Origin of the sequence: Actinomadura sp. SCN-SB (assembly GCF_043906805.1) — a bacterium.
Classification (GTDB): Bacteria; Actinomycetota; Actinomycetes; order Streptosporangiales; family Streptosporangiaceae; genus Spirillospora.
Genome location: NZ_JBIMPP010000029.1, coordinates 1 through 57671 on the forward strand (window position 1 = coordinate 1; position 57671 = coordinate 57671).

Sequence of the window (57671 nt, forward strand, 5' to 3'; positions counted from 1 at the left end):
CGGGGGGCCGAGATGAAAACGGAAAGAACGCTGCTCAAGAAAAGGCCGAGACTCAGCGGCGAGGTGCGCCGCGGCATAGGTCTGGAGCCAGGTGTGGGGCGGCTTGCTCGGCAGCGGCGTCCGGCATGGGTCGTGGCGGGCGTGATGTTGATGGTGCTCGCGGTGCTGGTGAACGTGTATCTGTTCAACAACGCTGGTGAGCGCGTCTCGGTGGTGGTGCTGGCTCGGGATGTACCGGTGGGCCAGCAGATCTCGCGCGCTGATCTGGCTACGGGGCAGGTCGCTTTGGACGCGACGGTGCAGACGGTCCCGGGACACCAACTGGACGAAGTGGTGGGGCAGCGCGCCGCGGTCGGACTGGTGAAGGGTTCGTTGCTGGTGGCGTCGCAGGTCACTAGGCAGGTCAGCCCTGGTCCGGGGCAGGCCTTGGTGACGGTGCCGTTGAAGATCACTGAGGTTCCGCCGGGCCTGGCGCCGGGTTGGCAGGTGCGGGTGATCTCGGCACCCAACAGCGCGAGCACCTCGCTCGCTCGGGACAACGCTTTTGGCAGCACCGGTGAAGCACCGCAGGAAGCGGCGGCTCCGCCAGATGTGGCTGCGGTAGTCGATCGGGTGAGCGAGCCGAACACGGACGGATCGGTGACCGTGTCGCTGCTGGTGGCCGATAGCGAAAGCGTCGGTGTGGCCCGGCAGGCGGGGGCAGGGGCCGTGGCGTTGGTCGTGACCGCCAGAAGGGGCTCATGATGGCGCTGTACTGCCTGATCTCGCCTGGTGGGGCGCCTGGGGTGACGACCACAGCCGTAGGGGTGTCGCTGGGCTGGCCGGGGCAGGTGCTGCTGGCCGAGTGCGACCCGGCGGGCCGGCGGGTGTTGTCGGGGTTCCTGGCCGAGCGGTTGCGGCAACCGGCCGGTCCGGGCCTGCTGGGGTTGGCGATGGCGCTCCAGAATGATCCGCACGCCGCAGGAACGCTTGCGGACTACACGCTGCCGCTGACCGAGTCCGGTGAACAGCGGTTGTTGTGTGGGGTTCGTGATCCTCGGCATGTCCGCCAGGTGGCGCCGGTGTGGCGGGCGCTGGTGAAAGCGTTCCTATCCGGCGGCGGGGATGTGATCGCCGACCTGGGCCGGGTGGGGGGCGCCGAGACACCGGTGCCGGTGCTGGAGGCCGCTGATGTCGTGGTGATAGTGCTGCGCCCGACGTTGGGGCAGGTGGACGCCGCTCGTCCGCGCCTGGAGGTGCTACGGAGAGTGCTAGGCGAGGGCCCGCAGATCGGGCTGTGCCTGGTCGATGACGGCGCTTACACCGCGGCTGAGGTGAAGCGCGTGCTGGAGATTCCTGTATTCGCCGAGTTGCCATTCTCGGCCGCGGATGCTCGGGTGCTATCGGATGGCGCGGCGCCGCGGTTGACGTTCAGAACCTCGCTGCTGATGCGCAGGTTGGACAGGCTGGGGAAACGCATGCGTGAGGCCGCCAGCGAGGTCGCCGATCAGGTCGAGCAGACGCGCAAGGGTTTGGCGGTACCGGAGGCCGCCCCGTGACCGCCTCGGGATGGGTTCCACCGCCGGCCACCGCGAACACCGGCCATGGCGCGGCACCCGAACTCGGAACCGGACGGCTCTGGGCAGGCGACGTCCCGCCGATAGAGGGCCCGGCATCCGATGGCCCCGCTCCTGACTGGGCCGCGATTCGGGAGATCGCTCACAGCCTGGTCGACGTGCTCGATGACGATGTGGACCGGGGCCGGGCGCGAGAGCTGATCGAAGCGCAGGTCCGCCGGTGGGCCCACGACCAGATAGCCTCGGGACAGATGGTCCCGTCCGCGCAGGTGCAGCGGCGAATGGCAAAGGCGGTGTTCGATCACCGTTTCGGTCTTGGGCCGCTGCAGCCGTTCCTGGAACGTTCCGATGTCGAGAACATCGTGGTCAACGGCTGCAACCAGACTTGGATCACCTACACCGACGGGTCAAAGAAGCCTGGTCCGCCGGTCGCCGAGGACGACGAACGGCTGGTCGAGTGGATCCAGCTGCTGGCACGCCGGGGCAACACCGGCCGCGAATTCTCCCACGCCAGTCCGCTGCTGGATGTGGCGTTGTCCGACGGGGTGCGCTTGGCGGTGGTGCACTGGGTGTCGCGGCACCCACACCTGGCGATCCGCGTCCACCGCCTCGTCGACGTCACCCTCGAGTGGCTGACCGAGCTGGGCACCCTGACCAGGCCGCTGGAAGAGCTCTTGCGGGCGGCGATCCTGGCACGGCGGAACATCATCGTGTGCGGGGAGGTCAACTCCGGTAAGACGACCCTGGTGCGTGCGCTGGCCAACGAGATTCCCGCCGAGCAGCGAATCGTCACCCTGGAAAGCGACTTCGAGCTGTTCCTGGACGACCCGAGGTTGGCGCACCGTCACCATGACGTGGTCGCGCTCGAAGCACGCCAGGCCAACGCCGAAGGTGCCGGACTAGTCCGGCTCCAAGACCTCGTGCCCGCATGCCTGCGCCTCAACCCGGACCGGGTGATCGTGGGTGAGGCCCGCCACGGCGAGCTCGCTCCGATGTTGGAGGTGATGTACAGCGGGGCGCGCGGGTCGATGTGCACGCTCCACGTGCATCGGCCCGAGCACGTGTTCAACCGGGTCGTCCAGCTCGGTCGCCGCGCCGACCTCGGCCTCAGCCCCGAAGACCTGCACCTGATGTTCGGAATGGCCGAACCCCTCATCGTCCACATCGAACGGGACCCGTCACGCAACGCACGCCGGGTAACCGAAGTGATGGAGGTGGGGCCGCCCGCCGATTCTCCCGAGCCGACCCGCAACCACATCTTCGTCCCCGGCCCGGACGGTGCGGCGACGCCTGCAGGCGGACACGTCAGCGCCAACCTCTTGGAGGAGCTGACAGCGCACGGGTTCGATCCCGCCACATTTGAGCGCGGCGGCGCCTCCTCGGCGGGCCGGGGGTGGTCATGATGACGTTGCTGGCCGCCTCCGCAGGTATGTGCGTCGCCGCCGCTGCCCTCTGCATCATCGCGGGGGCGGCTGGCGTACCGGCACGTTCCCGGGAAGGACGTCCCCCATCACGGTTGCAGTCGATGTTGCGATTGGCTGCGTGGCCTGCTCGACGCAACCGGCTTCTAGCGGCCGTAGCGACCGGGTTGATGGTCCTCCTGGTGCTGCGCTGGCCAGTCGCCGCCCTCGCCGTTGGCGCGGCCGTCTACGCGCTGCCTCCGATGCTGTCGGGACGGGCGCCGTCGCGGCAGATCGCCAAGCTGGAAGCAATGGCGCAATGGGCGCGTCGGCTGGCGGAGATGATGGGCGCCAGCCGCGGCCTGGAACAGGCCTTGACGGACAGCGCCCGCATAGCCCCTTCCCCTATCCGCGTGCCGGTCGGCATGCTGGCCGACCGGCTCAATAACCACGCCGCCACCGAGCCGGCTCTGCGAGCCTTCGCCGACGAGCTGGACGATCCGGTCGGTGACCTGATCGCCTGCGCTCTGATCATGGCCGCCAAACGCCGCGGCCCCGGCACCCGCCGAGCACTCGCCCTGCTGGCCGACGCCGTCGACCACGAAGTCCTGGTCCGCCGTGACGTGGAAGCCGAACGCGCCAGTCTGCGCACCACCCTGCTGGTGATCGTGATCTCGGTCGGCGCCCTCAGCACCTTGTTCGCCACATCCCAAACCCTGGCCGAACCCTACGGAACCCCACTCGGACAGACCGTGCTTGCTGTGGTCGTCGCCATCTACGCCCTTGGACTCGTGTGGATGCGGCGGCTCTCGGTCCTGTCAACTGGCAGTCGGTTTCTGCACGCCCTCAACCCCTCACAGACCAGTGAGGGGGCAGCGTCGTGACCGCTCTCGCCGCGGTTGCCGGCTTGCTGGCCGCGCTCGGGATCATCGTCGTGGTCCGCGAGTTCCGGACCGCGCCACCGCGCCTTGACGCAGCCCTGTCTCGAATCCAAGCCACCCCTCTGGGCGTCCCGCCATCGACGGCGACGATCTCCGGCAGCGAACGGGTCGGACGATGGCTGGTCGACCACCTCTCCCGCCCCGCCGGAGTGCTGACGCTCCCCCGCGCCGACCTGGCCCTGCTCGGCAGGCCGGCGGAACGGTTCATGGTGGCCAAGCTGATCCTGTTCATCACCGGACTGGTCACGCCATCGGCGTTGTTCGCCCTGGTGAGTCTGATCGGCGGTGCGCCATCGTGGCCGGTGCCCGTGATCGTCAGTCTGGCCCTGGCCGTCGTCCTGGCCTTTACCCCGGACTGGAGCGTCCGCTCGCAGGCCCGCGAGCATCGCAAGGACTTTCGCTACGCCTTCACCGCCTACCTCCAACTCGTCGTCCTAGAACGCGAAGCGGGCTCCGCGCTCAACGCCGCCCTGGAGGAACCGGCCAAGACCACCGACGGCTGGGCTTTCCAGCGCATCCACCAGGCGCTCACCCGAGCACGCCACGCACAGCAGCAACCGTGGGGTGCGCTGGCCCGGCTGGGCGAGGACATCGGCGTCCGCGACCTGATCGACCTGGCCCACACCGCTGAGATCGCCGGAAGCGAGGGCGCCAAGATGCACGACGTCCTGGTCGCCAAGATCTCCTCGATGCGGCGCGAGGCCTCGGCTGCCGCCCGTTCCGAAGCCAACACCCGCACCACCACGATGTGGGTCCCTACCTCCCTGCTCATGCTCGGCTTCGTCATCCTCGTCGGCTTCCCGTTCTTCTCCAAGCTCATGGGATCCGGCTGAACCACCGAACGAAAGGGAAGGTCATGAAGCACATCAACGCCACGGCGGCCCTCATCGCCGTCCACGTCGCCCAGCGCCTTCACCAGCTGCGAGACGCCGTCCCGGATGGACGCGATCGGGGCTCCAGCGTCGTGGAGACGATCATCTTGGTCGCGGGCTTCGCCGGTCTGGCGTTCACCATCTATCTCGCTGTCTCCGGCAAGGTCCAGGGCTGGATCAGCAAGATCCCCGGATGACCGGTGAGAGACCTTCCGACGCGGCGGCTGGCATCGACGCGACGGCGTGGACGAGACGAGGGTTCGGCCGCTGTCTCGATCGCCATCGTATTCCCGGCCATCGGCTTGCTGTTCCTAGCCCTGGTCCAGGCCGTGCTGGTGTCCGTCGCGCAAGACATCGCGCTGGGCGCGGCAGAAGAAGGGCTACGTGTTGCCCGCGCCCGCCACGGCACCCACAGCGCAGGACGCGATGCCGCCGCCGGATTCGCAGCACAGGAACCGGTCCTGCAGACCCCGTCAGTGACCGTGACCGGGACCTACACCGTCATCGTCAGCGTGCACGGCTCAGCGCCTTCCGTTGTCCCTGGCATGCGTTTTCGCGTGGAACGCACAGTTCGCGGTGCACGTGAACGCTTCACCACCCGCCGCCAGCCATGACCATGCAGATGCTTCCGAACAGGGGACGCCACCAGCGGCCCGATGCCGGGAACGCAGTAGTCGAGGCGGCCATCCTCGCGCCGTTGTTCGTCCTCTTCCTGGCCGCGTTGCTTATCGCGATGCGTATCCAGCACGGCAGTGCGGTGGTCAGTCAGGCCGCCGCCGACGCTGCCCGCCAAGCATCCATCGCCCGTACCACCACACAGGCCCAATCCGAGGCGACCGCCAGCGCCATGGCCACGCTGCGCAACCGCGGACTCCACTGCACACCGCACGTCCAGCTCGGCCTGTCGGGCTTGCACCGCCCAGCCGGTCAGAACGCCAATGTGACCGCACAGGTCACCTGCCAGATCCAATTGACCGACCTCGGGCTTCCGGGCCTCCCAGGATCTCGCACTGTCACTAAGCAACGGCTTTCACCGATAGACCCGTTCCGAGAGGTGCACTGACCGCCATGCTGCGCCGTCCACCCTTCCCGCCGCGCCGTCCAGCCTTCCCGCCGCGCCCTCGAAGGCATTCAGGACGACGGGACCAGGGGAGCCTTAACGTCTTCGCCGTGGTCATCACCCTGGTCGTCGTGATCTTCTTCGGTGCCATCGTCGACTTCGGACAGAAACTCCAGGCCCGGCACGACGCCTACGCCATCGCACAAGAGGCCGCACGCGCCGGCGCCGGACAGGTCGACCTCGACCACGCCTATGCAGAAGGCCGTTTCGTCGTCGACCATGCCCGTTCAGTGCGTGCTGCGCAAAGCCACCTGCGGGCCAGCGGCCAGACCGGCTCGGTGACCGTGATCGGCCCTCGTTCCATTCGTGTCCGGGTCACGATCACCAAGCCCGCCCTTTTTCTGTCTCTGATCGGGATCCCCACCCTCACCGTCAACGGCGTAGCCACCGCCGACCTCGTCACCGGCGCGGAAGGACCGCAGCAGCCATGACCCGCACCGCCGAAGTCTGGCGCGGCATCGGCGCCATAACCGTCCTCGTATGCCTGCTCCTCGGCTTCCCCATCGCCTTGTACGCGGTCGGCGGCTCGCCCCTACTCGACTACCTACCGACATGGACGGACGTCAGCTCCGCACTGATGCAGCCCGACACCGACCACACGCTGTTCTTGCGCGCCATCAGGTTGATCGGCTGGTCAGCCTGGCTGCTGTTCGCCGTGCTCATCACAACCGAAACCGCCAGCTACCTTGCGGGACACCCCATCCCGAGCCTGCCCAGGCCTGTCCGGCCAGCACAACACCTGGCCCGCGACCTGGTCGCCATGACCGCACTTATCTTCACCACGAGCACCACTCTGGCCAACGCCGTCGAACCACCCTCTGCGCACGCAGAGGCAGCCGAAGCCGAGACGCTCAGGACGAAATCACCGTCCTTCAGCGACATCGACGCCCCGGCAGCCGCACGACACGACATCCCAACCACGACGCCCCCAGAAGGGGATTCGAAGCGCCCGAACTCGCGCACACGAACGATCAAGCCGGGAGACACCCTGTGGGACATCGCCCGGCGCCACTACGGCTCCGGCGGGCTCTACCCCAGGATCTTCAAAGCCAGCCGCGACCTCGACCAACCACAGGGTGTACCACCTTTGACCCGCCCAAGCCGCCTCTTTCCGGGCCAGCGGATACGCATCCCGCTCAGCACCCACGAGGACACACCCCACCGCCGTCAAACAGAGACCACACCACCACGCGACGATGCCCGCGCCCCGTCCGCCAGCGCATCCGCAACAGGCACGCCTGCTGCCACTCCCTCCGGCCCGACAACAGCCGGAGCCGAGCCAACCCAGGCCAAGAATCCGACGCCGACCGACCGCGCCCTCCCGACTGTCACGCTGCCCTCAGGCGCCCACGTTGGAATCGGCCTAGCAGCGGCACTCAGCCTCGCCGTAGCGATGACCCGGCTCCACCACCGGCGTCGAAGGACGCTCAACGACGAAGCATGGCCCGGCCCGACGACCGCAGACCCCACTCCACCCGCCACCGTCACCAAGGTGCACAAAGCCCATCTCGACTCACGTGCTGAGCACGGCGAACCGATCCCCACCGACATCGAGCTAGTCATCGGCAACCAGCGTCGGCCCACTCCTGAGCACATCACCCTAGGAACGCTCCGCGGAAACCCCGTCGCTCTCCCGCTAGCCGGCCTGAGCATCGGCTTCGACGGCGACGGCGCACTCGCCGCGCTTCGGGCCATCACGACTGACCTTCTGGCCAACGCGCGCCACGACCGATTCGAGCTGGTCATTCCGGAACACGACGCCCAAAGGTTCTACCCCGGCCTCGACATCGCTGACCTAGCCGCCGATCTTCCCGGCCTCACCCTCAGGCCAACCCTGAACGCTGCCATCACTCACCTGGAGGGCGAGATCATCCGCCGGGCCCGGCTCCTGGACACCGCCGACGTCCCCGACCTCCCCAGCCTGCGTACCGCGGACCCGGCCGAACCCCTGCCCACCCTCGTCGTCCTCGGCTCCGTCCCAGACGAGGCTTCCCACAGACTCCACGCCGTCATCCAACTTGGACACCGCTACGGCATCGGCGCATTGATCAGCGGTTCCTGGCCCCACGGCACCACAGCCTGCCTGACTGAAGACGGCACCGTCACCAACGCCCAAGGCCCACAGGCCGAGCACCTAGTCAGAGCACGCCTGTTCCACCTCACCGCCGACGACGCCGCCGCCATGCTCCAACCACTCCGCACGGCCGCTGGCAAACCCGAACCCACTCCCCAGGCCCCAATCAACCAACCACCAGCCCCCAGCCTCATACCGCCACAGCAGCCCACCGCCCAGGAACAGCAGTCCCTAGTCCAACTACTCCTGCTCGGCCCCGTACGCCTTCGAACCGCCGACGGACTCATCGACACCGGGCTACGGCGAAGCTCGAAAAGCCTGCTGGCCTACCTCGCCCTCCACCCGGACGGCATCACCCGCGACCAAGGCAGCGCCGCGCTCTGGCCGGACCATTCTCCCGAGAACGCCACCACCCTGTTCCACACCGCCGTCAGCAACATCCGCAAGGTCCTGCGCCACGCCACCGGCCTGCGGGAACCGATGTTCATCATCCACGCCGCAAGCCGCTACCGCCTCGACCCCCACCTCATCGACGTCGACCTCTGGCGCCTATCCACGGCCCTGGAACAGGCACGTCGAGCTGACAACGACCCTGAGCGCACCCACGCCCTATCCCCACTCACCAGCCTCTACACCGGCGACTTCGCCACCGACCTCACCGACGAATGGGCCGAGGCCCACCGCGAATTCCTCCGCCGAACCGCCATTGACGCCTTGGCGCACCTCGCCCACCTCGCCCAGGACGACCACCCCGATCAAGCCCTGGCCACCCTCGAACACGCCCTACGACACGACCCCTACTCAGAACCGCTCTACCGCTCGATCATGAAGCTCCAAGCCCGCCTCGACCGCCCCGACGCCGTACGCCGCACCTACCAACTACTCACCACTCGACTCAACGAACTCGACACCGAACCCGACGAACAGACCCACCAACTCATAACCAACCTCCAACGGCACGCTCCGACATCTGAGAGAAGCTCGTAACTCGAGCGGATACCCCCTCCTCTGGAGCGGGAGGCATTGAAGGGGTGTCTCAACCCCCAACGAGCCCTTCGTTCCTCAGCGCGGTGGCGAGTTCCACGTTGCATCGGCATCTCCAGCGCGGAGGGTGGCCACGCGGTGAGCCACCTCCTTACTGGCCCAGTTCTGCGCCGGAGCCTTCCTAAGGTACGGGCTCAGGCCGCTGATCTCCCTGAGTTGCACCAGCACATCGAAGCCGTGCCACATCCGCACGTCCCAGCCGTAGGCGCGAGTGAACTCGGCCAGCTCTTGCTCGGTATGGCGCCGGAACCGCCGCCGCATGTAATGCGGCTGAATCAGGTCCCACTCCCGTGGCCCCCGAGCGGTATGGTCCCAATCCCCCAGCACCCCATTGCCGGTGCTTAGCCGCAGCAGGTTGTTGGGATGGGCGTCGCCGTGAATCAACCCGACGGGCCGGGCCGGTTCCAGGTCCCCCCAGGCCTCGCGCAGCTCCCGCACCCGCTGGTTGAGCCAGGCCCGATCGTGTTCATGCAGCGCGTGGCCGTGGTGGTCAAGTGCTGCGGCGACGCCGGCGAGCGGGTCTGTGAGGTCGCGGACCGGGAAGGGAGGATCCGGTTGGTCGTGCAGCGTCCGCAGGAGACCGCCGAGTTCGGCCGCACTGCCTCGTGGAAGTGGGACGATGTCCAGCAATCGCCAGACCGTGACAGCGTGGCCGTCGACGGTGAACGGCTCGACATCGGCAGGTGCGACGCAGGGAAAGTCACGCGCGGCAAGCCACCGGGTCACCCGGACCGAGGCGGCGATACGGTCGAAGGCCTCCGGGTTTCCCGCCACTCGCACCAAGAGGCCAGCCGAAGGGAGCGCGACGGCAAGGTTGCTGTGTTGCCCTACCACCTCAGCGTCATGGGTTGGGATCCGATAGCGCTCACCCAGCCTGGCCAAGGCGATCCGCGCTACCTGGGCAAGGTCGGAACCAGGCATGGCTTCCATGTCCCCAAGATCAGCCCCTGCAAGCTTGCAGAACTGGCCGCGCCGCTTCACGCAACTCCGCCACCGCTCGCTCCTCGCTGTATGGGTCCAGTGCGCGCAGCACCTCGTTCAGCCGTACGCAGATGCGGCGCGAGGAGATATGGCCAGCCGACGCCACGAGTTCATGGGCGACCTGACATGCCTGATCGACCTCATGCATGAGCGTGTGGCCCATGGCCAAGACTCCAAGAGTGAACGCTCGAGGACGCAAGTCGCTACGTACCTCCAGGGCCTCCTCGGCGGCGCGTACCGCCTCACGCCCCATTCCGAGGTTCACATAGCATCGGCTCTCTTCGTGCCGGAGGTGCCCCCAACCATAGGCACCCATCCAATCCGGTTCTTCGGCCGTTCCCGCCCGCTCGTAGGAATCCCAGATCGTCCTGAGGATTCGCTCCGTGTTAGCGCGATGACCGGTCATTGAGCAGGCCAGGGCGTGTTTAGTGGTCAGGAACGCGCGGCCCACAGGAGGGGCGGCGCGGGCGACACCAACAGCGCCCTCGGTGTACGCCAACGCCTGGTCGACATGCGATTTACGTTGAGCGGGGCGAGAAGCCAGCGTCGCCAGATGCAGCTCGTGTTCACCACGACGGGAAAGCACCCAGGCCGTCAACGTGATGTCGCCGCTCTCGTTGGCCATGCTGGATGCGCGCCCGAGCAGACCCAACGCCTCGGCGGGCAAGTCGGTGTCCAAGTGCATGGCCGAAACCCGCATCGTGAACTCGGTCGAGACTGAGAAGAGGCGATGGCGGAGCCGATCTGGGGCGTGTCCGCGCAGGCGGGGCTCGATCACGCTGGTCAGGTAGTGGGTCGCCTGGGTGCGGACGAGGGCGCCGCCGAATTGCCGGTCCGAGGCCATCAGTGCCGTCAGCATCGCCCGGATGGCTTCGACGTCGCCGTCGCTGGGGGCAGGGACGGGCCGTTCGCTCGGACCAGTGCCGAACAGTTCGTCCTCGGACATGCTCAATGCCGTCGCGTACAAGATGCGGTACCGCTCGCTGATGCGCACGACATCGCCCTGCTCCCAACGCTCGATGTAGCGCTGAAAGCTCTGCATGGTCGGCATCTTGTGCGGGTACTCGGCCGCTTCTCGCAGCTCTCGCGCCATGCGCGGGATGTCCCAGCCACGCTTCTTGCGCTCGTTACGCATCCGCGCCCGGACCTCGGATGTCGTTGCATAGGCCATCAGCGTGCACCTTCGCTGCGCCAGCGACATGCCCTGGCAGGCAGATGTCGGGTTCTGTCGAACAGTGTCGGCTAGAGACCAGCATCCCTCAGGCAGTCGACTGTACGTGACCGAACCGCCACCTAACTCGCGGAGATGGCCACGGTGCCCAGATTGTCCGAAGACCTCCGGGCGACCCTCGAAGCCGAGTTCCCCGGTTGGCGGTTCATCGTGTCCGATAAGGGACGTTACTGGGCTCTGCGCGGGCCGCTCCCCCTGAGTCGCCTGAACGCCCGTGATGCGGCCGACGCCGACACCGTCGAGGAACTCCGCAAGGAGTTGCGCACCCTGTCCCGGCGTCAACCGGAGCCGATGTTCCCGCCAATCTGCGACCGCTCGAGGCACATGACCAGCTCGCGTCAGGACGAAGTCAGACCGCAGGACAACGCGACCGCAGTTGTCAGGCTGGGCACAAGGGAGAGCCAGGATGAATGAGCCCTCGTCCGGGGCGCCTAGGACCGCCAGCGCATCACCGGGGCCGATTGCGGAACCGGGCTCGGCGTCAATTGCATGTCCTGCCGTCAGTGCTGATCACGGAGTTACCGAGACGACGTCCGACCCGGGCGCGGTTCTCGTGACCGGACTCTGTGGATTCATCGGCTCCCACCTTGCGGCGGCGCTGCTGGACCAAGGCGCCACCGTGATCGGCGTCGACACTCAGCCCTTGGAGAATGCTGGCCGCACCGCCTTCCTGTTGCGTCAGCTGAGCGACTACTCGAGGTTCGAATTCCTGAGAGCGAGCGTCGAGGATCCGAAGGTCACCCGGGCGCTGGATCGTGCATCAGCAGTCGTGCACCTGGCGGCGGCGACCGACATTGCCTCCTCCTGGAAGGCGGGATTCACCGAGCACGCCAGCTCGGTGCTGTCAGCTCAGCGGCTGCTCTGGGCCTGCGGACGTGCAGGGGTGCCACGGGTGTTGGTGGCGTCTTCTTCCCACGTGTACGGCCCTGGCGGTGGCGGGCTGGCTCGCGAGGATGCCTCAGTGGAGCCAACGTCGCCGTACGGAGTGGCCAAGCTAGCCGTTGAACGGTTGGCCCTTGCCTACGCGCGTCGTCCTGGCTCCTCGATGAGCGCGGTGGCTCTGCGCCTTTTCACCGCCTTCGGTCCGGGCTGCAAGCCAGAGATGGTGGTGCCGCGGATGTTCGACGCGGCGCAGGCCGGACGTCCGATGCCGCTGTTCGGGGACGGCACCGCCCCGCACAGCTGGACATACGTAACCGATCTTGTGGACGCGACCATCCGGGCCATCCGGATACCGCTGGAGGCCGGACACGCGCAGGTTGTCAACGCGGCGGGGCCGGATACCGCATCGCTACGGCAAGTGGCCGACGTGGTCGGCGAACTGGTCGGTCGTCCAGTCCGCCTTGAACCCGCAGGAGAACGCCCGGGAGACGCGATAGGCACCTGCGCCGATCTCACCTGGGCCCGTCAACTGCTGGGATTCACGCCCCGGATCGGCCTACGCGAGGGCCTCCTCCGCCAGTGGGAGCACCTCAACACACCGCCACCGGCTGCTCCCCCTGTCAATCGTCAGCTGAGCAGGCCAACTGAACGCCAGCAGGAGGCCAGATCGTGATCACGGTGAAGGGCGAATCAGCCAGTCGGCTCTGGGTGGAAGGCGTTCGGGCCGTGCTGCAGCACGGCCTCCCATGTGAGCCACGTGGTCTGAGCACTCTTGAGGTCGTCGGCGCGCATCTCGTCCTCACCCAGCCGCGGCGGCGACTGGTCCACATGCCGCCTTCCCGCGTGCTCAACGCGGCCTTCGCAGCGGCAGAGACGGTGTGGATCCTGTCCGGGAGCGACGACGCGTGGATCTACACCTATAACCGGCGGCTCACCGAGTTCACCGATGACGACGTCCTTCGTGGCGCATACGGTCCGCGCCTACGGACCTGGGCGGGCACCATCGACCAGCTTGATCAGGTTCGTCGCCAGTTGCTGACCGATCCGTCCTCCCGCCGAGCGGTGATCCAGCTGTGGGACCCAGCGCGCGACCATCTGGGGCACAGAGACGTGCCCTGCACGCTGGGCTACTGGTTTGCGCTGCGAAGTGGCCGACTGGACATGCACACCATGATGCGCAGCCAGGACCTGTGGCTGGGCTTCTGCTACGACCTGTACGCCGCCACGGTCCTGCACGAGCTCATGGCCGGATGGGTCGGCGCGCAGCTCGGCGCCTACCACCATCATGTTGGTTCGCTTCACCTCTACGCCGAGCACCTTCCTGCAGCTTCGGCCTTGGCCGCGTCCAAGGTCAGCACGCTCGTCCATCCGCCATTCACCGGCGGCGACGGCGTGATGACGCCGTTGACGCTGCCATGGCAGGACCTGGACACGGTTCTGCACGCCGTACTGGAAGGACGTCCCTGCGGCCACCCGGGCTGGGCAGAGACCGCGGCCGTGATGTGCAGCTACCGGCTCTACAAATCCGGCGACCAATCAGGTGGCCGAGATCTGGCCCGCCGTACGCAAGGGCCGCTCCCGACGGCACTGACCTCTTGGTACGACCACCTGGACCAGAGCACGCGTCCGGACTCCGCCAGCACCCCCACGTCCACCGGAACGAAGGGAACGACGACATGATGCGCAACAGGCATGGTGCATCGGACGCGTCACCGGTCGTGCTTGGCCTCTGCTCCGGAACCCACGACTCAGCCGCCGCTCTCATCACCGGCGACCGTCTGATCGGCCTCGTGGAGGAGGAACGCCTCAACGGCATCAAACACACCAGCGCCTACCCGCAACAGGCGATCGGCTGGCTGCTCAGCCGAGGCGGGGTGACACCGGAAGAGGTCACGCACGTGGCCTACAACTTCGACCCTCGGCGCTATCTGGCTGCCGCGCCAGCCGCGCTGCGCCATCTGGCCAGCCCGGTCACGGCGCGAAGGGCACTGCCGCGTGCCCGTTCCTTCGCTCGCGTGTATCGCAACGGCCGCGACCGATTCCGCTCCTTCCGAGCTCAGTTTCTCAATGCATCGGTAACCGGGATCGAACACCATCTCGCGCATGGTCTGTACGCAGCGACGGCAGGCCTCGGCGGTCTGGACTTGCAGGTCCGGGACGCGGCAGTGCTCGTCGTCGACAGCCTCGGCGAAACCGCGACCACCACCATCTCCCATGTCCGCCGTACACGCCGGGACGGGTTGCGATATCAACGCGTGCTCACCGTCACTGACCCTGCCTCGCTGGGGTACGTCTACGGCGCCGTCACTCGACATCTGGGTTGGTGCCGTGGCGATGAGGAAGGCACCGTGATGGCGCTGGCCGCCCAGGGCGACCCAGCCCGGTTCCGCGGACTGTGCACCAAGGCGATCCCGCTCACCGACAACGGATTCGGACTGGATATGCGGTTGTTTCCGTTGCGGGTGCTCTCCGGTCGTTGGCCCCGTGTCACGGACGCCTTCACCGCAGCGACCTGCCCGCCACGTACTCCTGGGACGCCGATCGAACAGATCCACATGGACTTGGCGGCCGCGCTGCAGGAGCGCACCGAGCAGGTGATGGTGCACCTTGCCAGACGTGCCCGCGCACTCACCGGCGCGTCCAGCCTCGCAGTGGGCGGCGGTGTCGGGATGAACTGCGTGGCCGTCGGTCGGATCTGCCAGGAAGCCGGGTTCGATCAGGTCGCGGTGCCGCCCGCTCCAGGGGACTCGGGCACCGCCGCCGGCGCCGCCCTAGCGCTGAACCAAACCCTGACCGGCCACATACCCGAAGGGACCGGCACTTGCTATCTGGGACCCGAATACCCGGAGTTGCCGTTGTCCCCGCGGCCTCGCTCTCATCTCACCGCGACACGGGTCGCCGCTCCCGCCGCGTTCCTTGCGCGCCGACTGGCCGAGGGACAGATCGTTGGGTTGTTCCAGGGGAGGCTGGAGACAGGGCCACGTGCGCTAGGAAACCGGTCGATTCTGGCCTCCCCACTCGAGGCAGACGTAGTGGACCGGCTCAACAGCACCGTGAAATTCCGTGAGCCGTTCCGGCCATTCGCACCCGTTGTGCTGGCCGACTACGCCGCCGACTACTTCAGCCTGAACCAGCCATCCCCGTTCATGTCGATCGCCTCCGGCGTCACCGACATGGCTCGGCAGCTCATCCCCGCGGTGGTCCACGTCAACGGCACCGCCCGAGTGCAGACCGTCACGAGCGCCCAGAACCCGCTGCTGGCGCAGGTGCTCGCCGCGTTCGCTCAGCTCACCGGTCACCCGGTACTGATCAATACCAGCCTCAACATCAAAGGCAAACCGATCTGCGGTACCCCGGATGCGGCCCTGGACTGCCTAACCGCCTCAGGCCTGGACGGCCTGCTTCTCGAGGGTTGGTGGGTGACGAAGGATCCATCCCGCGAAGCTTCGTCCCGATCCAAACAGGCCACAAGCAGGCCCGGAGCATCGTCATGAGGGTCGGTTACAGCTTCTGGGGCTTTCTCGGCGCCGGGATCACGGACACTCCTGACGGAGGGCGCAGCCACCGTCGCACTCTCGTCGACGGCATCGCCGGCCTCGGGCACACCCTGGTGTTTCTCCAAGCCAACCGCGATCTGCTCGAAGCCGACGACGACCTTGGCGGCCAGTACGTCTTCGACCGCGGTCTCCCCAACATCGACCTGCTGTTCGTCGAATGGAGATGGCCGATCCCCGGCCGCAACACCACCCCATGCGACAAGCCTGGTCATACCTGTGACCTGCACCGTCAAGCCGAGCTCCTGTACCACTACACCCGCGACCGGCGCACGCCGACAATCGTCTGGGACAAGGACCTTCAACTTCCCGTCGATCACTGGCTGCGGAAGGTCCCACACGTCACCCTCTGCGAAGCGGCTTTGCATCCTGGGCCAGGAGCGGTGAGGCTTCTGTTCCCGGTCGACGATCACGCGCTGGATGCCGCCGATCCGGTGGCGCTCGCCAGCCTCCCCCGCGATCTCCCGCTGGTCTACGTGGGCAACCAGTACGACCGCGACGAACCCTTCGACCGCTACTTCGCCCCCGTGGCAGCCACCGTGTTGCACCAGGTCGCCGGGAAGTGGACGGCCACGGACCGGTGGCCGCAGGTGAACTTCACCGACCGCATCCCCTTCCCCGAGGTCGAACCACTGCACCAGCGCGCCCTGGCCACGATGCTGCTGGCACCCGACAGGCTCGCCGCCCGCGGACAATTCACCCAGCGGATCTTCGAAGCCGTCCTCGCCGGCTGCGCCCCGATCGCGCCCGCCTACCTCAGAGCGGTCGACCACGTCGTCCCGCGTGAACTGATCGCCCAAGACGCTGAGCACGCCCGCGAGATCCTCCGCCACCTCAGCAAGATCGCTGGAAGTCCCAGGCACGCCGACCTGATCAGCCGCTGCCTCCACCACCTCACACTCTTCCGGCTGTCCAACCAGCTGATCGTCCTGTCCGGACTCCTCGATGACGCCCGCACAGCCCAGGCGACACGATGCTGAGCCCCGCGATCAGACCGCCAGCACTTGCCAAAGTCCCACCGCGCGTCCGGCCGTCTCACCGCCCGCCAGCCGGTAGCGTCGCACACCATGGAGGCCAGCATGCAGCTCAAACGCATGGCGATCATCGGCTGCGGAGGCAGCGGCAAGACCACGATCGGCCGCCGCATCGCCGACGCGCTGGGCACTACGATCACCCACCTGGACACCGTCTTCTACGACGACGAGTGGAACACCCTGCCACAGGAGAAGTTCGCCGCTCTCCAGGAGCAGCTCGTGGCCGCGGACACCTGGGTGATCGACGGCAACTACGCCTCCACCCTGCCCATCCGGCTCCACCGCGCCACACACGTGATCTTCCTAGATCTACCCGCGCTCACCTGTCTTTGGGGGCTCGCTCAACGCCGCTGGCGCTACCGCGGCGGCCAGCACGACCAGACCGGCGTCTACGACCGGATCACGTGGGGCTTCATCAAGTACGTCTGGCGGTACCGTCGCGACATGGCGCCCCGTGTCCGCGCCCTCCTGGACGAGCACGCCGGCCAAGCCGAGATCCACATCGTCACCTCCCGCCGCGCGGCAAATCGCCTCGCCGACCAGCTCCAGGAAGTGGCGACGCAGCGATAGTCAGCGGGGCGGGACTGTGATGCCCATGGTCCCCAGGCAGCGTGCAGAGCCCGCAGCCCCCTTTACCGACCCCAGTCGGGTACCCGCCCTCTACGCCGATCAGGAGCGAGTGGCCCGGCGCAGCAACGCCCTGCTGGCGGCCAAGGTCGGAGGGCGGCATGTTGGCGAGATGATCGCCGGTCTCCTCGCGGCGCGGACGAACAGGGTCGACGGCCCGGAACTGATCGCCGACATAGGCTGCGGAACCGGCCGTCCCGCCCGCACCCTTGCTCGGCGGTTCCCCAGGGCGGAGATTCTGGCCATCGACGCCTCGGCGCCGATGCTCCGAGAAGCACGCACCCACCTACGCCACCACCTCGCAGAAGACGCCCACCGCATCTCCTACCTGCAGGCCGACTTCCATCGCCTACCGCTCGGCGAGGCCAACTGCCAGGCCGCGGTCGCGGCGTTCTGCCTCTACCACACTCCCCATCCCACCAAGGCAGTCGCCGAAATCGCTCGCACCCTGGTCATTGGCGGTACGGCGATCCTGGTCACCAAGTCCGCCGACAGCTACCACGAGCTCGACGAACTCCTCGCCGCTACCGGCCTCGACCCGCACGCCACCACCCGCCCCAGCCTGTACGCCTCCGCTTCCAGCACCGTGCTCCCGGCACAGGTCGCCACCGCGCTGACCGTCGAATCCGTCATTAGCGACCACCACGTCTTCTGCTTCCGTGATGCTCGCCACCTCGCCGCCTACCTGAGCACCGTGCCCAAGTACGAACTCGCCGCCCCGTTACGCAGCGATCCCCAGGCGCTTTCTGGCGAACTGCGCCGCCGCCGAGGCAACGGACCCCTGCTCACCACCTCGACGATCACCTACGTCATCGCCCGCCGCAGCCCATGAGCTCGGTGCCCGTACCCCGCCGCTGGATCAAGCGTTACGCCACCGCCACGGCATGCCAGGCGGCTGCGGTCCACCATCGATGGCTAACCGAGCTCGGCGCACCCGTTCCCCGTCTGCACGCTATCGCCGCCGATCATTTGGAGTTCGAGTACATACCCGGCCGCCAAACACGGCCTAATGATCTGCCACACGTGGCGGGCATACTTGGGCAACTTCACCACAACGCCTACGCGACCGATCTGTCCCGTGCTCGTCTGGATCGACCTCACACCACGAAGACCGGAATCACCATCCCCGACTTCCCAGGTCCCCGCCGCGCCGCCTTGACCAAACTGTTCAGTGACGGCCATGCACCCCAATCGCTGTTTGCGGTCGAGCAGGCTATTGAGGTACTCGAGAGCGCCATCGACACCCCGGCGTGCTTGTACAAGGACAGCAATCCTCGTAATTTTCTCATCAGCCCAGCAAGAACCGATTCAAGGTGTGTCTTGGTCGACTTCGATGTCCTCACCCTCGCCCCGCCCGGATACGACCTGGCCAAGCTGGTCGTCACCTTGACCATGACCCACGGTGCACTCTCGGCCACTACGGTCAACGAAGCGCTGGCCAACTACAATGCCGCCCTCACTAGCTGGCCGAGCGTCCTTGTGCCGGTGTCGTGGACGGCGCTCATGGCCTGGGCCGAGATTCACCACCTCCTCACCAGCCCGTACTTCGGGCGCGGTGGCTACCACTACCGCTGGTCTGATCACTCCCCGCGCTGACCGTAGGCGGCAGGCATTTAACAGGAGCCGCACACCCAAGACGCAATTCATTTCAGAATTCTAGGACGTTTATCATTTCATCTGACTAAAGGCATGACCGTCACCGGCCAGAGCATGGCCAGGAGTGGCCCCTTCTACCGAGGTGGCTTGTCCACAAGTGCGGAGGACGTACGCTGGCAGTCCGCGTACGGATGATCGCCCCTTTGCGGTTCCGGCGATAATGGTCTGCCGTATCCGCACAAGTCCGCGGCTGTCTCTGCTCCCACTGTGCGCTTACGACCATCGCAAGCTGAGGAGCCGCACAAGTGCAGCAGATGTCCAAGGGCGCAAACATCGACATGGCCGGCCTGACCACGGCAGAGGGCTCGCTCACGGTCGCGTTGAGCTGGATCGACCCTTCGGGTGAGGGGGAGGCCGATGTCTCGGTACTGCTGGTCAACGGTAACGGCAAGGTCGGCAGCGATGCCGACTTCGTTTTCTACAATCAGCCGGCGACCGCCGATGAATCCGTCCGCTTGCTGGGCAAAGCGCCCACAGCCTCCGGCAGCGAGGACCGCATCCTGGTCGATCTGACCACCATGCGTCCCGAAGTGGAGCGTGTGGTCATCGCCGCCAGCCGTTACGCGGGTGCCACGTTCGGGGCCCTCGACGACCTGCGCCTGGCCATTTCCGATGCAAGCGGAGAGGCACTGCTCGCCTTCGACATCAAGGACGCCGAAACCGAGAGCGCCTTCATCTTCGGCGAGTTGTACCGCAGAGGGGACGGCTGGAAATTCCGCGCCGTCGGCCAAGGCTACGAATCAGGGCTCGCAGGCCTCGCCGCCGACTTCGGCATCAACGTCGACGACAGCGACGAACAGGAAGCCGACGAGGCCTCTGCCCAGCCACCAGCAACACCCTCACCTGATCAAGCAGAATCGTCCACCGCCACGCCCGGGACACAGCCTGCTGAACAATCGCCGCCTGCCCAGGAGCACCGCCCCAAGCGTGTGCGGACGGCCAAGAAGAAGACGACCGTCCCCAAGGCCGCCAAGGTCAACCTGGCGGAGGACGCCTCCTGGCAGCACGCCCGCTTGTTCTCGGTCACCGGTCTGCGCAACGACCAAGAACGCGAAGCCCGCGCCACCTCAACGCTGCTCGCGGTCATGGCACAGGTCCCAGAGTTCGGCCGCCGACTGACCGCCCGCTTCAACGCCCCGGCCGGCACCATCCAGACCTTCGCCGAAGCCAGCTTCAAGCACGGCGACAGCAAGGTCCGGCCCGACGGCGTGCTGCGCGTGGCCAGGGCCGGCAGGATCTGGACCGCCCTGATCGAGACCAAGACCGGCGGGAACCCACTCAAGGCCGAGCAGGTCGAAGCGTACCTGGAGGTCGCGGCACGGCACGGCTACGAAACCGTGATCACGCTGTCCAACGATCTGGCCCTGGACAACGAGCATCCCCTCAACATCGACAAACGGCTGCTCCGTAAGGTCGCTCTTCGCCACCTGTCCTGGGCCGAGGTCGCCCACGAAGCCGACATCCTCTGCCACCACGACGGCGTCGCCAACCCCGTCCACGCGTGGCTGCTCAGCGAACTCCTGCACTACCTGCGCCAGGACAACGCTGGCTGCCAAGGATTCCGCGACATGGGCGCCGCCTGGGTGCCGGTACGCAACGCCATCAGCACCAGCACTCTCCGTCTCGGCGACAAGCGAACCATGCAGGTGGCCGAGAGCTGGGAGAAGCTCATCCGGCAACTGTGCCTGCGCCTCAGCGGCCAGACCGGGCTGGCCATCGCGCCCGTGCTCCGCAAGCGGCGGGACGGCGACGCCTCGGTACGCCGCTTGCAGACCGTCACCTCGCTGGTGGAAACCGGACGCATGAGCGCCGACATCCGCATCCCCAGCGCAGGCGGCCCCGTTCTACTCGAAGCCGACCTGCGCACCGGGCAGATCGAAACGACCGTCGAGATCCCCGCCGCGGCGCGGGCCCGCTCGCTCACCCGAATCCAATGGCTGCTCCGGCAGCTTCACCAAGCCCCACCCGAACTGCGCGTCGAAGCCCTCCCCCAAGGACACAAGACCGGTCCCTGCGACCTTCTGAAGAACCTCCGCCCCGAGCCTGGCCTGCTACTGCCGGACGACGGGAAGCAGATCGCCTCCTTCCGCCTGACGCTGTCATCCGCCCTGGGCACCAAACGCGGCATCGAGGAGGCCGGATTCGTCCGCAGCATCGACACCGCCATGGACCGCTTCCACCAGGAAGTCCTACAGGTACTGAAACCCGACACCGCCCCACCCGCGGAATGAGTTCCTAATACTCAAGAAAGTCCTCCAGCCACAGAGGACTCGCGCTGTTCGCCGACTCTGCATCTCGCGGGTCGAGCAGGGCCCGCACTCGATGACCGGTGCCCGCCCTCCGGACCGACCAACGTGAAGCCAGGGAAGCCACGAGGAACAGGCCGCGGCCCCCGGTGCTGCCGGTACCGGCAAATCGGATCCGTGGCGCTGTGCCAGGTCCCCGGCCCGTGTCAGTAACGGTGATGGCCACCTTTGCGCGCCTGGTCACTCGGATCGTCACCCGCACGGGGTCGCCGGGTGCACACCCATGGACGATGGCGTTGGCGGCGAGCTCACTGAGCACCGACTCCGCCGTGTCGGCACACAGGTGATCTGACCCCAGCGTCGCCCGCAGTCGTGCGCGTACGTTCGCCAACTGCGAGGGATCCGCAGGCACCGTGAACACCTCACTCCTGAGGAACCGCCAAGGGCGACGGCATCGCTCATCGGACCTCCGGAGTCTCCGCGCGATCCTCATCGGAAGGCGGACGGGCATGTAACGCATTGGGCGCAAGGCATCCATGGGCGAGTCACCTATTACACGGGGTCACGGGAACTGTCTTGGCCGCCACCGGGCGTTCGTCTGCGTGGCGCCCCATCACCCTGATGTGCCGCCCGTTGCAAGAGCCAGATCATCGGCGCGTGAAGGCCGTGATTCCTCTCAACGACCGCGTGAACGTCGTGAAGGTAGCGATTTCCCGGCCATTCACGCCCATGCGGCACCGTCACGAGTTACGGTACTGACAACTGCGAATCGGCATGGAGATCACATGATCGCGAAACAAACGCTTCTAACTGATCATCTTGATCTGCTGAAGTGGACACCTCGCGAACTCGCCCATGCGATCAACTCCTGGCTGGAGGCCCGCGGAAGAGCCAGCGAACGGATCCACCCGACCACGCCATACCACTGGATCCGGAAGGGCTTTTGTCCCTACGCGCCATACCCTCAAATCGTCGCCGAGATCCTGTCCGCAGCACTCGGCGATGCAGTCACCGCACATGATCTCTGGCCAGATAAGGCAACTCCAACGGCAGGCGGCCCGAAGACCGCGGCCACCAATCTGACTTCGTCATGGAACGCCGACGACGTCGTCACGCAGATCTCACAACTCTCGCGTGACCACCCCGCCGACACAGCCACCGTGAACGGTCCCGACCTCGTCGCCCCCGCACTGGACGGAATCCACCACTCTCCCGGCAGGCCGACCGGAACGACCGGCGTCGACCGAGTACGACCCGCGCTCATGGCCCTGATCACCCGCCACATCGCCGAACTACGCCTACTAGATGACCGGGCCGGCGGCGGCGCCCTCAACCTCCGCTACGTCAGCCACGAACTGCACACCGTCCTCGACCTGCTGCGCAACGCCACCTGCGAAGCCGACGTACGCGAGAGACTCCTGCTGGCCACAGCCGATCTCGCCCAGCTGTCCGGCTGGATGCACTGGGACGCCGGAAACCACGGCACCGGCCAGCGCTACCTCCTACTGGCCATCCGCGCCGCCCGGACCGCCGCCGAATCACCAAAGCTGGAACTGCGCACCACCGCGATCGAGAACGCAGCCAACACACTCGGCATGCTGGCCTACCAATGCGCGCACGCCGGTCGCCCCACCGACGCCATCCGGCTCGCAGAGGCCGCCGCCCAACTCGGACGCACAGCCTCCTCCGCGACCCGAGCACGACTGGCCGGGCGCCTGGCCACCGCACACGCCGCCGCCGGCGACATCCACGCCTTCCGAGACGCAGCCGAACAAGCCCGCCAGCACCTAGACAACCGACACCCAGATGATGTGCCGCCCTTCCTCTACTACCTCAACACCGAACAACTGGACGCAGAAGCCGGCCAGGCCCTCGTTGACCTCGCCCAGCTCAGACCCTCTGAATCCACCAAGCTCCTCAACGAGGCCATCGACCTGCTCACTCCGCTCACCTCGACCGGCCTGCGCGCCGAATACCAGCGATCCGCACTCCTGCACGGCTGCTACCTGGTCCAAGCACACCTTCGCCAGCGCGACCTCGAAGCCGCCGTCACCGCCACGCGCAAGGCCACCGAACGCCTCACCGGTGTCCAATCGATCCGCTGCCAGGTGTTGGTCAGGAGACTGCAGCAGGACTTCGCCCGCCGCGCCCGCAACCCCTATGTCGCCGACCTGCTACCCGAATTGAATGACGCGCTCGGCGCTGCGTGACCATGGAGGGATGGCGCAGGCCCTCTCCCCCTTTGACCGTGAGCACCGGTACGTCATCGAGCCACGTCCCTACGATCACCCCGACGTCCGCCGCCTCACCGGCGAGCTCTACCTGGAGCAGCTGGCCCGCTACGGCTTCGCCGACGCCCCCGACGACCCCGCCGATGACTTCACCCCGCCGCAAGGGCTGTTCCTCGTCGCCTACGCCGAAGGCCATCCCTGCGCCTGCGGCGGAATCCGCACCTACGAACCCGGAGTAGCGGAGATCAAGAAGATGTACGTCGCCCCCACATTCCGCGGCCAAGGTCTCGCGCGCCGCATCCTGACCAAGCTGGAGCACGCAGCTCAGACGAACGGCGCCCGCCGCATCATCCTGGAAACAGGCTCACGCAACACCGAAGCCCTCGCCCTCTACGCTCGCGCGGGCTACCGCCCCATCCCCGCCTACCGCGAACGCGACTCCACCATCAACCGCGCCTTAGCCAAGGACATCACTCCTCCCCAACACGAAGAGTGCGCTCAGTAGCTAAGAGCCCTAATGCAAAACCAATGGCTGCGCCCAACAGATCAAACTGCGTGAGCGGATCAACAACGCTGCGCCCAGGCCCATACCGGCACATTCATCGAGCCGTGGTCTCCAGCTCGCTCAGCACGCAAGCACACGACCGACAGCGAAAGGATCACGGAGGCAAATGACATGACACTGACGATCACTACCTTCGAGGTCGAAGAAGTGGATTGGCCAGCGCTCGCACATGTTCTACTGTGCTTCCCTGCACAACAGTTCGGGACGCTGCTCAACTCGCAGACCGCCAAGCCCAGTGTCGACGACCTCACAGGCATCCTGGATTGCCTAATCGACGGCATCGACTGGCTCCGAGACGCGATCAGCGAGCTGGAGGTAACGGTGAAGGCGCCTCGTACCGACGAGGTGATCAGCGGGCTGATCGGCCTACGTCGCGCGGGCGAGAGTTTGAAGGTGACCCATCACCTGCTCAGAACCTCTAACAGCGCTTTGCTCGCCGCGTCCCGGTGCGGTCGGAACGGTCACGCTTCACGCCAGGATGGGAGCGGCGTGGAAGCCGCTGCTCCGGCCCAGGTCTGAGTGTGAAGGCTGTGGTGACCGGCCACGCAGGGGGGACAGGGCGGATGCGGGGCTGCCCTTGTCGCTGTCGATGATCGTGACCCGGCACAACGCCCACGAGGTCGCCGCGATGCGCACGCTGGCCGACCGGCTCGCCCTGCCCATGGACGAATACACCAACATGGTCTCCACGATCTACGGCGGCGAGGAGACCCTCCCCACCCAATCTCCTGCGCACCTGCGCAAACGGCAGCCGTTCACGGGCTGCAACGCGGGACACGCCTTCTTCCACGTAGACCCGTTCGGCCGAGCCTCCATCTGCAAGGTCGGCTGCGAACCCAACATCGACCTCCTGGGCGAAAGCCTGGACGGCCTGTCCCGGCTGGGCGGCACATGTCTGCCGCTGGTGCAGCTCTACCGGAAGGCCAAAGCTCCGCTCATCGCCTACTGCCAGCACCGCGAGACACCCAGGAAGGAGGAAGCGACCAGATGAACGACCAGCAGCTCCCCGACACCGAGACCGGCGTTGCTGTCAACGTCGAGAGCCCTGGCGTGACGATCGTGGCCAACGTCGACGACCTGTCGGCCGGCAACGTGTGCTCCTGCGCCGCCGGAGACGACAACCCCTTCTAACCCGCCCCGTATGAGTGAATCGGCCCTGGACCGCTTCGGCGATCCGGGGCCGCAGCTCGTTCGTCCCTGGCTAACCTGCGGGACATGCGATTCCGCTGGGACTGGCTGCAACCGGTGATACGCGCGCCCTACGTGCCTACGCTCGGCCCGGTGCCGCCCGATGCCATCACCGCCGAGTTGTTCGAGGCCGTCCTCGACATCGCCCACACCAGCAAATTCCTGCGCTACGACAAGGACAGGCGCTGGTCGGCCACCAAGGACGAACACGTCCTGACCGACGCCATCGTCCACACCGCCGACCAGACCATCGTGCCCACCCTCAGCAGCCGCGGGGGCGGCTTGATCAAGCTGCACCATTACGCCCATCACAAGCCCGACCTCGCCGCGATGACCCAGCTCGGTGAACGCCTGGCAGCCGCACACGGCGCAGCGGTGGGACACCGAACGGTGTGGTTCCCACCCGGTCCCGGCAGGCCCGCACCCAGATCATGCTTAAGAGCTTCACCGACGCCGACACCCAACCGGTCGACCGGATCCAGACGCTGGATCAATGCGAGGTCGCCGACACCTTTGCCGCCTTTGCCGCCGAGATCGGACCTGAGGGATTCCAGTTCCTCTACCAGCGGCTGAAGGCCGGTCACGATGACGGCCCGACCCTTGTCGTAGTCCAGGACCAGCGCATCGTCGGCGCCCTGGGGCCTCTTTCGCTCATGCCCGGCCCGGACGGCCGACGCATGCAGCCACCGGCCTACTTCGCCGTCCATCCCGCCTACCGGGGCCAGGGCCATGGACGACGTCTCTGGCGCGCCTCCATGGCCTGGGGCCGACACCACGGAGCCGACGTCAAGATCCTGCAGGCTGCCATGGGCAGCGCCGCCGCCGGTCTCTACGCCACCGAAGGACTCCAAACCCTCGGATACGTCGCATGAAGTGACTCCGCGAGCTGCCTTCATGAGATGGACACAGGCAAGGACTTCCGCAGGGTGAATCCCACCGGGAACCAGATCGCCCTCGACCGACACACCAGTTACTGGACCCGCACCCTTGCCGTGTTCAACACCGCTCGGATCGGCGACGCGAGCTCGGCTTCAACGGGTCGTTGGGCAGGATCTGGTTGAGTTCCTCGTTCACCGTCACGCGCAATCCTCGTTCGGCTAGGCCACCGCGACGCACCGTCCCTGAAACTTTCACACCAGTCGGCACCGCACGAACAGGAAACGCCCAGGTCTGTGTGGCGGAAACATCGCCGCCGTGCCGGTGTACACGCCCATCGGGCCAGCCAATCCCTGCTGCTCCACGCCAACGACTAGCACCCCTCATTCCCGCCCGGCAGGGACTGGCCGTTGGGGGCGCCAAGTTCAACAGCCTAGGAGGCTGCTGGTACGGCGAGGGCAGCATCTACTTAAACGTACGAGGTGGCCGACGTCCGGACCTCGCCGATCCAGCGCGGTGGCCCGGATCCCCGGCACTTTGTCAGCGGCGGTCGGCTGCCGCTCTCGTCCAGGCTTGGGCGCCGCGCCGTAGCGCGTCCCATGGGCTGCCCAGCGGGCGGCGTGTACGACAGGTCCCGGTCGTTGAGCTCCTCGACGATGATTCCGGCATGGATGCCTGTGGCCAGCACATCGACGCGCTTGGCGATCTCCGCGCCCACCAAGCCCACCAGTTGAGCACCCAGCGGCGATCCGGAGTCCAGTCCCCGTTATCCGGATCCGGATCGGACTGGTACCCGGGTAATAGGCCTTGTGATCGTCGGCGACGGTCTCCACGGTGAACGGCACGTAACGTAGCCCGCCTGGCGGGCCTGACCGTCGCCGCGATGACCTGATCGAACACTTTGACCAGCTGTGTGCCGAGAACTCCGGCGAAGGCCCGCTCGCCTCCGGCCGCGTTCTCACCGGCCACCCGTCCCTGCTTGTGCGCCGTGGACCCTAGCGGCATGTACATCGGCGCGACCAGCAGATGTGGATGTGCACGCAATCCCGGCCTGGCTAGCCGTCACCATTGGGCCCGTTCGCACCTGGTGGTCCGGCTACCTGGATCCGTCGCCCCTGGGAAGGAGCGGTCCGGTCCGTGGCATGATCGAGGCCACCGGGTCCAGGCAAGATCTGCGGGGGTCCTTGTGGAACTCCTACATAAAGTAGGGATCTGTCTTGACGGGCATTGTTCCCGGGACGACCATCGGGGCGCCGGAGGGCAGTGCGAGCCCGGCTGGTGGCCCGGCTCGTAGGGGTGCGGACAGCTCGCCCGCGCCCTCCAGCCGTCACGACTGGAGGGGATATGTCCACGTCGGCCCGGTCCATCGCGATCGCTCTCGCCGCGGCGATCCTTCTCCTCCCGGCGGCGGTCTCGGCCCGCTCGGCGGACGGCGTGGAGCCATCCGCCGAGCAGGTCGGCAAGGTGAAGGGATCGTTCGAGCAACTCGGTCACGAGCCCCTGCGAAACCGTGGGATGAACGCCGCGCTGGCGCTCCATGGCGACTACGCGTATGTCGGCAGCCGAACCGACGGCAGCCATCCCAACGCGGGCGTGATGATCGTTGACGTGTCCAAGGCGACCAGGCCGCGGATCGTCCGTGAGATGCAGCCGCCGCTCGAGGGGAACGTGAGCGAGTCCTCCCGCGAGCTGCGGGTCTGGCACTCGCAGGAGATCCTGATCGTGCTGCACACCAACTGCGGCGGGCCGACCGCCCACGGCTGCGTGACGCCGTCGATCAACAACTTCCGCTTCTATGACGTCTCCGGCAGCAACGCGGCGAATCCGCGGCTTCTGCACCAGATGAACATGGACACCCACGAGTTCTTCCTCTGGGAGGACCCGAAGAACCCTGAGCGGGCGTTGATGTACGGCGGTAGCGCCGGGTCGATCCTGAGCGTGTGGGACATCTCGCCGGTGCGGCAGGGGCAGGCACCGGTCGTCCTCTATAACGGCCCGCACGGGTTCACGCGGTTCCCGCCCGCGCCTGAGCCGGTCCAGATTCCGACCGGCGGGCTGCACTCGCTCTCGGTCAGTAACGACGGCACCCGGGCCTACGACGCGCTGCTGACCGGCGGCTTCGGGATCGTTGACGTATCGGACTTCGCCAAGGGCACGCCGAATCCCCAGCCGCGTCCCATCACGAACAACCAGAGCCGTCCGACCTGGCCGGGACCCGGGGCGCACAGCGCCGTCAAACTCTGGAACCGCGATTGGGCCTACGTATCCGACGAGGTCTACGGGACGGCGACCGGCGCCGGCCACGGGTGCCCCTGGGGCTGGGCACGGATGATCGACATCGCCGATCCTCGGCAACCGGTGGTCCGGAGCGAGTACAAGCTGCCGCAGAACGACGCGACTCGCTGCGCCGAATTCGAGCCACGGCCCCGGACGTCGTACTCCGCCCACAACCCGACACTGACCCCGCACATCGCGTTCAGCACCTGGCACTCGGGTGGGGTTCAAGCGATCGGCATCGAGAACCCGGCACGGCCGCGCCAGCTGGCCCAGTTCATGCCCGAGCCGCTCCCTCAGGTCGGCTTCGAGGACCCGCGGCTGTCCTCCGACCCCGACACCGGCGCCGGCGAGAAGGTCGTCATGTGGAGCTACCCGATCATCAAGGACGGTCTGATCTACGTGGTCGACCTGCGCAACGGCCTCTACATCCTCCGCTACAAGGGCCCGTTCCAGGGAGAGGTCAAGAAGATCGAGTTCCTCGAGGGCAACTCCAACCAGGGCGACGCGCTCTGCTTCGAGCCGGTCGGTGACGCACCGGGCCACTGCCGCTGAATTCCTCTCCTGCGGGCTCGGCTCCAGAGTGAACAGACGGCAATTCCCTAACGGTAGGCGGATTGCCTCCGCCCCGACTATCGATGCGTTCCGCGCTGCGCTTCCAGGCTCTTCACTGCGCCCTGGCCTTCGCCCCGATTACGAGACCTCGGCATTCCCCGTCCGAATCCAAATCGGGTCGGCTGAGCAACGGCACTGTAGGCTTCGCTTCCGGTACGGGTCGCACGGTCGTTCCACCATGAAAGGGCTCGGGGCGATGCGCGCACGACAAAACCTCCATGGCACCGAACGAGCCGAACTCCTGCGAGCAGGTGTTGCTCGCCGGAGTTCGGCGTTACTGCTCTACGCTCCTTCGGCTATGGGGTGACGCGGACAGAGAAGGAGGTCTCCTGGGTCTGCGGGTTGAGATGGCCGAACCTCTTCGCTCCGGCTACCGCTCTATCGGACAGCTTCCAGGTGATCAGGCCACGGGTGATGTCCGATTCGTAGATGCGGCCGTTGTACCAGTAGGTCGACCAGTCACCACCCAGCACGATGCCGTTCGGGTTGGTCGGGTGGACCAGTGGTGCTGGATCGGCGAAGGCGATCTCCCGGGCGTTGGCCGGGTCGGTGAAGTCGAGCACCGAGGTACCCGATTGGTATCCGGCGGACACGAGCACGTACCGCTTGCCGCTCGGCACCACGTTGTAGTTGTGCCAGGTGCAGTTCTCGGTGCTGGTTTGGGGCCGGGGGTGAACGAAGCTGCCGACCGGTTCGCCGGTCCGTGCCGCGAAGAAGAACAGCGTCCGGTCGGTGACGCCGCTGGTCGCCTGGCACCGCGCCTGGCTGCCGCCGCCGGGCTCGTGGCCGAAGACCAGCACCTGACCGTCCCAGGTGAAGGCGGCGGAGTGTCCGATGGTGACACCGGGGACCGAGCGGCTGTACAGCTGGGTCGGGTCTTCCAGCGAGCCGGCCGCGGGGGCGTCGATGCTCGGATCGATGCTCCACACGGTGAAGCCGTTACCACCGGCGCAGGCGACGAGGTTGACCTTGCCGAGGATGACGCCAGTGTCGTGGCAGGAGCGTCCCGATGGTTCCCGCCGCAGGAAGGTGGCGGCGGAGGGGTCGTTGAGGGGGATCTTGACGATGTCGATGCCGGGGCAGTTGCCGCTGGAGCCGCTGTTGTAGACGTAGAGGTTGCCGCGGGCGGCGTCCGGTACGAGGGTGGCCGTGTGGGATCCGCAGCCGGCGGGGGTGGTGTCGGCGGCCATGCGCACCGAGCCGATCAAACCGGGATCCGCCGGGTTGGAGACGTCGAAGATGTGCAGGCCTTCAAAGCCCTGCTCGACCGGCTGGCCGTCACAGGTGGCCCCGGCCGGAGCCGGTGAGTTCCAGGATCGGATGAGGAGGTTGTTCCAGACGAGGACGTCGCCCTGGTCCCCGCGGCATTGGTCGTAATTGATGAGCTGGACGGGATTGTCGGGTTCACTGATGTCTATGATGCGGAACCCGTTGTAGTTCCCCTGATAGGCGGTACGCCCCCAAAACGCCAGATCCGAGTTGAAGCGCCCCGCCCCCTCCCCGACGGGCGGCACCGCACGTGCCGTGAAACCCATGGGATGCATGTTCTTGGTGTAGGTGAAGGTGCTCACGGCCTCGGGTGGAGGCTCAGCCGCGCCGATGAGAGGTAATGCCAGCACCACAGCAGCCAGCATTGTGATTAACCGTTTCCTCATAGCTACCTCCGACGGCTTGTAGGAGATTTCTGGCCGCCTCTTTCTCCCACAGAACCACCGGACGGTCAAGGCAGCTCATACGGCAATCTTGACATTGCATCACGGACCGACGCACGCGGAATATCACTCGTCAATAACCGCCGATTTTCAGTCGCTCGATTAGCAGGTTCGGCGCGACGAACGGCGACAGCGACGGATGCGCGACAAGAGTGCTGCGTCGCTCAGACGCATGGCTGGTGTTCGTCGCCCAATCGTGCCCGCTTCCTCAGCGAGAAGAACCGGTCACCGTGCAACCGGTGACGCCCCTTGGGTAGCCAGGCCTTCCTGGTGAACGAACAGCTCATCGGGAGGCTTCCTGTGGATGTCACACAGCGTCGCCCGATGGCCGATGCTGGTGGTGTCCCGCCCGAGTTCCCACCCTGACATCATGCTCGGTGTCACCCAGAGTGACCGCCGGGAGCACGCAAGTCCGTCTCCTCGACCACCTGCTCCAACGTCAAGTTCCGAGTACCTCAGCGGGGAGTCCCCCTGCGCTGGCCCTGACGGATAGCGGGGCATGGCCGATCATGACCTCCAGGACGCCGGCAGAGGGCGGCGGTTACCCCACCGCCATCACCGATGATGCACCGGCATCTGACGCACCGGGGTCGGCCGCGACCTTCTCACACACCGTCAACAGGTCCGGATGCTGACGCAGCCGGACATAGCCCTGAGGCGGATGGAAGGAGCCCGTCTCCTCGCGCAACTTCTCGGCCGAAAGCCCCGGATACTCACTCACGTGCCGGATCGGGATCGCGAACGCCCGTTCCAGGCCCTGGACGTACTCCAACCCGCCCGCCCCGTTCCCGGCCCGAGCTCGCTCCACGATTGCCGCGATCTGCTCTGGGAGGTCCACAACCGCCGACCCCAGGTCGATGACCGCCGCCAACCGGGACATCGGAGCATTCAGATAGAGGAACCAGCGGGTCGCGCACCCCTCCAGGAAACGGCGGCGGAACTCGTGCGTCTTCGGCCCTGCCCGCTCAGTTCCTCGCGCCGCCGCCGTTCCGCGTCTCAGTGGGATTATTGATTCGCGATTCGCGATTCATTAGGATAAGCCCATGGGGATCGACGGCCTCAGAGTTTTGTCCTCGACGGTGTTCGGCCACCGGTATCGGCTGGAGTTGCTTGCGGCGCTCAGCTGCGCCCGGGACGGCGAGGGGGTCTGCCTGAAGTTTCTGGCCGACAAGTGCGGGGCGCCATCGAGTGTTTACTATCCGTCGCTGAAGTCGCTGCTCTCCGCGGGTCTGATAGCGCGTTTTGCCAGGACGAAGCGGAACCGGTGGGTGCTGTACGGACGTAAGCCGTCCCCGGTATGGACGGGCGTGCAAGTGATGATGGAGGATCTTGAAGTGGAGATCGACTTCCGGGACGTGGTGCGCGCCTGGCCCGAGGCGTCGTGATGAGCGATACTTCGACGCTCGTCCGCTTCCGCGGAGTGAAGCCTCATCCCGTACCCGCCGACGTATCCGTCTCCCATGTAAGCCTCTTCGGCACCTCGGTGTGGATGACCTATCGGCCCCATCCGGGTGAGTGGCGTCGCCGCACGGCATGCGGGTTGGGCGCTGTGTTGGCGTGGGATCTCTTGGACACAGTGATGGAGTTGCCGGAGGGCGCGCCTGTGCCGATGGCCACATTGTCACCGGTTGTGCGGCGACGTCTGGCGCAGGCCCCTCAAGGGGTGGTCACGATGGCCGACGGCTTTGTGACCCGGCGGCTGGTTGTCCCGCTGACGCCCTTGCTGGCCGTGGTGACCTCTCGAAGCTGGGATGCCGGCTTGCTTGCGGCGTCACGGTTCGCCGCCTACTGCCAGCGGATGGTGGTCGTCTCGAAGATCCCTGGGGACGATAGGGAAGCCCTCAGACGCGCAGAATTGTACGGAATCGGCGTCGCGATCATGCGTGCACGGCGACCCGAGGTCGTGCTAGAGCCTGAGCCAGTGAACGACTGGGAGCCCACCCCGGCCTGGTGGCGCTTCAGCGAGGACATCTACGCGCAGGTCGCGCCAGGCAGAAACTGACCTCAGACCTTCGCCGAGCCCAGCTCGACCGGCCACGCGGGGAGGCTCGCCCAGATCTTCAGCGCCGACTGAGGCTCTAGACCATCCATGCGCCGCATCTGCTGGAGGAAGACCGTGTGGGCATCCAGCGCACCCTGGCACAGGTTCCTCCAGTACTCGGCCCGCCGTCGCATGCTCGGGGCCTGCAACATGTCACAGGCCCATCGGGACCAGACCGCCACAGCGTGGGCGATGGCCTCGTTCTGGTGCTCGCGCCGCAGGAACCGGCTCAGCCGCTGGCCACGGCAGACCCTACAATCGCAGCGGGGCACGATAGTTGGCCGGGCGCCGAAGAAGCTGTTGATCTTACTGCCGCGCAGCCAGCACGCCAGCTCCGGGACCAGGACGCTGGGCGACTGGTCTTGTTCCTGTCCTCTGCGGTGGTAGGAGCGGGGCTTCTCGGCGGGGTCGACGGTGTGCCGGACACTGCCGCCGGTGCCGATCGCACCGGCGAATGCGCCATGGGCGAGGAGATCGAACGCGTTGAAGTCGGTGCGGATGGCCATCAGGGGCACGGTGGCCGCCAGAGACCGCAGGTTGGGAATGATCTGCTTGGACTGGTCGAGCGGGTCGAACTGCCCTCCCAAGATCAGGGCGATGGGCCTGGCAACGTCCTCCAGGACCGCTGCCGTGCGGCGGAAGCGGTCGCGCGCCAGCAGGGAGGCGTCGAGTGGGACCACGAAGATCGCCTCCTTCCGGAGGTCCCTGGCGATCCTGGCCGCCGCTTTGAGAATGTCGATGCCACCGCCGGGGATGTAGCCCGTCGGAGTCAGGGCCGCACTCGCCCCCATCCGCAACTGCTCGTCGAGGAGGTCCTCCAGCGAGGAGCCCTCGATCCGGCCGTCGGGAATCTGGAAGGGGGCCTCGCAGGTGGCGGTGTACTTCCCACGGTCGTCATAGCACGCCGGGTCCATGAGAACGGGCGCATCGAACCCGATATCGCACAGGAACCGCATGGCCTTACCCGCGTTCGCTCCCGATAGCACCAGGCCGGACCGGCCGGTGTCCACGTGGGGCAGGACGGCGTGGAGCTTGTCCAGGTTCTGCCCCGGCCGCAGATACACCATCATCCGGTTGACCAGAGTGGACGCCGCGCCGGACGGCGTGGGCGGGGACTCGAGGCCACCGAGAGTCTCCCAGACGGACGACTCCTGGCTCTGGGCGCCCTCACGCGAGCCGGCCGCACCGTTGCGGCCCTCCTGGCGATCTCTCATCAGCCGATTTCCTCAGTCTCGTGCTGGTGACGCTGTGTCCATGCCTTCGATGTCGAACAGGGCGGAGAAATTCGCCGGCGTCGTCCCTGCCGCCTCGGCGGCCGCCTTGACCCCGCCAGACTTCGCGACCGCATCCCTCACGAGCCCCGGGACCACGGTGGCGCGCTCGGTCGGCAGAGGCTCGGGCTCACCGGTGCGCCAACCCAGCGCTGAGATCTGTGCGTTGATCGCTCGATACCGAGACTCGGTGATCGCGCCGAGGTCCACAGCCCGGTGGAGCAACGCGGCGGCCGACACCCGCCAGGTCGCCTTGAGCTGCAACAGCCGCGCCGGGGTGAGCGGCATGGCCTTCAGGTCGGCACGAACCTGGTGGGCGGGAACCAGGAGTTCCGCAGCGAATGCCTGAGCCATCTCCTCGGGGTCCTCTCCCGCATCAGGTGCGCACGCTATGTGCCCGATCTCGTGCGCCAACGTGAACCGCTGCCGGTCCGTCGGCGCATCGGTGTTGATCACCAGCAGGGGTGGTTCGCCGTGCGGATGCAGGCTGGTGGCATCAACCTCGCGCCCTCCCAGGGACATGGGGATCACCAACGCCCCCATCGACTCCGCGATCTCGGTTACCGACTCCACGGCGCCCTCGCCCAGGTGCAGGGCTTCACGCACGGCCCGCGCCGCATCGTCGGGCCCGTCCATGCCGCCGACGCGCACGGGCTCCCAGGTGAACTCGGGCAGCGAGCGCCCCGCGAGACCAGCGATCCGGTGCAGGTAGAGCCGCAGCAGGTTGATCCGCGCGTGCAGGACCCGCAGCGTCGAGGCCTTCGTCGACTTGCGGTTTCGGTGGTAGAGACACCCTTCACCCAACGACCAAAGCTTGGCCTCCGAGGCCAGCAGATCAGCCGTGCTCTCCAGGGCCTCGGCGAACAACGCCAGCCGTTCCCCGGTGACCGTGAGCGCGCCGCTCTCTACTCGAGACACGTAACCCTGGCTGATCTTCGACCGGTTCCCCTCCAGCCGACTGAGCCGCGACGCCAGCTGCGACTGCGTCAGTCCCAATGCCTCTCGCGCGGCAACGAGCAGATGCGGATTCGCTTCCGGCTCATCCACCGCGAACAACGCATCCATGCCCACGAGCATACCCCAGCACCAGCGGAAGATTCGCCGAATTATTCCGTCGTCAATGCGGACGCCCATACCGCGCGACGAAACCTCGACCCGCCGGATCGCCCCGACGGGGGATCTCGCTGGCCAACATGCCGCGACGGTCAACAAGCCCGCCTGGCGGCACATGCCGCCTGCTGCTTCGTGACCATCCGTTGACGCTTGCCGCTCGGGCGTCCCTCCGTGACCGACCGATGGCCACACCCGGATATTCGAGGGCGGCGAGCGCTTCCGTCCGGTCATACTCTCCTCCGGAACTGGCACCCGACTGACCTGCGAGGACCGTGTGACCCCGATCTACCTCTCGGCGAACCAACCCCGCTGGACCCCCACCAGCGAAGCCGACATCAAGGCCGCCCTCGACGGCGGCTTGATCGGGGAGTCGCACTACCTGGACCTCAAGGAGGTCCCGTCCACCAAGGGCGACAACAAGGAGTCGGCCAGGGACATGGCGTCCTTCGCCATCGACAGCGGCACACTCATCGTCGGCATCGCCGAGGACAAGGACAAACGCACCTTCACCCTCGCACCCCAGCCGCTCAAGGGCTTGGCCGAGAAGATGGAGCAGATCGCCCGCAGCATCCCCGACCCGCCGCTGAACGTCATCACCCAGGAGATCGCCTCCGAGGCCGACCCCGCCAAGGGCTACCTCGTCATCCACATCCCGGCCAGCCCCGCCGCGCCGCACATGGTCGACGGCCGCTACTGGGGCCGCGGCGACAAGACCAAGCACGCCCTCTCCGACGCCGAGGTCGTCCGCCTGCACGAACGCCGCCGCATCGCCGACCGCGACATCCTGGCGCTGCTGCAGGAAGAGATCGACAACGACCCCATCCCCGCCGGCATCCGCCAACAGGCCCACCTGTTCCTCGTCGCCCAGCCGCTGGCCGGCCGACCGGACATGCTCCTGGAACTGACAAGCGCTCCCACCTGGAACACCGACCTTCACGCGTTCATCCAGAAGGCCTACGCTCCCGACATCCAAGCCGCCGTCAACGGCAACGATGTCTCGCCTCGCCTCAACGACGCTCACAACGGCTTCCGCCGGTCCCGCGGGGTCGCGCGCGCAACCCCTAATCTCGCCGACCGCAGCAACTTCAGACCCATCTCGGAATACTCCCCGGAGGACGCAATCGAGCTGCAGGTCCATGAGGACGGTGGCCTGCGCCTGTTCTCCAGCCGCCTCTCCGACAAGCGGGGCCAGGGCTCTTCGCCGGAGGAACAGGTGATCATCGAGGCCGTCGCCGTCATTCACGCCCGGCGATTCCTCGCCCTGGTCGTCGCAGCGGGCGAGCATGCTGGCTACTTCGGCAACTGGGCATTGGCTCTGGGAGCCACCGGGCTCCAGGGACTTCGGCCGGCACCCGGCCGGAACTTCTGGGGCGATGGACCCGCTTACGACCGGGACATCTACACCGCCGCCACCGCCGCCACCAGGGCCGAACTCAACCAGGCCCCCGGAGCGATCACACGTCGCCTCGTCGGGCCGCTCCTTCGAGCCCTGGACACCGAGAGCAATCACATGTCGGCTCTCACCGACCCGGAGCCTGCCCCGGGCGGCCAGTAATTCAGAGAAGGCTGGGGCCGCAGTGGACAGCGCTCCACGTATCTTCTCCAGCGCTCTGGCCAACTGCAGGCGGCACCCCGACGGAACGAGGAGCGCAGTGATGAACGATGTTGTCCTTCACGGTCCCCTTGGGCGACTGGCGAAGCGAATTGCAGAGAAGGGTGGGGTCGACGAGTTCTCCGCGTATGCGGTGCTCCTGAGCCTGTGGTCGGCGTCCATCTCCCGGTCCGTTTCGATGCTCTCCAGGGGGTTCTTGCGGCCGCCGCTGGTATGGATGGCACTCGTGGCGAAGAGCGATGACACGGCACACGAGATCTTCGAAAGAGTCACAGCACCGCTCAACGAACACGACGGCAGCCCCCTCCAAAGCGTGATCCTCCAGAACGCGACCACAAAAGCGCAGTTCGACACGACGGTTCGCCGTGCAGTGCCCCAGGGCCGTAAAGACCCGAACGGCACCCGCAATGTGGTCCTCATCGGCTCTCCATTCCAAACGCGGGGGAGCAACAGCTCCTCTCTCCAGGATCATCTGCAGTATGCGTTCCGCGGAGCATGGGATAAAGGCAGGCAAACCAGCGTCTCCATTGCCAAGAACAAGCTTGGCAGCGCAGAAATGCCACACATCGGCCTCCTGTGGAGCATAGGAGAAGATGCCTGGAACGAGGGCTTCAACGCTCTCCCGGCAGCCACCAAGAGCCGGATCATGTCCGTCACCGGCGATACTTTGCCATCACCCACAAAGAGTGACACCGAAATCCTCCCTCAGGATCTGGTTGAGATCTCCCACGCTCATCGGTGGGCCGTAGCCAGATCACGAATCCTCGATTTCACACCGGCCGCCAAGGAACTGCTGGGAAAGATCTATTCCAGCGTAGACGGCCTGGGAACAGAGAATCCAGGAAGATCACAATGGCTGGACGGCCCGGAAGGGCATTTCCTCCGAGCGTTCGAGCACACGTTGCGTACGGCGGCGTCGCTGGCCGCGGCGGACCTCTCAACGCTGATCGGTGTGGTACACGCCAAAGCCGCGTGGTCGTTCACTCGTCGCTCTATGCTGGACACAGCGGACCTGCTGACGGCTGTCAACGGCCGAACGCCCGTTACGACCTTCATTCTGGCCGAGATCGCCGACATCGACGCTGTCATTGCTCAGCTGGACCTGGCCGATGAGCCGCTTCCCGACTACGGCGACGAGCCAGTTGAACCCGACCGCGTGGACGCGGAGGGGGGTCCCGTCGCCCGTAGAGAGGCCGTCGTCCAACGGCAACTACGCGACTCGGTCATTGTTCGCAAGGTGAAGAATTGGTACAGGAACCAGTGTCAGATATGTCGCTTCGCTATCAGAGTTCCAGGGCCCGCTGAGGGTTACAGCGAGGGAGCGCATATTCGCGCCCTGGGTATCGCACACAAGGGCGCCGATAGCCTGGACAATTTGCTCTGCCTGTGTCCGAACTGTCACAAACGTTTCGATCTTGGATCGATTTACCTTACGGATGAACTTCGGATTATCGACTTCTTTACGGGAGAGAGTCTGGGTGACCTCTTCCTGGTTTCCGGTCATCAAATCGACCTAGAGAATGTCCGCTACCATCGGCGGCATTTCGCCATCGACTGAGCGCGCGCACGGGCGGCCCCGTACGGTCGTTGACCGTACGGGTCCGACTCTTGGGTACCCTGTATCGAGTGGCCGGTGGCGATGTCAGGCCGGCCGATCTGGTTCCATACGGGTGATGGCGGCCAACTCCAGCAACTTGTCCGCCATTTCCTCGGCCTCATCGGGGATGAGCAGGAGTTCCTCCGCCGACCCCATCTCGGAAATCACCACCCGGGCTCCCTTCAGATCCGGCTGACGGCGTAGCGAGAGCAGCAGGTCCAGGACCAGACGGCCATCGTGGACGTTGTCCCGGTCGACATCGCGGACGACCAGCAGCGGACCGCAATGACGTCCGTCATCGAGCTCGATCGGTTCGTGGTTCTCCTCGCACCACGGCGGACACACCGACGTCGCCGCATTCGGCTGGGCACGCAGCCCCGCACGTCCGGTCGCAACGAGACGGGCGAGCATGTCGCGCACCTCGGTGGCTTCCGCCAGAGTCATCACGTTTTCGGCGCACGCGTCCTGCCCGGTCAGGTAAATCAGGGGCTCGGCGGCCCCCGGCTCCTGGCGTAGCATGGCGAGCATTTCTGAGAGATGAGTCTGGCCGCGCACTTCAAAGGGGTGGTGGGTCAGCTCGACGCCGGGGATCTCGCTGGCGTGGCAGATGTCGATGGGCGTCGCGTGCGCCTCGGAGGCGCACCAGGGTGGGCAGCCGCCCACGCTGTGGCGCTGCCCGGTGGTGTTGGATCGGATCTGGCAGATCTGCTCCAACACCTGCCGCCAACGACCGTGCTGGATCACGGCGAGCATGTGGTCGCGCAGCTCTTGTTCGTCGATCAGTTCCTTCCCGAAGGCCTCCAGGACGTCCCCGAAAGTGCCCAGGATGTCGATCGCCTCGCCCGGAAAATGGCGGTCGACGTGGTCCTGGATTCGGCGAAGGACCAACTCCCTCAGGTCGGCGTTGCTCTTTGGATCGTCGGTGTTTCCGTCTCGGGGCGCGGTCACGGGACGGGCATCGGTGATTGTCACGTCGTGCTCCTGTCGTGAACTGTCACTCGTCCCCTCAGTGTTCTTTCTTCCCTCCTCACTCCAGAGGACTCATACCTATTTAGTCGCACCATGATTCACGCATTCCGGACAGGTCCCCCAGTCACCACGGCCTACTTCCCCCAACAGAGAAGGTCGACGAAGCCGCGGCCCCTTCGCAGCCCCTCCCGGCGTCGGGCTGGCCGCGGTGCTGGCGCTCCGGCAGCTCGTCGAGGTGCTGGAGACGTTGCAGGTCGACAACGCGCGCGCCCAGGGCTGGTCCTGGCGCGGCATCTCCCGCCGGCTCGGGCTCACCAAGCAGGCCGTGCTCTACAAGCACGGGATGCGCTTCCGCAAGGACAAGGACTCCTGATGTGGGATCGGCTCAGCCCCGAAGGCGCGCATGTGGTGCGGTACGCCTACCTGGAGGCCCGCGAGTTCGGCCACCAGCTCGGCCGCTACCCGTGGACCTCCTCCTACATCGGTGACGAGCACGTCCTTCTGGGCATCCTGCGCTACGGCCAAGGCCCCGCCACCGCGCTGCTGCGCGGACGCGCGGGAGCGGCTGCGCGAGATCGGGCCGACGTTGCGTCCGCAGTTGATGTCGCCGATGCCTTGCGCGGGTTTGGTGCGATATCGAGGCGCTTCGCCAGAACTCGGAGGCCGCGTTCGGCGCCGACGCCGTCCAGGCTGCCGAACGGAGGGTCCGGCGGCGTCCCTGGTGGCGCGGTGGCCGCCGGCGGTGGGCACGCCCGTACACCTCACTGTGCGCCGATCGGGGATGGACGGCGTCAACATCCTTCCGACTCGGGGATGAGTCGTTCAGCGTGATTCGTTGCGGGGGCTGCGCCGGGGTAGGAGGAGGACGGCTGCGGTTCCTCCGATGACGACTACGGCGACGCCGGCCAGCAGGGCTGTGCTCATTCCGGCGGCGAAGGCGTCGCGGGCGGCCTGGGCGAGTTGGGCGCCGGGTTCGCCGCCGATGCGGGCGGCGACTTGCAGGGCGGCGGCTAGGGAGTCGCGCGTCGCGTCGGCGGCAGCGGCGGGGAGTCCCTGTGCGGCTTCGCCGGCGTCGTCGCGGTAGACGGTGTTGTGGACGCTGCCGAGGATCGCGATGCCCAGGACGGCGCCGAGTTCGCGGGTGATGTCGTTGAGGGCCGAGGCGACGCCCTGCTTGGACGCCGGTAGCGCGGTGACGATGACGTCGGTGGCCGGGGTGGCGGCGAAGGCGACTCCCGCGCCGACGAGGAGGCTGCCGCCGAGGATGGGACCGAATCCTGAATCGGCGTCGATCATGGACATCACCACCAGGCCCGCGGCGATGAGGACGACGCCGAGGCCGATGATCGGGCGCATGCCGTACCGGTGCGCCAGCCGGGGTGCCCCCGGCGAGAAGACGATCATGGCGATGGCGAGGGGCATCAGGCCGAGCCCGGCGACGAACGGGGAGTAGTCCAGGATCTCCTGCAGGTACTGCAGGAGCAGGAAGAAGATCCCGAACGCGGCCACCGACTCCACGGTGATGATCAGCGAGCCTCCCGACACGCCGCGGAGCCGGAAGATCCGCACGTCCAGCAGCGGCCGGTCGGTGCGCAGCTCCCACCAGGTGAAGGCGGCCAGGCCAGCGGCGGCGATCGCGAAGCCCGCCACCACTAGCGGGTCGCTCCAGCCGCGTTCCGGGCCTTCCACGATTGCGAAGACGAGGCCGGTGACGCCCGCCACCGACAGCGCCGTGCCGGGCAGGTCGAGTGGGGTGGAGTGCGGATCCCGCGACGTGGGCGTGAGGGCGGCGGTGCCGGCCAGCGCGAGGGCCGCCAGGACGATGTTGAAGACGAAGAGGGATCGCCAGGAGTAGGACTCCAGCAAGCCGCCCGCGATGAGGACGCCGAGCAGGCCGCCGCCGGCGAAGACCCCCGACCACACCCCGACGGCCTGCCCGCGCTCTTCCGGCGGGAAGATGTTGGTGATGATCGACAGGGTCATCGGCACGACGAGCGCGGCCCCCGCCCCGGCCAGGGCTCGGAGGGCGATCAGCGCGCCGACCGAGTCGATCCAGAGCACGGCGGCGGAGGCCACACCGAAGATGATCAGCCCGGCGATCAGCACGCCCTTGCGTCCGTACCGGTCGCCGATGGCTCCGCCCGGCAGCAGCAGCCCGGCGAACACCACGCCGTAGGCGTTCATCACCCACTGCAGCTGGGCCTCGGTGGCCTCCAAGTCGCGGGCCACGGCGGGGAGCGCTACGGCCAGGGACACCAGCATGCCGACCACGACCGTCAGCGCGACGCACATTACCGCCAGCACGATCAACCTGCGGCGCCGCCCGACGGGCGGTGCGGTAGGCGGCGCGGTGACACCGGTCCCGGTCATGGTTCCACCTCATCCAAGCAGACGTTTGAAACGCTTGTTTGAAGTTTAGCTCCGCCGAGCCCCCGATTCAAACGAGCGTTTAAACTTGGCGGCATGAGCGGTGGAGCAGCGCGTACGAAGGAGCGGATCCTCGATGCCGCCGAGAGCCTGTTCGGCGAGCGCGGCTTCGCGGGCACCTCCTTGCGGGCGCTGACGGACGCCGCAGGCGTGAACGTGGCGTCGGTCAACTACCACTTCGGATCCAAGGAAGGGTTGCTGCGTGCGGTGGTCCAGCGCGCCATGGCCTCGGTCAACGCCGATCGGGAACGCATGCTGGACCAGCTGGAGGCGGGCGGTGACGAGCCGACGGTCGAGGAGCTGGTGCGCGCGTTCGTCACCACCGGCGCCAGCCTGGTCGCGCGGCACGGCGAGCGCGAGCGACAGGTCGCCCGCTTCATCGGGCGGGTCATGTGCGAACCGGAGCCGGAGGTCCGCAGGCTCTTCGCCGCCGAGGTCGGTCCGGTGGAAGGCCGGTACGCCCAGGTGCTCGCCAAGGCGTTGCCCCACCTGACCGCCGAGGAGGTGGCGTTCCGCTATCAGGCCATGGTGGGCCTGATCGCCCTCCACCAGAGCGGGACCCTGGCCGACCTGCATCCTTCGTTCCAAGGTGGTCCGGCCGCCCGAGCGTCATCGGATGCCACCGAGCAGCTCGTGGTGATGCTCACCGGGCTGTTCCAGGCACCGTCCATGACCGACCCGGCCGCAGCGGGCGGCAGCGCGGCGAGGTGATGAGAGATCGAGCGCCGAGCGATCGTGGCCGGTGGGGGCATCGGAGGGCTGGCAGCGGCTCTGGGGCTGACCCGGTCCGGGTGGCGTGTAACGCTCATGGAGCAGGCGCCCAGATTCGAACCGGCCGGTGCGGGACTGTCGCTGGCGCCTAATGCCGTACGCGCGCTGGACTGGCTGGGCCTGGGCGACGTCCTGCGTTCCCAAGGAATGATCCACGGTGCGGCGGGCATCCGGGGGACGTCCGGCAGGTGGCTGATGCGGACCCGCATCGAGGAGCTGGAGGAGAGGTTCGGCGCGCCGGCGATCGCCATTCATCGCGCCGACCTGCACGACCTGCTGGTCGCCGCCGACGACGCTGCCGCACTCCGCCTCGGCCACCAGGTGACTTCGGTACGTACAGATCGCGACTCGGCGAACGTCACCTATCGAGGGCCGGAGGGCATCGGCTCGGATACCGCGGACGTGGTCGTCGCAGCGGACGGGCTGCATAGCCAAGCTCGCTCCGTACTCTTCCCTGAACATCCGGGCCCGGCGTACGCAGGCTACATCACCTGGCGCGGCGTGGTCCCGTCCCAGACGTTGCCGACGGTGCGGCCTGCCGCTGCCGTCACCGAAACCTGGGGGCGCGGTCACCGGTTCGGCATCGTTCCGCTCGTCGATGACCAGATCTACTGGTTTGCCACCGCGTCGCTGCCCGAGGGGAGTCACACCGAGGACGACCTGAACGACCTGGCGGTCAGGTACGCCGGATGGCACGATCCGATCCCGGCCGTCCTGGACGCGACTCCGCCAGAGGCTCTGCTGAGGCACGACATCTGCCACCTGGAGACGCCTCTGCCGCGCTACGCGAGTGGTCGCATCGCGCTTGTCGGTGATGCCGCGCACGCCATGACACCCGACCTTGGCGAAGGCGCGGGACTGGCGATCGAGGATGCCGTCACGCTGTCCGCCGCGCTGGCTCGCGCAACCAGTCCGGCCGAGGTGACCGCGGCGCTGGCCGCCTACGATCGCGCGCGTCGGCCACGGACACAGAAGCTGGTGCGGATCTCCGCCAGGTACGGCCGGATCGCGCAGTGGCGCAACCCCCTCGCCGTCGCGGTGCGCGATACGCTCGCCACGCTCGTCCCGCCCAGCGGCTACCTCCGCGCGACGACCGAGGCTCTGTCCTGGGAACCTCCGCGTTCACAGGTCTGAGGCGTCAGGGTGTGGACGGCCAGGCCCGCGGCGGCGCGGCGACGCCGTCGAGGCTCCGCAGCACCCAATCGATCAGCTGGGCGCGTCGCGGGATCAGATAGAAATGATCTCCCGGAAACACCTTCATGGTGAACCTGCCGCGGGTGAACGCGCGCCAACCCTGGGCCTCTTCGACGGTGACCTCGGTGTCGTGATCGCCCAGCATCGCGGTCACCGGGCAGTCGAGCACGGAGCCGCACGGCTCATAGGACTCGATGAGGCGGAAGTCATCGCGCACCGTCGGCAGCATCAGCTCGGCCAGCTCCGGATGGTCCGCCAGAGCATGATTCGCCGGGGCGAGCCGCCGCAGCTCGGTGAGCAGGTCTTCGTCGCTGGCCCGGTGTACGGCCTTGCGCCGCTGACGATCCGGAGCGGGGCGGCCGGAGACGAACAGTCGTGCCGGTGTCCGGCCCCGGCGTTCCAGTCGGCAGGCGACCTCGTACGCGACACCGGCGCCCATGCTGTGGCCGAGTAACGAGATCGGACGCCCGGCGCAGAGCGGCTCAAGTGCCTCGGCCACGAGATCCGCCAGCTTGCCCATGTCGTGGACGCGGTCGTCCCTGATGCGGTCTTCTCTCCCCGGGTATTGGACGGCCAGGAGCTCCACCGACGACGGCAATGACCGGGACCAGGATCCGTAGAAACTGGCGGCGCCTCCGGCGTGCGGGAAGCAGACCAGCCGCAGCGCCGCCGCGGGCCTTGGTTCGGCGCACCGGAACCACGTGTCGTGCGATGTCATGGAGTCCGTCGCAGGTAGTCCGCGATGGCCGCCACCGTCGGGCGGCTCATCATCTCTCCTAGCAGGTCGCCGAACGGCAGCTCGCCGGCCTGCGGTAGTTGCTGGCGCATGCGGCCCACCACCTGGGCGACGAGCAGGGAGTCGCCGCCGAGGTCGAAGAAGTTCTGATGTCGGCCGACCGCGGCCCGGCCGAGGGTGTCGGCCCAGCAAGTGGCGAGGAGGCCTTCCAGCTCGTCGAGCGGATGCTCATCGGATGCGCCCGCGTCGTCGTCCGCCGCGGCTCCGGGAAGCCAGGAGGCCAGCCGCTTGCGGTCGAGCTTGCCGTTGTGGCTGAGCGGCAGCGCGTCCACCACCTGGATATGGGACGGCAGCATGTAGTCCGGCAACCGTTCGTCCAGATGCGCCATCAACTCGGCGGTGTCGATCCGTTCGCGATCCGGCTTGAAGCGCGCCGCGAAGAGATGCTGGCCGAACGGGCTCAGGGCATGATCGTCGGGTGGGAGGCAGAACGAGCCCGATGCCCCGGCTTGGGCGAGGAAATCCAGCCACTGCCCGCGGCTGAAGAACACCTCGTCTTTGCCTTGCCTGCCGTCCACGAAGTCGCCCTGGCTTTCGTCGACCCTGACCATGAACTCCATCGAGGTCATGAGCTCGTGCCGGTCACGGGTCATCTCGGTGAAGAGGAGCCATCCGCCGGGCGCCAGCAGCTCCCGCAGGTCGGCCAGCAGACGCGGCACGTCCCAGGCGTTGTGGAGGGTCTGGGCGACGACGATGAGGTCGAAGGAGTTCGGCTCCAGTCCCTGGGCCCGGTAGTCCTGGTTGATGTCGGCCAGTCCGTAGCCGACCCACGGGTAGTCGTGGAAGCGTTGCCGCGCCTCGTTGAGGAAGAACCGGGAAACGTCGGTGAACAGGTACTCGGTGTCGTGGTCGGCGAGCACCGGGAGGAGTTCCGCCGTGGTGGCGCCGATCCCTCCGCCGAGCTCCAGCACGCGCAGTGGCGCGGATCCGGCTGATCGCTTCAGCTCTTCGGCGAGCCCGCTCACGGCGGTCTTCATGGCGCCGTGCAGGTACCGGGATACGACGTTGCCGGAGTAGGCGGCCTGCGCGGTTTCCAGGCGTCCCCCAGGGAAGAGCAGTTCCACGGTGTCGAGCTCGCCGCGTAGCTGTTCGGGCAGCCGCCGGGTGCTTTCCCGGAAGAAGCCGAACAGGTCGGCGGGCCAGACCTGCTCCTGCCGGGCTTCCTCGGCGCGGCGCCATGCGTCGTCGAGCATCTCCGTACTCACCGTGCGGAGGTCGTGGTATTGACCGGTACGCGGCTCGCGGCGGATCAAGCCGGATTGCTCGAGGGCCGCGAGCCAGCGGCGCACCACCCTGTGGTGAGCGGGTACGACCTGCATCCGATCCAGGATCTCCGGAAGCGTGGGCCACTCCCCCTGGCCGGTGAACAGGCCCGCGGGACGGAGGGTGTGCGCGATCGAGAGCAGGACGGCGTCGTCGAGCCGTTCGAGGAAACCGGCGATCCGGTTCTCCTCGATGATGTCAGCGGTCGCTCGCTCGGCCTCGGCCGGGGCGCTCTCGGTGAGCCGCTCCGCGGCGGCCGGGTCGCCGTCTCCGGCGGCGCGTCGCGTGGGCTCGGCGAATGCGGCGAGCCGGCGCTCCAGCGGCTGGTCGCCGTCGACGATCACGGTGGCCGAGCCGACGGCCGGATGCGACGACAGGGCCGATTCGATCTCGGCGAGCTCGATCCGATGTCCGCGGATCTTGACCTGGAGGTCGGATCGGCCGAGGAACTCGATGTCGCCGTCCGGCAGGTAGCGCCCGAGATCGCCGGTGCGGTACAGGCGTACGCCGGTTTCCGGGTGCGTGATGAAGCGGTCGGCGGTCTTCTCCTCGTCGCCGAGGTATCCGAGCGCCAGCCCGATGCCCCCGATGTAGAGCTCACCCGCGGTCCAGGCGGGACATGGCCGCATCATCCAGTCCAGGACGTGGAAGGTCTGGTTGGCCATCGGCCTGCCATAGGGGATGCTGCGCCAATCGGTGCCGACCTCGCCGATCGGATAGTAGATCGACCAGATCGCCGCCTCGGTCGCGCCGCCGAGGCTGATCACCTCCAGGTCCGGCATCTGCTTGCGGATCTGGTCCGGCAGCGTGACCGGTATCCAGTCGCCGCTCAGCATGGCGAGTCGCAGGAACTGCGGAACGTTGGACGGGTCCGACTCCAGATAGTGGGCGAGCATCTGCAGCTGCGCCGGTACCGAGTTCCAGACGGTGATGTGATGCTCGGAGATCAGTTCCGCCCAGTGCGAGGGGTCGCCGCGGCGTGCGGCGTCCGGCAGCACCAGGCAAGCCCCGGCGGCGAGCGTGCCGAAGATGTCGTACACCGACAGGTCGAAGCCGAGATTGGCGAGGCCCAGGACGGTGTCCTGCCCGGTGACGCCGAATCGGCGGTTGATGTCGTCGATGGTGTTGACCGCGCTGCGGTGACTGATCATTACGCCCTTGGGGCGGCCAGTCGAACCCGACGTATAGATGACATAGGCCAGGTCGTCCGGAGCGGCGACGCGATGCTCGGGTGCGGTCGCCGACCGGCCCAGGATGTCCACCACGATGGGGGTGACGCCGTCCGGATAGCTCGCCGCTTCCATCAGCCACGACTGGGTCAGCACGTGGCGCACCCTGGCGCCCTCCAGCATCTCGTCACGGCGTGCGGGCGGTTGGACGGTATCGATCGGCAGGTAGACCGCGCCGGCCATGAGCGTCCCGAGCACGGCGACGACCTGCTCGACGCCCTTGTCCATCACGACGGCCACGTTCTCGCGCTCGGCGCACCCTTCGGCGCGGAGAACCTCCGCGACGTTCGACGCGCGGCCGAGCAGCTCCCCGTAACTCATGCGGCCGCCGCTCCCGATGACCGCGGTCGCTTCGGGGTTTCGTGCCGCACGCTCCAGGAAGCCGTCATGCAGCAGCCGATCAGAGATGGGCGCGCCGGTGGCGTTCACGTGTTCGCGCACGCGTAGCTGGTCGTGCGGCAGCAGGGTCGGCGTCCACTCCCCCCATTGCGTCGTTTCCGAAGCCAGGGAGCGCAGCATGCCCACGTAGGCGTCGAACATCGCGTCCAGCAGGCCCGCGGGGAAGAGCTCTTCCACCGCGTCCCAGGCCAGCAACAGTCCACCGGCGGTCTCATAGACCTGGTGGTCGAGCCAGACCTGCGGAGTCTGGGAGATCATCCAGGTCCACTCGCCGAGCTCGCGGCCGAAGGTCTCATCGATCAGCTCGCTGCCCAGGTTGCTGGCGAACACCACGGGCGCCGCCACCCGCTCGCCGTCCCTGGTCCGGGCGAGATCGCGCAGCACGTCGACGGCGGAGTAAGCGGCGTTCGAGACGTCGGCGCGGAGCTGCCGCTGGAGCATGTGCACACGCTCGGCGAAGGGGCGCGGCTCGGTCAGGTCGACGGCCAGCAGGACCAGGTTGGTGAAGTCGGCGACCAGCTCCGACACTGCCGGATGCACGTCGTCCCGGTCGAACAACGGCACGTTGAGCGAGAACCGCGGTTGGGCGCTCCACGCCCCGAGCACCTCGGCGTACGCGGCCATCAGCACCATCGCCGGCGTCAGGCCGTGTTCACGAGCCCGGGTGGTGATACGCCGCCATTCGGCTGGCTCCAAGCGGTGCGTACGCCGAACGAAGCGTGGCCGTGTTACGTGCTCGGGCTCGACCGCGAGGGGCAGTTGGGGCCCGCTGGGCAGGTCGGCGAGCCGGGCTTGCCAATACTCCCGCGCTCGGTCTCGGGCGCCGTCGCGCTGCGCCGCGATGTCGACGAGGTATTGGGGAAAGCTGTAGTCGAGCGGGCCGGGCCGCTGATCGGGCTGCGCGTAGGTCTTGGCGAGATCCGCGAACAGGATCTGGATGCTCATGACGTCGGCCACGAGCAGGTCGATGTTCACGTGCAGCCGCGTCCGCTCGTCCGGCAACAGCGACAGCTGAACGTCGAACACCTCGCCCCGGCTGACGTCGAGACGCCGATGTGACAGCCGTTCGCGCACCGAGTCCAGCTCGGCCGCCACGGCTGGTTCGTCCAGTGCGCGCAGGTCGTGCACGGTCAGCCCGGACCAGGCGGCGTCGGGGAGGACCTGCTGGCGACCGTCCTCGAGAAAACGCGCACGCAGCATGGGATGCCGGTCGGTCAGCGCCAGCACAGCGCGTTCGAGGCGTTCCGGCTCGACCGAGTGACCGTCGAACTCGTAGTAGGCGTGGCAGCCGACGCCGCCCAGCTCCATGCCATCGTTCCGGCCGACCCAGTAGGCGCCTTGCACCGGGGTGAGGCCGAAGGGTTCGGACTCCTCCACTCGCGCCGTCGGCGCCCGCCGCCCGCCTGCTTCCGCTGCCTGCCCGTCCGACTTCGCCGACACCAGCTCCCACCAGCCGTCGATCGTCGGGCATTCGGCCAGATCGGCGAAGGAAACGTCCACTCCCGCCCGCCGCAATTGGCTGGCCAGGCCCATCATTCGGACCGAGTCCAGGCCACAACTGATCAAATTCGTATCGTCGGTAATGGCTGCCGGAGAATCGCCGAGCAGGCGTGCGACTTGCTGCCGCATGTCTTCGCGGGTCAGGTGCGACATGTTTGCCCAGAGTAGTTCATAGAGTTAGAGTGTCAAGCCCAGGAGCGACCATTATCTCGCGTTCGCCAATAACTACAGAATGGTAGTAATTCTGATGCTTGAAGGATGCGTGCCGTGGCCCGAAGAATTCGCGCTGGAGTATCGGCGGGCCGGCTACTGGACGGGCGACACACTGGGCGAGCTTTCCAGGCGGTGGGCCAGGGACTACGGCGATCGGGTCGCGATCGTCGCCGCCGACCGGCGATGGACGTACCGCGAGCTCGACGCGCGGGCCGATCGTCTGGCCGCGGGCCTGCATCGCCTGGGCATCGGCTCGGCGGACCGCGTCGTCGTCCAGCTGCCGAACGTGCCGGAGTTCGTCGTGCTCTGCCTGGCGCTGTTCCGCCTGGGCGCGCTCCCGGTGCTCGCGCTGCCGCCGCATCGCCATAGCGAGATCACGTACCTGTGCCGGCTGTCCGAGGCCGTGGCCTACGTGATCCCGGACGTCCACATGGGCTACGACTACCGGACCTTGGCCGCCGAGGCGCAGGCCGCGGCGCCGACGCTGCGGCACGTCCTGGTCGCCGGCGATCCGGGCCCCTACACCTCGCTCGACACCGTCGACGCCGAGCCCTTGGCAGCGGCACCGGCCCCCAATCCCCGCGGCGTAGCGCTGTTCCTGTTGTCCGGCGGTACGACGGGGCTGCCCAAGCTGATCCCCAGAACGCACAACGACTACGCCTACAACGTCCGGGCGAGCGCCGAGGTGTGCGGACTCGACCGGAACAGCACCTACCTGGTCTCCCTCCCCGTCGCGCACAACTTCGCCTTCGGGTGTCCGGGGGTCCTTGGCACGCTGTCCGCTGGCGGAAAGGTTGTGCTGGCCGGCAGCCCGAGCCCCGATGAGGCCTTCCCCCTCATCGAACGCGAACGCGTCACGTTCACGGCGCTGGTGCCGCCCCTGGCGCTGCTGTGGATGGACGCGGCGGAGTGGTCACCGGACGACCTGTCGAGCCTGCGCCTGCTGCAGGTCGGCGGCGCCAAGTTCGCGCGGGAGGCGGCCGCCCGGGTCGAGCCGACACTCGGCTGCCGGCTCCAGCAAGTGTTCGGGATGGCCGAAGGACTGCTCAACTACACGCTGCTGGACGATCCCGAGGAGACGGTGCTGTCCACGCAAGGGCGGCCCCTGTCCGACGGCGACGAGATCCGGATCGTCGACGAGAACGACGAGGACGTGAACGCGGGAGAGGTCGGCGAGCTGCTCACCCGCGGCCCCTACACCTTGCGCGGGTACTACCGCGCCCCCGAGCACAACGCGAAGGCGTTCACACCGGACGGGTACTACCGCACCGGCGATCTCGTCCGGCGTGTCCCCTCCGGTCACCTGATCGTCGAAGGCCGGGTCAAGGACCAGATCAACCGGGGCGGGGACAAGGTCTCGGCCGAGGAGATCGAGGACAACGCCCTCGCCCACCCGAACGTCCATGACATCGCCGTGGTCGCGATGCCGGACCGTCTTCTCGGCGAGAAGACCTGCGCGTATGTCGTCCCACGAGGTACGGCACCGACGCTGGACGAGCTCACCGGCTTTCTCAGCACTCGCGGGCTGGCCGCCTACAAGCTGCCCGATCGGCTCGAGGTCATCACCTCGCTCCCCCGCACCGGCGTCGGCAAGATCGACAAGAAGGAGCTGGCTTCACGGATCACCGACGCGCTGCGTATCGAGTAGGGGGCGGCTGGGCGATCCTCCGGTCGAATCCGGACAGGAGCCGCTCGAGATCCGCCATCAACGTCTTGAATTCGGCCGGGCGAAGCGCCTGGCTTCCGTCACAGCGGGCGGCCGCCCGGTCGGTGTGCACATCGATCATCACACCGTCGGCTCCGGCGGCGGCAGCCGCCAGCGTCATGGGCCCGACGAGATAGGCATGACCGGTCGCATGGCTCGGATCGATCAGCACCGGAAGGTGGCTGTGGCGCCGCACGATCGGGACGGCGGAAAGATCGAGGGTGAATCGTGACGCGGGCTCGAACGTACGGATCCCCCGCTCGCACAGCACAACGTGCGGATTCCCCTCGGCCATCACGTACTCCGCGGCGAGCAGCCACTCCTTGACCGTCGCGCACATCCCCCGTTTGAGCAGGACGGGCCGCCGGGACCGTCCCACCTCCTTGAGCAGCGGGAAGTTCTGCATATTGCGCGTTCCGATCTGCAGCACGTCCGACGACGCGGCGACCATCTCGACATGGTCGGGCTGCATCACCTCCGTGACCACGGGCAGGCCGGTCTGCCGCCGGCGCCGGTCCAGCAGCCGCAGGCCCTTCCTCCCGAGGCCCTGGAAGGAGTACGGCGACGTGCGTGGCTTGAAGGCCCCGCCACGCAGGATCGCCGCGCCCGCCTCGGCCACGGCGTCGGAGATCTCGTGGAGTTGCGGCCCGCTCTCCACCGCGCACGGGCCCGCGATGACCACGAAGTCGGATCCGCCGATGCCGATCCCGCCGACCTCGACGACCGTTCCCATGGCACGGAACTCGCGGCTGGTCAGGCGGTAGTCCCCGGACGGCTGGACGACGCGCCGCACGCCCGCCCGGTCCGTCAGCTCACCGGGAGCGCGGGCGAGGTCGGCGCTCACGACGAGCCGCTGGGCGGCCCACCGGACGAGCCGCGGGGTGCCGCCGACGGCGCGTACCGCGGCGCAGACTCCCTCCACATCGCGAGCGTCGGCGTCGTTCCTCATCTCAACGATCATTGCCAGGCCTTCGCAGGTGTCGGCACGGAATCGGCGTCGGAAGAACGCGGACAGGCCGCCTGTGGGCGGTCGACCTCCCCGGTCACGGGCCCTGTCACGGGCGCTGCGGGCACGAGGCATTGCGCGACGCTGCGCAGCTTCTCGCACGTTTCCTGAAGTTCTCGTTCGGGTCGCGACTGCTCGACGATGCCGGCGCCGGCTCGCAACCAGGTTCGCCCGGCTTCGCGGAAGATCGTTCTCAGCACGAGCGCCGCGTCCATGGCGCCGTTGCTGTCGATGGTGAAGACCGCTCCGCTGTAGAGGCCGCGCGGTTCGGGCTCGTGGCGGCGGATGCTCGCGTAGGCGGCGTGCTTGGGCACACCGGAGGCCGTGACGCTCGGAAAGACCGCGCCGAACGCGTCCCAGGGCCCGCAGTCGGCGGACAACTGCCCCGCCACCTGCGATCCGAGGTGCTGCACGGTTCCCCGCCGCTTGACGTCCATGAACTCCCGTACGGCGACGGTGTCCGGCCGGCACAGTCCGGCCAGCTCGTCATAGGCCACCTTGACCGAGATGGCGTGCTCGAACAGTTCCTTGCTGTCGGCCAGGAGTTCGCCGCGCAGCCGGGTGTTCTCCTCCGCGTCGCCGCCGAGGGCCCGGGTGCCCGCCAGCGGCTGCGTCGTGACCTGGCCGTCGGACGCGACCTCGACCACGGTCTCCGGGCTGAATCCGGCCGCCTGCAGGCCGCCCATGTTGAGCAGGAACGAGCGGGCGGGACTGTTGCGGCGGCGGCCGACGACGTAGGTGCCGACGAGATCGACATCGCGATCGATCGGCACCACCCGGGAGAGGATGACCTTCTGCAGTTCCCTCTGCCGGATCTCGTGGACCGCCGCGGCGACCGCGTCGGTGTACCGGTCCTGGGGGAGGTCGTCGATCTCGATCGGCTCCACCGCATACGACGGTGAAGTCACCGGCTGCTCGACGAGCTGGACGGCGGCTTGGAGCGCGTCTGGGTCGCTGCTTCGCACGCGGGCGTGTTCGGCGTCGATGACGACTTCGACGCGCGGCACGATGAGGTGGAGCAGCGGCGCAGCGTCGTCCATCCACTCACGCTGCCCTGCCTCGGCGTAGGCCAGCTCGAAGGCCGCCCACCCGTACGCTCGCCAGTCCGCGATCCGCAGCTGATCGAGAAGCGCGGCGACCTGCTGCAGCGGCCGGCCGTTCCACGACAGTTCACGTTTCCAGCCGTCCCAGCGGAACCGCACGCCGCGCGGGCTCACGATGATTTCCGCCATCACACCACCAGCGAACCGCCATACGCTGTCGTCCTCATAGACGACGTAGGTCTGGGAGATTCCGGATTCGGCGAGCCGTGCGATGGCCAGGAGCGGATCGTCCGGCGCATCCACCACGATCCGGGAATAGCTCTGGGGACCGTCCATGATCCTTCCCTCACCCTTCTGGGAGAATTCCTAGCGCGACGTCCAATCGCCCGATTGCTCAAAGGCGTGTGCGAGGCGATAAATGGCTGGTTCGTCCCAGCGGCGGCCGATGAGCATCATTCCGACGGGCAATCCGCCGCGCATGGCGCACGGAACGTTCAGCGCCGGATGGCCGGTGGCGTTGCACGGCACGGTGTTGAGGACCATTTCGAAGGCACGGCGGACGCTGACCTCGGGCGGTGCGTCCGCATCCGGCAGTTCGGTCGCCTGCATCGGCGTGGTCGGCACCACCAGGACGTCGTAGTCGGCCAGCGCGGCGTCGTAGGCCTCGTTGAGAGCGCGCAGGAGGTTGTGCGCCTTGGCGTAGGTGACGCCACCGTGCCTCCGGCGGAACACGTTGCCCATGACCAGGGCCACCTTGACCGCCATCGGGAACTCGGCCGCCCTGGACTGCCAACCCCGCAGTTCCTCGGCCAGGCCGGTCACGTACAGTCCCCGCCAGCCGGTCCCGAAACCGTTGCCGAGCAGCTGGCGTACATGGCCTTCGAGCGCGATGAGATCCCACAGCGCGACCCCGAGCGGATATGCGGGCAGCTTCGTGTCGTGGACCCGGGCACCGAGACCCGCCAGGACGTCACCGGCGCCGCGCACGGCGTCGGCCACCTCGGGCTGGAGATCGGGGACTTCGAATCCCTCCTGCACCACGCCCACCCGCATGCCGGTGCATTCGCCGGTCAGCGCCTCGGTGTAGCGGTGGGCCGTGACACCGTGCTGGCGGGGGTCGAGACCGTCCGGCCCTGCAAGGACCTCCAGCATGAGGGCGTTGTCGGCCACGGTGGCGGTGATCGGTCCCGTGTGATCGAGGGTGGCCTCCAGCGGAAGGATCCCGGTGTACGGCACCAGCCCGTGGGTGGGCTTCATCCCGACGGCCCCCGACCAGGAAGACGGGACCCGGACCGAGCCGCTCGCGTCCGTCCCGATTCCGAGATCCACCGTGTCGGACGCGACGAGTGCCGCCACCCCCGACGACGATCCTCCCGAGGAGTGCGTCGGACGGTGCGGGTTGCGCACCGGTCCGGCGTCGCAGGTGTGGGAGCCGCTCGCCAGGCCCAGGTACTCACAGTGCGCCTTGCCGGAGATCGTCGCACCGGCGTCGAGGAGCCTGGTGACGGCGGTGGCGTCGATGTCGGGCACGTAGTCGCGCAGCATCGAGGTGCCGACCATCATCGGGACACCGGCCAGGCATACGTTGTCGCTCAGCGCGACCGTACGACCGGAGAGCCTCCCTTCGCCCGAGGTCCGGATGTCGGTTCGGACATGCCACGCGCCTAGCGGATTCTCCTCCGGATCGGGCGACCGCGAGGTTCGGTCAGGCGGGTCCAGGGACGGCTTCGGCTCCTCCATGGGCTCGACGAATCCGTACGCCTCCAGGTCGGGAGCCATGAACGAGATGTGAAGGTCGCACTCGGCGTCGTTCAACTCGATGCCGAGTTCCGCCGCGGCGGCCCGGACTTCCTCGCGAGTCGGTTGCTGGTAAGGCATGGGTCTCCCGCTCCTGCAGGTCGGAGCCGTCAGGTCTGCTGGTGAGCCTGCGGCCGCTGTCGTAGGTCCTGGTCGCCCGTGGAGGCGAGTGCGGTGAGTGCTTCCTGTGTTCGGGCGCGCAGGTCGGCGATGAGATCGTCGGCCAGGCGATCGCCGTCGTACCACCAGTCGATATGGAGCCTGCGGTTCTGCCGATAGCAGCGCACATCGAGGAGATGACCGAGGGCCAGCGGGGGTCCGCCGATGGGTGCACCGCTGGGCAGTTCGGCCAGTGCCGGGCCGGGCGCGGACTCGGTTCCGGTGGACATCGCGCCCAGGTCGGCGAAGACGGTGTCGGCGGCAGGGAACTCGCGCATGGCCAGCGCGGTCGGGCCGTGCAGGTGGCGCAGGACGCCGTAGCCGAGGCCCTGCCGCGGAATCTCCCGCAGCGTGTCCCGGACACCGGGCAGCGTCTTGTGCGGACTGTCCGAGGGGGTGACGACGACCGGGAACACCGTTGAGCAGCAGCCCAGTGTCCGGCGCAGATCGATGCCCGCCAGATCCGCCTTGCGCGCGCTGCCGACGATGTCCAGCAGGGCCGTTTCCCCACCGGCGACCCTGGCATAGACGGACGCCAGGGCCGCGAGGACGAGCTCGCCCATGCCGACCTGCTCGGACTTGTGTACGGCGCGGAGCGCGGACGTGACCGCGGGGTCGATCACGGTGGTCGCCATGCGGGCATCGCCGGACCGGCGCCCGTTGTGCTCGGCCGGGTCGGAGCTGGGGAGCGCGGCAGCGGCGTCGGCACGCCCGAGCGTGTCCAGCCAGAACTCGCGCTCGGCCTGCGCTTCAGGGTCGTGCGCGAGAGACGTCACGTACTCCGACCAGCCGTGCCAGGGTGTCGCGACCGGAGGAAGGTCCACCGGGCGGCCCATCAGCAGTTGGCGGCACGCGGCCGTCAGGTCTTCGGCGAGTATTCGCCGCGCGGTTCGATCGGTGATGGCGGAGTGGGTCACGACCGCCAGGCGCCGCTGCCCGTCGGAAGGTCCCTCGAACAGCGCGGCGAGCAGCGGCGAACCGGTGTCTCCGGCGGCGGCGAGGTGCTCATGCACGAGCCCGGCCAGCGTCGCCGCGTCGGCCAGGGCGTCGCCGGGGTCCGCGTTGTCGTGCAGCGGAACGACCGGCACCTCGACCTGCGACGGCATCTCGATGGCTCGCTGTTCCCATATGCCGCCCTGCTCCACGAAGTGCTGTTGGAGCGCGTCGTGATGGGCCCGTACGTGGGTCAGCGCCGCCACGACCATCTCGTGATCGACCTCGGAGCCCAGCTCGAACACCATGGGCGCGTCGAACGCCCTGGCCGGATCCATTGGCGACATCAGTTCGAGCTGCATCGGGGTGAGCGGCGTGCGCTCGGGCGGGCCGGTCGCCTGCGCCTCGGAAACGGCCACCGGGGCGTCCTGAATGGTGGTGTCCTTGTCCACCACCTTCGCCAGAGCGGACGCGGTGGGGTGATCGAGCAGATCCCGTGGGCGGAAGCGCAGCCCGTGCGAGCGTGCGCGAGCAGCGATCTGGGCGGCGGTGACCGAGTCGCCCCCGAGTTCGCGGAAGTCGTCGTCGACGCCCACCTCGACCCCGAAAGCCCGGGACAACAGACCCGTGAGCAGCCGGTCCACCGGCTCGTCCGGCCCTTCGACGGCGCGGACGGCGGTAGGACGCGGATCATCGTCGGCCGCGTACCTGGAGTCCAGCCAGTGGCGGGTTCGGCTGAACGGATACCCGGGCAGAGGCACCCGTCGAACCGGCCGATCATGCCGGGCACGGCTCCAGTCAACCTCGATTCCGGCCGTCCACAGCGTCCCGAGCGCGGAGAGGAAGTCCGCAAGCTCGCCGTCGGGTCCATCACCGCGCCCCAGCGTCGGCATCGCGCGGTGACCGCTGCTCCACGCGTGGCTTCCTTCGGCCGCGCTGATCAGTTCGCGGCCTGGGCCGGTCTCGATCAAGACCCGGGCTTCCACGTCGCTGAGCCAGGTGCCGGACGCGGCGGAGAGCAGCGGAATGCGCGGCGTCCCGAGCTGTGCGGGGCTGCCGTCGACGCCGTCATGAGAGATCCTCACGGCTTCGGTCAGGTCGAAGACTCCGGCGACGCACGCCGCGGCGTACTCGCCTATCCCCTGCCCGACCAGAGCGACGGGGTGCACCCCATAGGCCTCCAGGGTGCGCGCCATCGCGTATTCGACGGTGAACAGCGCCGCCTGCGTGAGGTCGGTTCTGTGCGTCCATGTCTCATCCGCGCTGAACACGGTGGAACGCAAGTCCGTGCCGAGGCGCTCGCTGAACAGCTCAGCACAACGATCGAAATGCTCGGCGAAGGTCGGTTCTTCGCGATGGAGGCCCTCGGCCACCCGCGGATACTGCGTCCCAAGTCCGGGGAACAGCAGGACCGCGCCGGGGGCCTCGCCGACCGGTTCGCTTTCGGCGAGTTCGGTGTCGAAAGCGTCTGCGGCCTGCTCGGCCGACGAGGCCACCACGGCGCGGCGGCATGGAAAGGCGTGCCGCCCTTCGGCGAGCGTGAACGCCACGTTTGCGAGGTCGGTGTCCGGCTGCTCGCGCAGATGCCGGGCGAATGACCGGCCGGACTCCGCCAGCGCGTCCGGAGTGCGGGCGCTGAGCACCAGCGCCTGCGTTGTGGGTGGCGCGGCCGCCGCCGCGGTCGGAACCGGGGCCTCCTCCACCACCACATGAACGTTGGTGCCGCCCACCCCGAGCGAGCTCACGCCTGCCCGGCGCGGGCCGTCGCTCTCCCAGCCGGTCAGCTGGTCTTGAACGTAGAACGGGGTGTCGGCCAGGTGCAGTTCCGGGTTCGGTTCGGTGTAGTGCGCGGTGGGCACCAGCGTCCGGTGTTCGAGCGCGAGCACCGTCTTGATCAGACCTGCGATCCCGGCCGCGACCTCGCAGTGCCCGATGTTGCCCTTGACCGAGCCGA

Annotated in this window: 50 protein-coding genes and 1 pseudogene (1 of these 51 running past the window's edge); 35 read left to right on the forward strand and 16 right to left on the reverse strand. The window is 67.5% G+C overall.

Annotated elements, in window-relative coordinates; translation table 11 throughout:
- The 10 genes from ACGWYJ_RS19715 to ACGWYJ_RS19760 form a co-directional block, all read left to right on the forward strand.
- The coding region (locus tag ACGWYJ_RS19715) for an SAF domain-containing protein (protein WP_395107553.1) at positions 1–744 on the forward strand (744 nt) is incomplete at its 5' end.
- Entirely contained in the window at positions 741–1538 is a 798-nt protein-coding gene (locus tag ACGWYJ_RS19720; protein ID WP_395107554.1) for a hypothetical protein, read from the forward strand. The genes ACGWYJ_RS19715 and ACGWYJ_RS19720, both read left to right, overlap by 4 nt.
- On the forward strand, positions 1535–2959 hold the full coding sequence (locus ACGWYJ_RS19725; protein ID WP_395107555.1) for a CpaF family protein: 1425 nt from the start codon (positions 1535–1537) through the stop codon (positions 2957–2959). The genes ACGWYJ_RS19720 and ACGWYJ_RS19725 overlap by 4 nt, the downstream gene beginning before the upstream one ends.
- A 188-nt stretch (positions 2960–3147) precedes the next feature.
- Positions 3148–3840 (forward strand): type II secretion system F family protein, encoded by a 693-nt coding sequence (locus ACGWYJ_RS19730; protein WP_395107556.1) that lies wholly within the window; start codon positions 3148–3150, stop codon positions 3838–3840.
- Entirely contained in the window at positions 3837–4730 is an 894-nt protein-coding gene (locus tag ACGWYJ_RS19735; RefSeq protein WP_395107557.1) for a hypothetical protein, read from the forward strand. The genes ACGWYJ_RS19730 and ACGWYJ_RS19735 overlap by 4 nt, the downstream gene beginning before the upstream one ends.
- Before the next feature lie 23 nt (positions 4731–4753).
- Positions 4754–4966: a hypothetical protein gene (locus ACGWYJ_RS19740; protein ID WP_395107558.1), complete on the forward strand. Its 213-nt coding sequence runs from the start codon at positions 4754–4756 to the stop codon at positions 4964–4966.
- A gap of 3 nt (positions 4967–4969) precedes the next feature.
- The gene (locus ACGWYJ_RS19745) at positions 4970–5383 is read left to right on the forward strand and encodes a TadE family protein (RefSeq protein WP_395107560.1); all 414 of its coding nucleotides are present in this window, start codon (positions 4970–4972) and stop codon (positions 5381–5383) included.
- Positions 5380–5832, forward strand: a complete 453-nt coding sequence (locus ACGWYJ_RS19750) for a TadE/TadG family type IV pilus assembly protein (RefSeq protein WP_395107562.1) — start codon at positions 5380–5382, stop codon at positions 5830–5832. The genes ACGWYJ_RS19745 and ACGWYJ_RS19750 overlap by 4 nt, the downstream gene beginning before the upstream one ends.
- Positions 5833–5837: 5 nt before the next feature.
- The gene (locus tag ACGWYJ_RS19755) at positions 5838–6320 is read left to right on the forward strand and encodes a TadE/TadG family type IV pilus assembly protein (protein WP_395107564.1); all 483 of its coding nucleotides are present in this window, start codon (positions 5838–5840) and stop codon (positions 6318–6320) included.
- Positions 6317–8950, forward strand: coding sequence for a BTAD domain-containing putative transcriptional regulator (locus ACGWYJ_RS19760; RefSeq protein ID WP_395107565.1), 2634 nt, complete (start codon positions 6317–6319; stop codon positions 8948–8950). Before ACGWYJ_RS19755 ends, ACGWYJ_RS19760 begins: the two co-directional genes overlap by 4 nt.
- 75 nt (positions 8951–9025) lie before the next feature.
- Here the strand turns inward: ACGWYJ_RS19760 and ACGWYJ_RS19765 are convergent, their stop codons facing one another.
- Positions 9026–9937: a phosphotransferase gene (locus ACGWYJ_RS19765; protein WP_395107566.1), complete on the reverse strand. Its 912-nt coding sequence runs from the start codon at positions 9935–9937 to the stop codon at positions 9026–9028.
- 10 nt (positions 9938–9947) lie between these two features.
- Entirely contained in the window at positions 9948–11159 is a 1212-nt protein-coding gene (locus ACGWYJ_RS19770) for a hypothetical protein (protein WP_395107567.1), read from the reverse strand.
- A gap of 135 nt (positions 11160–11294) precedes the next feature.
- On the opposite strand from ACGWYJ_RS19770, the gene ACGWYJ_RS19775 reads away from it, so the two are divergent.
- The 9 genes and pseudogenes from ACGWYJ_RS19775 to ACGWYJ_RS19815 form a co-directional block, all read left to right on the forward strand.
- Complete coding sequence (locus tag ACGWYJ_RS19775; protein WP_395107568.1) at positions 11295–11633, forward strand: hypothetical protein; 339 nt, start codon at positions 11295–11297, stop codon at positions 11631–11633.
- Positions 11626–12774 (forward strand): NAD-dependent epimerase/dehydratase family protein, encoded by a 1149-nt coding sequence (locus tag ACGWYJ_RS19780; protein ID WP_395107569.1) that lies wholly within the window; start codon positions 11626–11628, stop codon positions 12772–12774. Before ACGWYJ_RS19775 ends, ACGWYJ_RS19780 begins: the two co-directional genes overlap by 8 nt.
- Positions 12771–13781: a thymidylate synthase gene (locus tag ACGWYJ_RS19785; protein ID WP_395107571.1), complete on the forward strand. Its 1011-nt coding sequence runs from the start codon at positions 12771–12773 to the stop codon at positions 13779–13781. The genes ACGWYJ_RS19780 and ACGWYJ_RS19785 overlap by 4 nt, the downstream gene beginning before the upstream one ends.
- Positions 13778–15595 carry a carbamoyltransferase gene (locus ACGWYJ_RS19790; RefSeq protein ID WP_395107572.1) on the forward strand — a complete coding sequence of 606 codons (1818 nt, stop codon included), beginning with the start codon at positions 13778–13780 and terminating at the stop codon, positions 15593–15595. The genes ACGWYJ_RS19785 and ACGWYJ_RS19790 overlap by 4 nt, the downstream gene beginning before the upstream one ends.
- Complete coding sequence (locus ACGWYJ_RS19795) at positions 15592–16635, forward strand: hypothetical protein (RefSeq protein WP_395107573.1); 1044 nt, start codon at positions 15592–15594, stop codon at positions 16633–16635. The genes ACGWYJ_RS19790 and ACGWYJ_RS19795 overlap by 4 nt, the downstream gene beginning before the upstream one ends.
- A gap of 87 nt (positions 16636–16722) precedes the next feature.
- Positions 16723–17259 (forward strand): topology modulation protein, encoded by a 537-nt coding sequence (locus ACGWYJ_RS19800; protein WP_395107575.1) that lies wholly within the window; start codon positions 16723–16725, stop codon positions 17257–17259.
- Between the two features lie 109 nt (positions 17260–17368).
- Positions 17369–18148, forward strand: coding sequence for a class I SAM-dependent methyltransferase (locus ACGWYJ_RS19805; protein ID WP_395107576.1), 780 nt, complete (start codon positions 17369–17371; stop codon positions 18146–18148).
- Positions 18145–18912 carry a phosphotransferase gene (locus ACGWYJ_RS19810; RefSeq protein ID WP_395107577.1) on the forward strand — a complete coding sequence of 256 codons (768 nt, stop codon included), beginning with the start codon at positions 18145–18147 and terminating at the stop codon, positions 18910–18912. Before ACGWYJ_RS19805 ends, ACGWYJ_RS19810 begins: the two co-directional genes overlap by 4 nt.
- Before the next feature lie 314 nt (positions 18913–19226).
- Positions 19227–19754 (forward strand): annotated as a pseudogene (locus ACGWYJ_RS19815) (TerD family protein); the annotation flags it as partial.
- Positions 19755–21207: 1453 nt separating this feature from the next.
- Here the strand turns inward: ACGWYJ_RS19815 and ACGWYJ_RS19820 are convergent.
- Positions 21208–21756, reverse strand: a complete 549-nt coding sequence (locus tag ACGWYJ_RS19820; RefSeq protein ID WP_395107578.1) for an ATP-binding protein — start codon at positions 21754–21756, stop codon at positions 21208–21210.
- A gap of 247 nt (positions 21757–22003) precedes the next feature.
- On the opposite strand from ACGWYJ_RS19820, the gene ACGWYJ_RS19825 reads away from it, so the two are divergent.
- From ACGWYJ_RS19825 to ACGWYJ_RS19850, 6 genes are all read left to right on the forward strand, one after another.
- On the forward strand, positions 22004–23428 hold the full coding sequence (locus ACGWYJ_RS19825) for a hypothetical protein (protein WP_395107580.1): 1425 nt from the start codon (positions 22004–22006) through the stop codon (positions 23426–23428).
- A 10-nt stretch (positions 23429–23438) separates the two neighbouring features.
- Positions 23439–23954: a GNAT family N-acetyltransferase gene (locus ACGWYJ_RS19830; RefSeq protein WP_395107581.1), complete on the forward strand. Its 516-nt coding sequence runs from the start codon at positions 23439–23441 to the stop codon at positions 23952–23954.
- A 171-nt stretch (positions 23955–24125) separates the two neighbouring features.
- Complete coding sequence (locus ACGWYJ_RS19835; RefSeq protein WP_395107582.1) at positions 24126–24533, forward strand: hypothetical protein; 408 nt, start codon at positions 24126–24128, stop codon at positions 24531–24533.
- A gap of 58 nt (positions 24534–24591) precedes the next feature.
- Positions 24592–25005, forward strand: coding sequence for a hypothetical protein (locus ACGWYJ_RS19840; protein WP_395107583.1), 414 nt, complete (start codon positions 24592–24594; stop codon positions 25003–25005).
- Positions 25002–25145 (forward strand): hypothetical protein, encoded by a 144-nt coding sequence (locus ACGWYJ_RS19845; RefSeq protein ID WP_395107585.1) that lies wholly within the window; start codon positions 25002–25004, stop codon positions 25143–25145. Before ACGWYJ_RS19840 ends, ACGWYJ_RS19845 begins: the two co-directional genes overlap by 4 nt.
- Before the next feature lie 488 nt (positions 25146–25633).
- On the forward strand, positions 25634–26074 hold the full coding sequence (locus tag ACGWYJ_RS19850) for a GNAT family N-acetyltransferase (protein WP_395107587.1): 441 nt from the start codon (positions 25634–25636) through the stop codon (positions 26072–26074).
- A gap of 473 nt (positions 26075–26547) precedes the next feature.
- Here ACGWYJ_RS19850 and ACGWYJ_RS19855 read toward each other — a convergent pair whose 3' ends face one another.
- Positions 26548–26805: a hypothetical protein gene (locus ACGWYJ_RS19855; RefSeq protein ID WP_395107588.1), complete on the reverse strand. Its 258-nt coding sequence runs from the start codon at positions 26803–26805 to the stop codon at positions 26548–26550.
- Between the two features lie 617 nt (positions 26806–27422).
- Here ACGWYJ_RS19855 and ACGWYJ_RS19860 point away from each other — a divergent pair.
- Entirely contained in the window at positions 27423–28907 is a 1485-nt protein-coding gene (locus ACGWYJ_RS19860; protein ID WP_395107590.1) for an LVIVD repeat-containing protein, read from the forward strand.
- A gap of 356 nt (positions 28908–29263) precedes the next feature.
- Here ACGWYJ_RS19860 and ACGWYJ_RS19865 read toward each other — a convergent pair whose 3' ends face one another.
- On the reverse strand, positions 29264–30691 hold the full coding sequence (locus tag ACGWYJ_RS19865) for an LVIVD repeat-containing protein (RefSeq protein ID WP_395107591.1): 1428 nt from the start codon (positions 30689–30691) through the stop codon (positions 29264–29266).
- Between the two features lie 529 nt (positions 30692–31220).
- Positions 31221–31550, reverse strand: coding sequence for a hypothetical protein (locus ACGWYJ_RS19870; protein WP_395107592.1), 330 nt, complete (start codon positions 31548–31550; stop codon positions 31221–31223).
- A gap of 172 nt (positions 31551–31722) precedes the next feature.
- On the opposite strand from ACGWYJ_RS19870, the gene ACGWYJ_RS19875 reads away from it, so the two are divergent.
- Complete coding sequence (locus tag ACGWYJ_RS19875; RefSeq protein ID WP_395107593.1) at positions 31723–32064, forward strand: hypothetical protein; 342 nt, start codon at positions 31723–31725, stop codon at positions 32062–32064.
- Positions 32065–32258: 194 nt separating this feature from the next.
- Positions 32259–32681, forward strand: a complete 423-nt coding sequence (locus ACGWYJ_RS19880) for a hypothetical protein (RefSeq protein WP_395107595.1) — start codon at positions 32259–32261, stop codon at positions 32679–32681.
- A 2-nt stretch (positions 32682–32683) separates the two neighbouring features.
- Here the strand turns inward: ACGWYJ_RS19880 and ACGWYJ_RS19885 are convergent, their stop codons facing one another.
- Entirely contained in the window at positions 32684–33934 is a 1251-nt protein-coding gene (locus ACGWYJ_RS19885) for a hypothetical protein (RefSeq protein WP_395107596.1), read from the reverse strand.
- 12 nt (positions 33935–33946) lie between these two features.
- Positions 33947–35056, reverse strand: a complete 1110-nt coding sequence (locus tag ACGWYJ_RS19890; RefSeq protein ID WP_395107597.1) for a helix-turn-helix domain-containing protein — start codon at positions 35054–35056, stop codon at positions 33947–33949.
- 322 nt (positions 35057–35378) lie between these two features.
- Between ACGWYJ_RS19890 and ACGWYJ_RS19895 the strand changes: the two genes are divergently transcribed.
- Together ACGWYJ_RS19895 and ACGWYJ_RS19900 are read left to right on the forward strand one after the other, a co-directional pair.
- Positions 35379–36659: a helix-turn-helix domain-containing protein gene (locus tag ACGWYJ_RS19895; RefSeq protein WP_395107598.1), complete on the forward strand. Its 1281-nt coding sequence runs from the start codon at positions 35379–35381 to the stop codon at positions 36657–36659.
- Between the two features lie 100 nt (positions 36660–36759).
- A complete protein-coding gene (locus ACGWYJ_RS19900; RefSeq protein ID WP_395107599.1) occupies positions 36760–38274 on the forward strand; it encodes an HNH endonuclease in 1515 nt (504 codons plus the stop codon).
- Between the two features lie 84 nt (positions 38275–38358).
- Here the strand turns inward: ACGWYJ_RS19900 and ACGWYJ_RS19905 are convergent, their stop codons facing one another.
- On the reverse strand, positions 38359–39285 hold the full coding sequence (locus ACGWYJ_RS19905) for a DUF6907 domain-containing protein (protein WP_395107601.1): 927 nt from the start codon (positions 39283–39285) through the stop codon (positions 38359–38361).
- Between the two features lie 205 nt (positions 39286–39490).
- Between ACGWYJ_RS19905 and ACGWYJ_RS19910 the strand changes: the two genes are divergently transcribed.
- Together ACGWYJ_RS19910 and ACGWYJ_RS19915 are read left to right on the forward strand one after the other, a co-directional pair.
- Positions 39491–39655 (forward strand): hypothetical protein, encoded by a 165-nt coding sequence (locus ACGWYJ_RS19910; protein ID WP_395107603.1) that lies wholly within the window; start codon positions 39491–39493, stop codon positions 39653–39655.
- Positions 39655–40113, forward strand: coding sequence for a Clp protease N-terminal domain-containing protein (locus tag ACGWYJ_RS19915; protein WP_395107604.1), 459 nt, complete (start codon positions 39655–39657; stop codon positions 40111–40113). Before ACGWYJ_RS19910 ends, ACGWYJ_RS19915 begins: the two co-directional genes overlap by 1 nt.
- Here ACGWYJ_RS19915 and ACGWYJ_RS19920 read toward each other — a convergent pair.
- Entirely contained in the window at positions 40105–41652 is a 1548-nt protein-coding gene (locus ACGWYJ_RS19920; RefSeq protein WP_395107605.1) for an MFS transporter, read from the reverse strand. The two genes, ACGWYJ_RS19915 and ACGWYJ_RS19920, sit on opposite strands and share 9 nt — an antisense overlap.
- 93 nt (positions 41653–41745) lie before the next feature.
- Here ACGWYJ_RS19920 and ACGWYJ_RS19925 point away from each other — a divergent pair, with 93 nt between their 5' ends.
- On the forward strand, positions 41746–42420 hold the full coding sequence (locus ACGWYJ_RS19925) for a TetR/AcrR family transcriptional regulator (protein ID WP_395107606.1): 675 nt from the start codon (positions 41746–41748) through the stop codon (positions 42418–42420).
- 24 nt (positions 42421–42444) lie between these two features.
- Positions 42445–43614, forward strand: coding sequence for an FAD-dependent monooxygenase (locus tag ACGWYJ_RS19930; protein ID WP_395107608.1), 1170 nt, complete (start codon positions 42445–42447; stop codon positions 43612–43614).
- 4 nt (positions 43615–43618) lie between these two features.
- Here ACGWYJ_RS19930 and ACGWYJ_RS19935 read toward each other — a convergent pair whose 3' ends face one another.
- Both ACGWYJ_RS19935 and ACGWYJ_RS19940 read right to left on the reverse strand, forming a co-directional pair.
- Complete coding sequence (locus ACGWYJ_RS19935; protein WP_395107610.1) at positions 43619–44392, reverse strand: thioesterase II family protein; 774 nt, start codon at positions 44390–44392, stop codon at positions 43619–43621.
- Positions 44389–49014, reverse strand: coding sequence for an amino acid adenylation domain-containing protein (locus tag ACGWYJ_RS19940; protein ID WP_395107611.1), 4626 nt, complete (start codon positions 49012–49014; stop codon positions 44389–44391). The genes ACGWYJ_RS19935 and ACGWYJ_RS19940 overlap by 4 nt, the downstream gene beginning before the upstream one ends.
- A gap of 94 nt (positions 49015–49108) precedes the next feature.
- On the opposite strand from ACGWYJ_RS19940, the gene ACGWYJ_RS19945 reads away from it, so the two are divergent.
- On the forward strand, positions 49109–50722 hold the full coding sequence (locus tag ACGWYJ_RS19945; protein ID WP_395107613.1) for a (2,3-dihydroxybenzoyl)adenylate synthase: 1614 nt from the start codon (positions 49109–49111) through the stop codon (positions 50720–50722).
- Here ACGWYJ_RS19945 and aroF read toward each other — a convergent pair.
- The 4 genes in view from aroF to ACGWYJ_RS19965 are tightly spaced (at most 30 nt apart) and all read right to left on the reverse strand, a layout consistent with a single transcriptional unit that may run on beyond the window.
- The gene (gene aroF / locus ACGWYJ_RS19950; protein ID WP_395107615.1) at positions 50697–51728 is read right to left on the reverse strand and encodes a 3-deoxy-7-phosphoheptulonate synthase; all 1032 of its coding nucleotides are present in this window, start codon (positions 51726–51728) and stop codon (positions 50697–50699) included. The two genes, ACGWYJ_RS19945 and aroF, sit on opposite strands and share 26 nt — an antisense overlap.
- Positions 51729–51736: 8 nt before the next feature.
- Complete coding sequence (locus ACGWYJ_RS19955) at positions 51737–53164, reverse strand: salicylate synthase (RefSeq protein WP_395107616.1); 1428 nt, start codon at positions 53162–53164, stop codon at positions 51737–51739.
- A 30-nt stretch (positions 53165–53194) separates the two neighbouring features.
- Positions 53195–54706, reverse strand: coding sequence for an amidase (locus ACGWYJ_RS19960; protein ID WP_395107618.1), 1512 nt, complete (start codon positions 54704–54706; stop codon positions 53195–53197).
- A gap of 29 nt (positions 54707–54735) precedes the next feature.
- Positions 54736–57671: the 3' portion of a type I polyketide synthase gene (locus ACGWYJ_RS19965; protein WP_395107620.1), read on the reverse strand. Its footprint extends 1039 nt past the window's final position; 2936 of the gene's 3975 nt are visible here — the last part of the coding sequence; its start codon lies off the right edge, out of view; its stop codon occupies positions 54736–54738.

What these genes read in the sequence shown, in the direction of transcription:
- aroF (WP_395107615.1), bottom strand. Translation starts at nt 51,728, where the DNA reads ATGAGGAACGACGCCGACGCTCGCGATGTGGAGGGAGTCTGCGCCGCG.
- ACGWYJ_RS19775 (WP_395107568.1), top strand. Translation starts at nt 11,295, where the DNA reads ATGGCCACGGTGCCCAGATTGTCCGAAGACCTCCGGGCGACCCTCGAA.
- ACGWYJ_RS19880 (WP_395107595.1), top strand. Translation starts at nt 32,259, where the DNA reads ATGGAGTTGCCGGAGGGCGCGCCTGTGCCGATGGCCACATTGTCACCG.
- ACGWYJ_RS19820 (WP_395107578.1), bottom strand. Translation starts at nt 21,756, where the DNA reads ATGGATGCCTTGCGCCCAATGCGTTACATGCCCGTCCGCCTTCCGATG.
- ACGWYJ_RS19800 (WP_395107575.1), top strand. Translation starts at nt 16,723, where the DNA reads ATGGAGGCCAGCATGCAGCTCAAACGCATGGCGATCATCGGCTGCGGA.
- ACGWYJ_RS19790 (WP_395107572.1), top strand. Translation starts at nt 13,778, where the DNA reads ATGATGCGCAACAGGCATGGTGCATCGGACGCGTCACCGGTCGTGCTT.
- ACGWYJ_RS19935 (WP_395107610.1), bottom strand. Translation starts at nt 44,392, where the DNA reads ATGACATCGCACGACACGTGGTTCCGGTGCGCCGAACCAAGGCCCGCG.
- ACGWYJ_RS19755 (WP_395107564.1), top strand. Translation starts at nt 5,838, where the DNA reads ATGCTGCGCCGTCCACCCTTCCCGCCGCGCCGTCCAGCCTTCCCGCCG.
- ACGWYJ_RS19915 (WP_395107604.1), top strand. Translation starts at nt 39,655, where the DNA reads ATGTGGGATCGGCTCAGCCCCGAAGGCGCGCATGTGGTGCGGTACGCC.
- ACGWYJ_RS19830 (WP_395107581.1), top strand. Translation starts at nt 23,439, where the DNA reads ATGGCGCAGGCCCTCTCCCCCTTTGACCGTGAGCACCGGTACGTCATC.
- ACGWYJ_RS19765 (WP_395107566.1), bottom strand. Translation starts at nt 9,937, where the DNA reads ATGGAAGCCATGCCTGGTTCCGACCTTGCCCAGGTAGCGCGGATCGCC.
- ACGWYJ_RS19900 (WP_395107599.1), top strand. Translation starts at nt 36,760, where the DNA reads ATGAACGATGTTGTCCTTCACGGTCCCCTTGGGCGACTGGCGAAGCGA.
- ACGWYJ_RS19850 (WP_395107587.1), top strand. Translation starts at nt 25,634, where the DNA reads ATGCTTAAGAGCTTCACCGACGCCGACACCCAACCGGTCGACCGGATC.
- ACGWYJ_RS19940 (WP_395107611.1), bottom strand. Translation starts at nt 49,014, where the DNA reads ATGTCGCACCTGACCCGCGAAGACATGCGGCAGCAAGTCGCACGCCTG.
- ACGWYJ_RS19945 (WP_395107613.1), top strand. Translation starts at nt 49,109, where the DNA reads ATGCTTGAAGGATGCGTGCCGTGGCCCGAAGAATTCGCGCTGGAGTAT.
- ACGWYJ_RS19720 (WP_395107554.1), top strand. Translation starts at nt 741, where the DNA reads ATGATGGCGCTGTACTGCCTGATCTCGCCTGGTGGGGCGCCTGGGGTG.
- ACGWYJ_RS19960 (WP_395107618.1), bottom strand. Translation starts at nt 54,706, where the DNA reads ATGCCTTACCAGCAACCGACTCGCGAGGAAGTCCGGGCCGCCGCGGCG.
- ACGWYJ_RS19760 (WP_395107565.1), top strand. Translation starts at nt 6,317, where the DNA reads ATGACCCGCACCGCCGAAGTCTGGCGCGGCATCGGCGCCATAACCGTC.
- ACGWYJ_RS19860 (WP_395107590.1), top strand. Translation starts at nt 27,423, where the DNA reads ATGTCCACGTCGGCCCGGTCCATCGCGATCGCTCTCGCCGCGGCGATC.
- ACGWYJ_RS19730 (WP_395107556.1), top strand. Translation starts at nt 3,148, where the DNA reads ATGGTCCTCCTGGTGCTGCGCTGGCCAGTCGCCGCCCTCGCCGTTGGC.
- ACGWYJ_RS19740 (WP_395107558.1), top strand. Translation starts at nt 4,754, where the DNA reads ATGAAGCACATCAACGCCACGGCGGCCCTCATCGCCGTCCACGTCGCC.
- ACGWYJ_RS19810 (WP_395107577.1), top strand. Translation starts at nt 18,145, where the DNA reads ATGAGCTCGGTGCCCGTACCCCGCCGCTGGATCAAGCGTTACGCCACC.
- ACGWYJ_RS19750 (WP_395107562.1), top strand. Translation starts at nt 5,380, where the DNA reads ATGACCATGCAGATGCTTCCGAACAGGGGACGCCACCAGCGGCCCGAT.
- ACGWYJ_RS19925 (WP_395107606.1), top strand. Translation starts at nt 41,746, where the DNA reads ATGAGCGGTGGAGCAGCGCGTACGAAGGAGCGGATCCTCGATGCCGCC.
- ACGWYJ_RS19835 (WP_395107582.1), top strand. Translation starts at nt 24,126, where the DNA reads ATGACACTGACGATCACTACCTTCGAGGTCGAAGAAGTGGATTGGCCA.
- ACGWYJ_RS19770 (WP_395107567.1), bottom strand. Translation starts at nt 11,159, where the DNA reads ATGGCCTATGCAACGACATCCGAGGTCCGGGCGCGGATGCGTAACGAG.
- ACGWYJ_RS19890 (WP_395107597.1), bottom strand. Translation starts at nt 35,056, where the DNA reads ATGGATGCGTTGTTCGCGGTGGATGAGCCGGAAGCGAATCCGCATCTG.
- ACGWYJ_RS19825 (WP_395107580.1), top strand. Translation starts at nt 22,004, where the DNA reads ATGATCGCGAAACAAACGCTTCTAACTGATCATCTTGATCTGCTGAAG.
- ACGWYJ_RS19920 (WP_395107605.1), bottom strand. Translation starts at nt 41,652, where the DNA reads ATGACCGGGACCGGTGTCACCGCGCCGCCTACCGCACCGCCCGTCGGG.
- ACGWYJ_RS19955 (WP_395107616.1), bottom strand. Translation starts at nt 53,164, where the DNA reads ATGGACGGTCCCCAGAGCTATTCCCGGATCGTGGTGGATGCGCCGGAC.
- ACGWYJ_RS19845 (WP_395107585.1), top strand. Translation starts at nt 25,002, where the DNA reads ATGAACGACCAGCAGCTCCCCGACACCGAGACCGGCGTTGCTGTCAAC.
- ACGWYJ_RS19795 (WP_395107573.1), top strand. Translation starts at nt 15,592, where the DNA reads ATGAGGGTCGGTTACAGCTTCTGGGGCTTTCTCGGCGCCGGGATCACG.
- ACGWYJ_RS19875 (WP_395107593.1), top strand. Translation starts at nt 31,723, where the DNA reads ATGGGGATCGACGGCCTCAGAGTTTTGTCCTCGACGGTGTTCGGCCAC.
- ACGWYJ_RS19780 (WP_395107569.1), top strand. Translation starts at nt 11,626, where the DNA reads ATGAATGAGCCCTCGTCCGGGGCGCCTAGGACCGCCAGCGCATCACCG.
- ACGWYJ_RS19885 (WP_395107596.1), bottom strand. Translation starts at nt 33,934, where the DNA reads ATGAGAGATCGCCAGGAGGGCCGCAACGGTGCGGCCGGCTCGCGTGAG.